The organism is Pseudomonas sp. JV449, assembly GCF_032424295.1.
Lineage (GTDB): Bacteria > Pseudomonadota > Gammaproteobacteria > Pseudomonadales > Pseudomonadaceae > Aquipseudomonas > Aquipseudomonas marginalis.
Window position 1 is genome coordinate 1 of the sequence record NZ_VYKD01000026.1, and the last position, 56153, is coordinate 56153.

Annotated in this window: 57 protein-coding genes and 4 tRNA genes (1 of these 61 running past the window's edge); 14 read left to right on the forward strand and 47 right to left on the reverse strand. The window is 60.4% G+C overall.

Translation table 11 applies throughout. From position 1 onward, the window contains the following. The 3 genes from F6S08_RS22680 to F6S08_RS22690 all read right to left on the reverse strand — a co-directional run. Positions 1–334, reverse strand: a 334-nt coding sequence (locus tag F6S08_RS22680) for a substrate-binding domain-containing protein (protein ID WP_315872372.1), incomplete at its 3' end; no start/stop codon positions are given. Positions 335–371: 37 nt separating this feature from the next. Continuing rightward, complete coding sequence (locus tag F6S08_RS22685) at positions 372–1193, reverse strand: SDR family oxidoreductase (RefSeq protein ID WP_315872373.1); 822 nt, start codon at positions 1191–1193, stop codon at positions 372–374. Between the two features lie 238 nt (positions 1194–1431). Then, the gene (locus F6S08_RS22690; RefSeq protein WP_027607824.1) at positions 1432–1911 is read right to left on the reverse strand and encodes a GNAT family N-acetyltransferase; all 480 of its coding nucleotides are present in this window, start codon (positions 1909–1911) and stop codon (positions 1432–1434) included. A 199-nt stretch (positions 1912–2110) separates the two neighbouring features. On the opposite strand from F6S08_RS22690, the gene F6S08_RS22695 reads away from it, so the two are divergent. Both F6S08_RS22695 and F6S08_RS22700 read left to right on the forward strand, forming a co-directional pair. Next, positions 2111–2443, forward strand: coding sequence for a hypothetical protein (locus F6S08_RS22695; RefSeq protein WP_027607823.1), 333 nt, complete (start codon positions 2111–2113; stop codon positions 2441–2443). 51 nt (positions 2444–2494) lie between these two features. Beyond that, the gene (locus F6S08_RS22700; protein WP_074847481.1) at positions 2495–2761 is read left to right on the forward strand and encodes a hypothetical protein; all 267 of its coding nucleotides are present in this window, start codon (positions 2495–2497) and stop codon (positions 2759–2761) included. A gap of 62 nt (positions 2762–2823) precedes the next feature. On the opposite strand, the gene F6S08_RS22705 is transcribed toward F6S08_RS22700, so the two are convergent. From F6S08_RS22705 to F6S08_RS22800, 20 genes are all read right to left on the reverse strand, one after another. Beyond that, complete coding sequence (locus F6S08_RS22705; RefSeq protein ID WP_315872374.1) at positions 2824–3741, reverse strand: PfkB family carbohydrate kinase; 918 nt, start codon at positions 3739–3741, stop codon at positions 2824–2826. Next, entirely contained in the window at positions 3734–5200 is a 1467-nt protein-coding gene (locus tag F6S08_RS22710; protein WP_315872375.1) for a purine-cytosine permease family protein, read from the reverse strand. The genes F6S08_RS22705 and F6S08_RS22710 overlap by 8 nt, the downstream gene beginning before the upstream one ends. 59 nt (positions 5201–5259) lie before the next feature. Continuing rightward, a complete protein-coding gene (locus F6S08_RS22715; RefSeq protein WP_315872376.1) occupies positions 5260–6261 on the reverse strand; it encodes an ADP-ribosylglycohydrolase family protein in 1002 nt (333 codons plus the stop codon). After that, on the reverse strand, positions 6258–6971 hold the full coding sequence (locus F6S08_RS22720; RefSeq protein ID WP_051429403.1) for a GntR family transcriptional regulator: 714 nt from the start codon (positions 6969–6971) through the stop codon (positions 6258–6260). The genes F6S08_RS22715 and F6S08_RS22720 overlap by 4 nt, the downstream gene beginning before the upstream one ends. Positions 6972–7041: 70 nt before the next feature. Continuing rightward, positions 7042–7602, reverse strand: a complete 561-nt coding sequence (locus F6S08_RS22725; protein ID WP_065939054.1) for a DUF1285 domain-containing protein — start codon at positions 7600–7602, stop codon at positions 7042–7044. A gap of 16 nt (positions 7603–7618) precedes the next feature. Next, positions 7619–8224 carry a DUF4823 domain-containing protein gene (locus F6S08_RS22730; protein WP_027607816.1) on the reverse strand — a complete coding sequence of 202 codons (606 nt, stop codon included), beginning with the start codon at positions 8222–8224 and terminating at the stop codon, positions 7619–7621. A gap of 144 nt (positions 8225–8368) precedes the next feature. Then, positions 8369–9337, reverse strand: coding sequence for a GTP 3',8-cyclase MoaA (locus tag F6S08_RS22735; RefSeq protein ID WP_065926347.1), 969 nt, complete (start codon positions 9335–9337; stop codon positions 8369–8371). A gap of 114 nt (positions 9338–9451) precedes the next feature. After that, positions 9452–10120, reverse strand: a complete 669-nt coding sequence (locus F6S08_RS22740) for a TetR/AcrR family transcriptional regulator (protein ID WP_027607814.1) — start codon at positions 10118–10120, stop codon at positions 9452–9454. Between the two features lie 445 nt (positions 10121–10565). Next, positions 10566–11351 (reverse strand): TatD family hydrolase, encoded by a 786-nt coding sequence (locus F6S08_RS22745; protein WP_065926348.1) that lies wholly within the window; start codon positions 11349–11351, stop codon positions 10566–10568. Between the two features lie 63 nt (positions 11352–11414). Then, entirely contained in the window at positions 11415–12404 is a 990-nt protein-coding gene (locus F6S08_RS22750; protein WP_074847484.1) for a DNA polymerase III subunit delta', read from the reverse strand. Further along, positions 12397–13029, reverse strand: a complete 633-nt coding sequence (gene tmk / locus F6S08_RS22755; protein WP_065947755.1) for a dTMP kinase — start codon at positions 13027–13029, stop codon at positions 12397–12399. Before tmk ends, F6S08_RS22750 begins: the two co-directional genes overlap by 8 nt. Positions 13030–13048: 19 nt before the next feature. After that, complete coding sequence (mltG, locus tag F6S08_RS22760) at positions 13049–14170, reverse strand: endolytic transglycosylase MltG (RefSeq protein ID WP_137212983.1); 1122 nt, start codon at positions 14168–14170, stop codon at positions 13049–13051. Position 14171: 1 nt separating this feature from the next. Continuing rightward, positions 14172–14987, reverse strand: coding sequence for an aminodeoxychorismate lyase (pabC, locus tag F6S08_RS22765; RefSeq protein ID WP_065947757.1), 816 nt, complete (start codon positions 14985–14987; stop codon positions 14172–14174). Next, a complete protein-coding gene (gene fabF / locus F6S08_RS22770) occupies positions 14987–16231 on the reverse strand; it encodes a beta-ketoacyl-ACP synthase II (protein WP_065926163.1) in 1245 nt (414 codons plus the stop codon). The genes pabC and fabF overlap by 1 nt, the downstream gene beginning before the upstream one ends. Before the next feature lie 127 nt (positions 16232–16358). After that, complete coding sequence (gene acpP, locus F6S08_RS22775) at positions 16359–16595, reverse strand: acyl carrier protein (protein ID WP_003442511.1); 237 nt, start codon at positions 16593–16595, stop codon at positions 16359–16361. A 191-nt stretch (positions 16596–16786) separates the two neighbouring features. Then, the gene (gene fabG / locus F6S08_RS22780) at positions 16787–17530 is read right to left on the reverse strand and encodes a 3-oxoacyl-ACP reductase FabG (protein ID WP_065926164.1); all 744 of its coding nucleotides are present in this window, start codon (positions 17528–17530) and stop codon (positions 16787–16789) included. Positions 17531–17554: 24 nt separating this feature from the next. Beyond that, on the reverse strand, positions 17555–18493 hold the full coding sequence (gene fabD, locus F6S08_RS22785) for an ACP S-malonyltransferase (protein WP_065926165.1): 939 nt from the start codon (positions 18491–18493) through the stop codon (positions 17555–17557). Between the two features lie 125 nt (positions 18494–18618). After that, a complete protein-coding gene (plsX, locus tag F6S08_RS22790) occupies positions 18619–19629 on the reverse strand; it encodes a phosphate acyltransferase PlsX (protein ID WP_074847485.1) in 1011 nt (336 codons plus the stop codon). Positions 19630–19633: 4 nt separating this feature from the next. Continuing rightward, complete coding sequence (gene rpmF / locus F6S08_RS22795; RefSeq protein ID WP_008152339.1) at positions 19634–19816, reverse strand: 50S ribosomal protein L32; 183 nt, start codon at positions 19814–19816, stop codon at positions 19634–19636. Positions 19817–19829: 13 nt separating this feature from the next. Next, positions 19830–20360, reverse strand: a complete 531-nt coding sequence (locus tag F6S08_RS22800) for a YceD family protein (RefSeq protein WP_027607804.1) — start codon at positions 20358–20360, stop codon at positions 19830–19832. 105 nt (positions 20361–20465) lie between these two features. Here F6S08_RS22800 and F6S08_RS22805 point away from each other — a divergent pair, with 105 nt between their 5' ends. Continuing rightward, on the forward strand, positions 20466–21044 hold the full coding sequence (locus tag F6S08_RS22805) for a Maf family protein (RefSeq protein WP_065926167.1): 579 nt from the start codon (positions 20466–20468) through the stop codon (positions 21042–21044). 63 nt (positions 21045–21107) lie between these two features. Here the strand turns inward: F6S08_RS22805 and F6S08_RS22810 are convergent, their stop codons facing one another. Genes F6S08_RS22810 through rluC form a run of 3 tightly spaced genes read right to left on the reverse strand, consistent with a single transcriptional unit; the run spans position 21108 to position 23721 of the window. After that, positions 21108–22091, reverse strand: a complete 984-nt coding sequence (locus tag F6S08_RS22810) for a S49 family peptidase (protein ID WP_074847486.1) — start codon at positions 22089–22091, stop codon at positions 21108–21110. A 21-nt stretch (positions 22092–22112) separates the two neighbouring features. After that, positions 22113–22775, reverse strand: coding sequence for an HAD-IA family hydrolase (locus tag F6S08_RS22815; protein WP_074847487.1), 663 nt, complete (start codon positions 22773–22775; stop codon positions 22113–22115). Then, entirely contained in the window at positions 22762–23721 is a 960-nt protein-coding gene (rluC, locus tag F6S08_RS22820; protein ID WP_053140114.1) for a 23S rRNA pseudouridine(955/2504/2580) synthase RluC, read from the reverse strand. Before rluC ends, F6S08_RS22815 begins: the two co-directional genes overlap by 14 nt. Positions 23722–24489: 768 nt before the next feature. On the opposite strand from rluC, the gene rne reads away from it, so the two are divergent. Further along, positions 24490–27687, forward strand: coding sequence for a ribonuclease E (gene rne / locus F6S08_RS22825; protein WP_083244893.1), 3198 nt, complete (start codon positions 24490–24492; stop codon positions 27685–27687). 78 nt (positions 27688–27765) lie between these two features. Here rne and F6S08_RS22830 read toward each other — a convergent pair whose 3' ends face one another. From F6S08_RS22830 to F6S08_RS22840, 3 genes are all read right to left on the reverse strand, one after another. Then, a complete protein-coding gene (locus F6S08_RS22830) occupies positions 27766–28353 on the reverse strand; it encodes a nucleotidyltransferase family protein (RefSeq protein ID WP_315872377.1) in 588 nt (195 codons plus the stop codon). Further along, positions 28353–29339: an XdhC family protein gene (locus F6S08_RS22835; protein WP_315872378.1), complete on the reverse strand. Its 987-nt coding sequence runs from the start codon at positions 29337–29339 to the stop codon at positions 28353–28355. The genes F6S08_RS22830 and F6S08_RS22835 overlap by 1 nt, the downstream gene beginning before the upstream one ends. Before the next feature lie 170 nt (positions 29340–29509). Then, on the reverse strand, positions 29510–30850 hold the full coding sequence (locus F6S08_RS22840; protein WP_065926173.1) for a dicarboxylate/amino acid:cation symporter: 1341 nt from the start codon (positions 30848–30850) through the stop codon (positions 29510–29512). 339 nt (positions 30851–31189) lie between these two features. Here F6S08_RS22840 and F6S08_RS22845 point away from each other — a divergent pair, with 339 nt between their 5' ends. After that, the gene (locus F6S08_RS22845; protein WP_074847493.1) at positions 31190–32188 is read left to right on the forward strand and encodes an AraC family transcriptional regulator; all 999 of its coding nucleotides are present in this window, start codon (positions 31190–31192) and stop codon (positions 32186–32188) included. Between the two features lie 151 nt (positions 32189–32339). Here F6S08_RS22845 and F6S08_RS22850 read toward each other — a convergent pair whose 3' ends face one another. Genes F6S08_RS22850 through F6S08_RS22860 form a run of 3 tightly spaced genes read right to left on the reverse strand, consistent with a single transcriptional unit; the run spans position 32340 to position 34687 of the window. After that, positions 32340–33686: an ATP-binding protein gene (locus F6S08_RS22850; RefSeq protein WP_065926175.1), complete on the reverse strand. Its 1347-nt coding sequence runs from the start codon at positions 33684–33686 to the stop codon at positions 32340–32342. Next, a complete protein-coding gene (locus tag F6S08_RS22855; protein WP_017138377.1) occupies positions 33683–34360 on the reverse strand; it encodes a response regulator in 678 nt (225 codons plus the stop codon). Before F6S08_RS22855 ends, F6S08_RS22850 begins: the two co-directional genes overlap by 4 nt. Before the next feature lie 18 nt (positions 34361–34378). Beyond that, complete coding sequence (locus F6S08_RS22860; protein WP_065926176.1) at positions 34379–34687, reverse strand: hypothetical protein; 309 nt, start codon at positions 34685–34687, stop codon at positions 34379–34381. 136 nt (positions 34688–34823) lie between these two features. On the opposite strand from F6S08_RS22860, the gene F6S08_RS22865 reads away from it, so the two are divergent. After that, the gene (locus F6S08_RS22865) at positions 34824–35549 is read left to right on the forward strand and encodes a 4'-phosphopantetheinyl transferase (RefSeq protein WP_065926177.1); all 726 of its coding nucleotides are present in this window, start codon (positions 34824–34826) and stop codon (positions 35547–35549) included. Positions 35550–35654: 105 nt separating this feature from the next. Here the strand turns inward: F6S08_RS22865 and F6S08_RS22870 are convergent, their stop codons facing one another. Beyond that, entirely contained in the window at positions 35655–37265 is a 1611-nt protein-coding gene (locus F6S08_RS22870; protein ID WP_065926178.1) for an ATP-binding protein, read from the reverse strand. Beyond that, entirely contained in the window at positions 37262–37987 is a 726-nt protein-coding gene (locus tag F6S08_RS22875; protein ID WP_065926179.1) for a response regulator, read from the reverse strand. Before F6S08_RS22875 ends, F6S08_RS22870 begins: the two co-directional genes overlap by 4 nt. 736 nt (positions 37988–38723) lie before the next feature. Between F6S08_RS22875 and F6S08_RS22880 the strand changes: the two genes are divergently transcribed. Further along, positions 38724–41618: a ribonucleoside-diphosphate reductase subunit alpha gene (locus tag F6S08_RS22880; RefSeq protein ID WP_065947763.1), complete on the forward strand. Its 2895-nt coding sequence runs from the start codon at positions 38724–38726 to the stop codon at positions 41616–41618. 79 nt (positions 41619–41697) lie between these two features. Here the strand turns inward: F6S08_RS22880 and F6S08_RS22885 are convergent, their stop codons facing one another. The 7 genes from F6S08_RS22885 to F6S08_RS22915 all read right to left on the reverse strand — a co-directional run bounded on the left by F6S08_RS22885 (position 41698) and on the right by F6S08_RS22915 (position 47944). Next, positions 41698–42750: a hypothetical protein gene (locus F6S08_RS22885; RefSeq protein WP_315872379.1), complete on the reverse strand. Its 1053-nt coding sequence runs from the start codon at positions 42748–42750 to the stop codon at positions 41698–41700. Positions 42751–42967: 217 nt separating this feature from the next. Further along, positions 42968–44272 carry a flagellar hook protein FlgE gene (gene flgE, locus F6S08_RS22890; protein ID WP_065926182.1) on the reverse strand — a complete coding sequence of 435 codons (1305 nt, stop codon included), beginning with the start codon at positions 44270–44272 and terminating at the stop codon, positions 42968–42970. A 31-nt stretch (positions 44273–44303) separates the two neighbouring features. Then, entirely contained in the window at positions 44304–45029 is a 726-nt protein-coding gene (flgD, locus tag F6S08_RS22895) for a flagellar hook assembly protein FlgD (protein WP_027607786.1), read from the reverse strand. Positions 45030–45045: 16 nt separating this feature from the next. Further along, complete coding sequence (gene flgC / locus F6S08_RS22900; RefSeq protein WP_024076985.1) at positions 45046–45489, reverse strand: flagellar basal body rod protein FlgC; 444 nt, start codon at positions 45487–45489, stop codon at positions 45046–45048. Between the two features lie 3 nt (positions 45490–45492). Next, positions 45493–45900, reverse strand: a complete 408-nt coding sequence (flgB, locus tag F6S08_RS22905) for a flagellar basal body rod protein FlgB (RefSeq protein WP_003175633.1) — start codon at positions 45898–45900, stop codon at positions 45493–45495. 242 nt (positions 45901–46142) lie between these two features. Next, entirely contained in the window at positions 46143–46970 is an 828-nt protein-coding gene (gene cheR / locus F6S08_RS22910) for a protein-glutamate O-methyltransferase CheR (protein WP_027607785.1), read from the reverse strand. Between the two features lie 41 nt (positions 46971–47011). After that, positions 47012–47944 carry a chemotaxis protein CheV gene (locus tag F6S08_RS22915; protein ID WP_027607784.1) on the reverse strand — a complete coding sequence of 311 codons (933 nt, stop codon included), beginning with the start codon at positions 47942–47944 and terminating at the stop codon, positions 47012–47014. A gap of 93 nt (positions 47945–48037) precedes the next feature. On the opposite strand from F6S08_RS22915, the gene flgA reads away from it, so the two are divergent. The 4 genes from flgA (at position 48038) to F6S08_RS22935 (ending at position 50632) form a co-directional block, all read left to right on the forward strand. Next, a complete protein-coding gene (flgA, locus tag F6S08_RS22920) occupies positions 48038–48802 on the forward strand; it encodes a flagellar basal body P-ring formation chaperone FlgA (RefSeq protein ID WP_074847496.1) in 765 nt (254 codons plus the stop codon). Between the two features lie 141 nt (positions 48803–48943). Further along, entirely contained in the window at positions 48944–49267 is a 324-nt protein-coding gene (gene flgM / locus F6S08_RS22925) for a flagellar biosynthesis anti-sigma factor FlgM (protein ID WP_065939081.1), read from the forward strand. 48 nt (positions 49268–49315) lie between these two features. Beyond that, on the forward strand, positions 49316–49786 hold the full coding sequence (locus tag F6S08_RS22930) for a flagella synthesis protein FlgN (protein WP_027607781.1): 471 nt from the start codon (positions 49316–49318) through the stop codon (positions 49784–49786). 96 nt (positions 49787–49882) lie between these two features. After that, complete coding sequence (locus F6S08_RS22935; protein WP_065926185.1) at positions 49883–50632, forward strand: flagellar brake protein; 750 nt, start codon at positions 49883–49885, stop codon at positions 50630–50632. A 58-nt stretch (positions 50633–50690) separates the two neighbouring features. Here the strand turns inward: F6S08_RS22935 and F6S08_RS22940 are convergent, their stop codons facing one another. Both F6S08_RS22940 and F6S08_RS22945 read right to left on the reverse strand, forming a co-directional pair. Beyond that, a complete protein-coding gene (locus tag F6S08_RS22940; RefSeq protein ID WP_065926186.1) occupies positions 50691–52073 on the reverse strand; it encodes an MFS transporter in 1383 nt (460 codons plus the stop codon). A 288-nt stretch (positions 52074–52361) separates the two neighbouring features. Continuing rightward, positions 52362–52438 (reverse strand) — tRNA-Arg (locus F6S08_RS22945). Positions 52439–52764: 326 nt separating this feature from the next. Between F6S08_RS22945 and F6S08_RS22950 the strand changes: the two genes are divergently transcribed. The 3 genes from F6S08_RS22950 (at position 52765) to F6S08_RS22960 (ending at position 53911) form a co-directional block, all read left to right on the forward strand. Continuing rightward, positions 52765–52995: a hypothetical protein gene (locus tag F6S08_RS22950; RefSeq protein ID WP_065926187.1), complete on the forward strand. Its 231-nt coding sequence runs from the start codon at positions 52765–52767 to the stop codon at positions 52993–52995. 11 nt (positions 52996–53006) lie between these two features. Next, complete coding sequence (locus F6S08_RS22955; RefSeq protein ID WP_027607777.1) at positions 53007–53186, forward strand: PA3371 family protein; 180 nt, start codon at positions 53007–53009, stop codon at positions 53184–53186. A 398-nt stretch (positions 53187–53584) separates the two neighbouring features. Further along, the gene (locus F6S08_RS22960) at positions 53585–53911 is read left to right on the forward strand and encodes an Arc family DNA-binding protein (RefSeq protein WP_003175643.1); all 327 of its coding nucleotides are present in this window, start codon (positions 53585–53587) and stop codon (positions 53909–53911) included. Between the two features lie 106 nt (positions 53912–54017). Here the strand turns inward: F6S08_RS22960 and mgtE are convergent, their stop codons facing one another. The 4 genes from mgtE to F6S08_RS22980 all read right to left on the reverse strand — a co-directional run. Next, positions 54018–55460: a magnesium transporter gene (mgtE, locus tag F6S08_RS22965; protein ID WP_065926188.1), complete on the reverse strand. Its 1443-nt coding sequence runs from the start codon at positions 55458–55460 to the stop codon at positions 54018–54020. 340 nt (positions 55461–55800) lie between these two features. Further along, positions 55801–55877, reverse strand: a tRNA-Arg gene (locus F6S08_RS22970). A 72-nt stretch (positions 55878–55949) separates the two neighbouring features. Then, positions 55950–56026, reverse strand: a tRNA-Arg gene (locus F6S08_RS22975). A gap of 108 nt (positions 56027–56134) precedes the next feature. Next, a tRNA-Ser gene (locus F6S08_RS22980) sits at positions 56135–56153 on the reverse strand; it runs 72 nt beyond the window's last position.

Sequence of the window (56153 nt, forward strand, 5' to 3'; positions counted from 1 at the left end):
CCACGGCAATCACTTTCAGGCCGTTGGCCTTGGCCTTGGCGACGATGGCCGGGCCCAGGGACACATCCGGCGGGCAGATCACAAAGCCCTTGGCGCCGTTGGCGGCCAGGCTGTCGATGGCCGAGAGGGTTTTCTCGCCATCGGGCACGGCGATCTTGATCACGGTAAAGCCATGTTCCTTGCCGGCTTTTTCGGCAAAGGCCCATTCGGTCTGGAACCACGGTTCCTCGGCCTGTTTGACCAGGAAGCCGATTTTCACTTCCTCGGCAAATGCGAAAGTACTGAGGCCGCTGAGCACGGCGGCAGCTGCCAGTACGCGTATTGCTTTTTTCATGAACGGCACCTCTTGTTGTTATTGGGAGTGGCAAGTTCTAGTCGTGGTACATCACCGACCGCCCGCCATCGATCATCAGGCAGGTGGCATTGATAAAGGGCGCCTCGTCGGTCGCCAGGAACAGCGCCGTCATCGCCACCTCGACGGGCTGGCCGATGCGCTTGGGCGGGTGCAGGTCGAACGCACGCTGGCGCTCGGCGTGGGGGTCGGGGAAACCGTTCCAGTAATCGACGTTGAGCTGGGTTTCGATATAGCCCGGGGCGATGGCATTTACGCGGATGCCCTTGGGCGCGTATTCGATACCCAGGGCGCGGGTAAGGCCGAGCAGGCCGTGCTTGGCGACCGGGTAGGGAAAGCAGCCGGGAATGATGTGGCTGGAATGGGTGGAGGCGATATTGATGATGTTGCCGATGCCCTGCTCGATCATGTGTGGCAGCACCGTGCGGCAGCCGTACCAGGCGCCGTCGAGGTCGATGGCGAAGCAACGGCGCCAGTCTTCGTCGCTCATCTCCAGCGGGTCGCGGAACACGTTGACCCCGGCGCAATTGACCAGCACATCCACCCGGCCGAAGCGCTCAATGGCCACATTGACCAACGCCAGCCATTGCGCTTTGGAGGTGATATCGACGGGTTGGGCGTAGATCTCGGCGCCGCGTTCGCGCCAGTGGGCAGCGACTTTCTCGACCTTTTCGCCCTGGATATCGGCGATCACCAGGCGCGCCTGCTGGGCCTGGAAACACGCGACGATCGCCTCACCAATGCCCTGAGCGGCGCCGGTGATGATCACCACCTTGTTCTTCAGGCGCTCGCCGTAGGTTGGCTCGGGCACGGCGGGTAATGACAACGGTTGGGCCTGCATCGCGTCACCTGTTTTATTTTTGGCAGTGAGTGCTGATGCAGACGACTATAAACCCATCATTTGAAACATCTCAATATATAAATTTGCATCCCACATAGTGAGCAAAATCAAAAAATAATGTGGGAGGGGGCTTGCTTCCGATAGCGGCACGTCAGCTACAGAAAGGCTGACTGATTCACCGCTATCGGGAGCAAGCCCCCTCCCACATTTGATCTACAGTGTGTTCAAGAAGGTGGCTTCAGCCGAGAGCAAAATCCCGCAGCGCATCACCTTCCATGCGATAGCGCACCCACTCTTCCTGCGGCTGGGCACCGATGGATTTGTAAAAGGCAATCGCCGGCTCGTTCCAGTCCAGCACGCTCCACTCGAAGCGCGCGCACCCGTTATCAAAGGCAATCTTCGCCAAATGACGCAACAGCTTCTTGCCCGCCCCGCCGCCACGTTGTTCCGGGTTGATGTACAAGTCTTCCAGGTACAGGCAGTTGCTGCCCAGCCACGTGGAATAGCTGAAAAAGAACACCGCAAACCCAATCGGCAAGCCATCCCGCGAGCAGATCAGGCCATGGGCGGTGGCGCCCTCGCTGAACAGGCTGCGCTGGATGTCCACCACGCTGGCGATCACTTCATGCCGGGCTTTCTCGTACTCGGCGAGTTCGGTGATGAAAGTCAGGATCTGCGCAGCATCGCTGGGCACGGCGGGGCGAATCTCGATGGTCATGGGCGAGCCTTGGGCAATTTCAAAGCACACATACTAAGGCGCTTTGATGACTGATTGCAGTGCAATTTATGGGGAGCCCGGCAACCGACACACAAAATCTTACAGGTGCCACGGCACCGTTCGTCGCCACCCAGGCACGATCATCAAGGCACAACTGACCAATAGAGGGTAAGGACATCAATCATATGGAGACACCCTCATGAAGCATTCCAAGTTTGCCGCCCTCGCATTTGCTGGCCTGTTGTCTTCGGTTTCGCTGAGTGGTTTCGCTGCCACGTCGTCCACCGGCCCTACCAACCCGGACGCCACCACCGAATCGCAGAAATCCATGGGCACGGGCCTGGACACCAACGGCGGTGCGGTCATCGATAACACCAATGGTGCCGACCCGCATACCCAGGGTCACGATACCCAACGCCAGGCGCCAGCGGCCGTCGGCAACGGCAAAATGGGCCCTTCGGTGAATGAGCCGAAGATCAATAAAGGCGATGACTCGAACCTGCCGGGCGCGCCGAAACAGCCTGCGCCTTGACGCATCAAATGCAATCGCAACACCCGATCATTCCCCAATGAAGAGGTACGCATGAACGTCGATAAAGACCTTGAAAAAGAAGTCCTCACCCGCCTGCTGCACGCTCATCCTCAGGGGCTGGGCAAGGAAGTGCTGGATAACTACCGCGGAGAGAAAGTGGTCGCCAGTGCGTTGGCATTTCTGCAGGACCGCGGGTTGATCAAGGATGGGCATGTGACCACCGACGACGCCGGTGAATACTCGCTGAATCTGCCGATCAAGTTGACGGCGTCAGGTGTGGATGAAGCGCGCAAGCTCGAAGGTGCAACGCGCCAGTAGCCCTCATGCAAAACCCAATGTGGGAGGGAGTAAACCTTCCTCTCACATGCTTGGGCCTATCTTCAGTCCGTAAGTAATGCGTCGACTTCGGCGGTGCCCGGGGAAGTTGCCGGCCCCCAACGCGTCACCGCCAGGGCCGCCGCTGCATTCGCCCGCCGCGCCGCCTCAGCAGGTTTCAAACCATCCGCCAAACCCGCAATAAACACCCCCGCATGCGCATCCCCCGCGCCATTGCTGTCGACCGCCTGTACCTTGAAGCCAGGCACATGCTCGATCTGACCCGCACGCCCCACCCAACAGCCATTCGGTCCGTCACGCACCACCAATAGCGTCTCGGCGCGCAGGTGCTGGCTGAGCGCCGGCAACGCGGCAGCGATGTCCGCCGCGCCGGTAAACGCCAAGGCTTCAGGACCATTGCTGGTCCAGATATCGATACGTGGCAACAGCGCACCCATCAAGGCCGAATCCGGCGCTTTGACCAGCGGCCCCGGATCGAACACCACCACGACTTCCCGGGGCAGTGCCAGCAGCCAGTCGATCAGCGCCTGGGCCTTGCCTTCCAGGAGCAGGCTGTAGCCACTGACGTAGACGTAGTCGTCGACACGCGGTACGACGGTGGTCAAATCCTCCTGGCTGAGTTCACCCTCGACGCCGATATGGGAAATGAACGTGCGCTCGGTAGTGGCTTCGGTCAGGGACACGCACAAGCCAGTGTCCTTTGCGCTGCTGGCCGCCAGGGCCATGTCAATGCCCTCGGCCTGCATCGCTGCGCGGGCCAGGTCGCCGAAGCGGCCAGTGCCGTGACGGCCCAGATAGACCACCGGCAAGCCATTGCGCCGCGCCGCCGCCATCACATTGAAGCCCCCGCCGGCTTCGAAGCTGGCGGACTTGGCCAGCACGTCGCCGCCGGTCGCAGGCAAGGTGTCGAGGGCCATGACCAGGTCGACGATGACCTGGCCGGTGTGCAGCAATCTAGACATTAGGGCTCTCTACCAACGCCGGACGACGGTCAGCCGCGCCGCCCAGTACCGCATAAATCCCACCGGCGACCAGGAAAGTGACGATCCAGCCCAGGCCATTGTGGCCCAGCCAGGAGTCGGACAACGGCCCGGCGAACCAGATGTTCTCGGCAGTGGTGCCAATGGTGGTGAAGCTGAAACCCAGCACGATGGCCACGGCCCAGGCGCCGAAGGCGCGCCATTCCACACCGCCGCGATACCAGTAGGCGCTGCTCGGGCTCACGTCCAGCAGGTCCTTGGGGCTGTAGTAGTGACGATGGATCAGGTCGACCACGAAGATCCCCACCCACGCGGTGATCGGCACCGCCAGCAACGAGATGAAGGTGATGAACGGGCCGTAGAAACTGTCGGCGATCAGCATGAAGTAGATGGAACCGGCGAAGATCGCCACGATGTCGACGATCACCGCATGCACGCGCTTGACCTTCAGGCCAAGGGTCAAGGTGGTGAGGCCGGCCGAATACACCGACAGGTTGTTCGACAGCAGCAGCCCGCCAAACGCGGTGATCAGGTACGGCACCGCCATCCAGGTGGGCAGCATGTCGCGGATCGCGATGATCGGGTCAGTGGCCGCGGCCAGGTCGTTGTTGCCGACCGACAGCAGGCCGCCGAGGGTAATCAGCAACACCAGCGGAATGCCCGCACCAAATGCCGCCGACGCCACCAGGCGCACGGCCGTGACGCTGCGGTGCTGGTAGCGCGACATGTCGGCACCGGCGTTGGCCCAGCCGATACCGGTACCGGCGGCCATGGTACCGACGCCGATGATCATCGCGCTCAGCGGTGCCGGGGTGGCGTTGAACACCGCGCTCCAGTCGATGGTGGCGCAGAGGAAACCGCCCACCAGGATATTCAACGCGCCGAACACATAGGTGGCCCACTTCTGGATCACCAGCAAGGTGGCGTGGCCGAGGCCCGAAACGGCCAAGGTCAGCAACACGAACATGCCGATGAAGATCAGGGTGAGGACCGGTGCGCTTTTCGCCTCCACCGCAGAGCCGAACAGAATTGAACACAACGACAGCAACACGAAGGCCGCCGTGGTGGTGTTGACGGTTTCCCAGCCCAGGCGCGACATCAACGACACCAGCGTCGGGCCGATATTGCCGCGCACGCCGAAGATGGCGCGGGACAAGGTCAGGCTGGGGGCACGGCCGCGACGGCCGGCGATGGAGATGATGCCCACCACGGCGAACGAGCCGGCGGCGCCGAGGATCGCGACGATGATCGCCTGCCAGATGGCCAGGCCGCGAAACGCCACGAGGGTGGCGCCGAGGGGCAGGCCGAGGATGCTGATATTGGCGGCGAACCACACCCAGAACAGTTGCAGTGGATGGCCGTTGCACTCGCCTTCAGGGACCGGTTCGATACCGCGGGTTTCCAATTGCCCGGCGCTTTGGCCGGAAGAAGTGCTGCTCATGAGTGGTGCTCCTGGTGCCTGTATTGTTGTGGTTGTGGCGGATACGCGGTCTTCCTGACTCAGCGCAATGCGAGCAAGCCTTGAACCAGCGGCTGCAGATCGAGGCCGTTGACCTGCTTGACCTGTTTGATCATCGATTCGGGCCAGCACTGCAGGCCGAGGCAGGCACCGAGCATCGCGCCGAGCATCGCGGCAATCGTGTCGGTATCGCCGCCCAGGCTGGCAGCCAGGCACAGGGCTTCGAACGCGTTCATGGCCCCCACTGCCACTTGCTGGGCGAGGGCAAACGACACCACCACCGACTCCTGGGAGGCGACGGAGGTGCCGATCAATTCATACAGCAGGTCGGCGAACAGGGCTGTGTCGCCGCTGCCGACGCTCAGGGTGCGCGCCCAACTGATACGGGTGGAGATGCGCCCGCCGGCAATCCAATGGCCATGGCCTTCCGCCTGTTGAGCCACCTGGGTGCCGATATTCAAGGCTTCACCCAAGTCCACACCGTTGATGCCCGCGGACACCACCGCCGCCACTCCCGCGGCGCTGGAGATGCCCAGGGTGGTGTTGTGGGTGACCTGGCAGGCCTGGATCACCGCCTGGATAAATCGCGCCGGGTCGCTGACATCGGCGGCGATTCCCACTGGGGTGATGCGCATGGCGGCGCCATTGGTGGTGCCGTAGCGCCCGGATTCTTCCGGGGTATGGCCGTTGAGGATCATATCGATTGCACGCTTGGTCGACGGGCCGAGCAGATCCTGGGAGCCCTTGGCGCGCATCACCGCTTCCCAATCGATCAGGCGCCGGGCGAGCACGGCGGGGTCGATCTTGCCTCGGCCCTCGACCAGCAGCTCACCGACCAGGATCGCTTGCTCGGTGTCATCGGTGATGGAGCCCGCCGGCATATTGGGCGCGATGGGTTGGTCGGCGTCGGCATCTTCCAGGCCGGTAATGGCACCAAAGCGCTGTTGCACTTGCTCACGGCTCAGGGATTGGGTGGGCATGCCCAGGGCATCGCCCAACGCCAGGCCGTAGAAAGCGCCGAGGGCGCGGGTATTGGGGGTCATTTTGAAGATCCAAACTGCAGGTGCAGGCGAAAGTGCAGAGGGTCGAGCAGGCTTTCGACGTACTCCATGAAGCGCTCGCGGCGATCGTAGGTGGTGCGCGAGGCCTTGAGGAACACCGTGCCCACCGGGCGGCCAAGCAACTCGGCGTCTTCATCGCTGAGGGGCTCGGCGCCGATCCATTGGTCACCTTCGGCACCGACGTAACCGTAGGCTGCCAGGGTGATGGTCAGGGAATTATCGATCAGCCCAACGCGCGGCAGGCTTTCCAGGCCACCGGACGCGGGCATCAGCGAGCGCTCAAGGGAAACGGCCGTGCCATCAGTCGTGCGGCGACGGCGGTCGAGGGCGATAAATTGGTCGGTGCCGAAGCGACTGAACAGATCGGCGCGCGTCACCGCTTCCAGGCGCAGAATATCGGTGGTCACCAGGGCCCCGGTGTCCGCCAGGGCCTGGGCCCAACCGCTGGTTTGATCCAGCGCCATGCCATCAAATGTGACGATGGAGCCCACGCCGCTCTGGGTCGCGATGTAATTGCGCCTTTTGAGTTCGGCGAGGGCTTCACGCAGCGTGCCCCGGCTGACCGCAAACTCTTCAGCCAGTTGATGCTCACCCGGCAACAGGAAACCGTCGGCCATCACCCCTCCCTCGATACGGCGGATGAGCTCGTCGACGACGCGTTTTTTCTTATCAAATCGGACATGTCTAATCATGTACAAATTGATAACCGAAAGCGGCCATTTGCAGCAAGCGAATTATTTCAGGGAGATGAAAAAACCGGTCTCACGGCTCCAGGCCAATACGGAAAAACTCGCCGCCGCTCCATACGCCAAGCCAGTTCTGACCATTGATCGGGCGACTCACCGCCAACTCCACCAATTGGTAGAACACATTGCGATGCACCAGGGCTTCGAGGTTGGTACGCACGCGCAGATAGGGGGACGGTTCCTGGGTGACGGGATCGATCACCACCCGCAGTGGATGCTCAATATCGGCTGCAACCTGCTCGTCGACGTTGGTGGTGAAACGCAGCACCTGGCTTTCGCCCTGCCCTTCGACGTCGAGAGTAACCGCGACAAAGGGCGCATCATCGACGGTGATACCAACTTTTTCCACTGGGGTGATCAGGAAGTAATCATCGCCATCTCGGCGGATGATAGTAGAGAACAATTTGACCATCGGCTTACGCCCGATCGGCGTGCCCTGGTAGAACCAGGTGCCGTCACGGGCGATGCGCATGTCGATGTTGCCGCAGAAATCCGGGTTCCACAGATGCACCGGCGCCGGTCCCTTGCCCTTGGGCAACTGAGCCAACAGATCGTTGGCCTTGGCGGAATCGGTCATGGTGTTCTCCTTGGTGTTACTGATCGCCCATGCCCAACAGGCCTCGGGCGTACTGCGCCAAGGGGCGGGCAATCAGGTCTTCTGGCTTGTTGTCGTGGAACGTCAGTAAACCGCCACGACTGCGAATACGTGCAGTATCAATCAAATACTGGGTGCTGGTCTCGATCAACATGATCTGGATTACCCCGTTGTCCAGGCCAAGCCGGTCCAGCGCCTCTTGATCAGCCCATTCGTCGGCGTTGCCGATACGGTCATCGGCCTTGGCGAAACGGCAGTACAGCAGGTAGTGGGCACCCGCCGCACGGGCCTCGGCCATCGCCTGCTCCAGGCCTTCCGGCTGACGAGCACGACGCACCATTGGGAAGTATTCGACGAAACCGTTGAAGGCTTCCTCGGCCACCACATTCGGCCGCGGGTAGGCGCTGCCGGGCGGTACAAATGCACCCTGGGCGATAAAGACAAAGGAATCCGGCTGTATGCGCACCGAGGCGGTACGACGAGTGTCGCTGTGGTCCAGCAACCCGGCGTCGCTCATCTGATAACGGGTGCCTTCGGCCATATCGCTGACGGTCATGCAACCACTCAGCGTCAACGACGCCAGCAACAAAACCAGACTACGCATCCTAATCCTCCAGAAGCCGGTGACGGAAAACCGGCGAATGGACACGAGATGCAGAATCCGCGCCATTTGGAAACAACGCAGAACTAAATGTGGGAGGGGGCTTGCTCCCTCCCACATTGGATGATGTTTAATCTTGGGAAAGCATTATCCGCCAATGATCTTCATGATCGTCGCACCGCCGGAGAAGGCCACTTCCTGCTTATCGCCCAAGGCCTTCATCAGCAGGCCTTGCAGGGCCGGCAGCGCCTGGTGGCGAGGCTTGTCCAACAGGTCGCCGACATAGTGACGGTTGCTCGACGACAGGCAGCCATGCAGCCAGCCGGTCGACGACAAGCGCAGCCGTGAACAGGTGCGGCAGAACGGTACGCTTTCGTTGGCGATCACGCCGAAGAAGCCTTTGCCCGGCACTTCGTAGCGTACCGCCGTGGCGTCCACGGGAGCGTTGGCTTGCAGGTATTCGTGGTGTTCGCCGATCAGGCCGAGCAGTTGTTGCAGGCTGACGAACTGCTGCAGGAATGCATTGGAGTCCTTGGCCAGGTGGCCCATGCGCATCAACTCGATAAAACGCAGCTCGTAGCCACGCTCCAGACAGTAGTCGAGCAGCGGCATCACCTGGTCGAGGTTCTGGCCGCGCAACGGCACCATGTTGACCTTGATCTTGATCCCGGCAGCACGCGCCTGGTCCATGCCATCGAGCACGGTCGCCAGGTCGCCGCCACGGGCGATGCTGCGAAAGGCGCCGGCATCCAGGGTATCGAGGGAGACGTTGATACGCCGAATCCCCGCATCCACCAGCAGCGGCAGTTTGCGCGCCAGCAACTGGCCGTTGGTGGTCAGGCTGATGTCGCTGAGGCCCATGCCGCCCACGGCGCCCATGAAGGCTTCCAGCTTGGGGCTGACCAGCGGCTCGCCACCGGTGATGCGCAAGCGCTCGATGCCCGCCGCCTCGATCAGGTAGGCCACGCCACGGGCCATGGCCTCGGCCGAGAGTTCGTCCTGGGCAGCCACCAGCCGCTTGCCGTTCGGCACGCAGTAGGTACACGCGTAATTGCAGGCTGAGGTCAGGCTGATCCGCAAATTGCGAAAACGCCTGCCTTGACGATCAACGATCATGGATCACTCCGGCAGAGGATGATTCGGGCGCACTAAAAACTGACTGATAAATCAGCTTTTAGCAATATCCTTGCCTGAGTATATTCCTGGGTTACTGCGCCTGGCAGCAAATCGTTACGTGGCCGGGGTTTCGACGGGGGCCGCTTCAACCAGTGCCGGCTCGGAGCTGTGCTTGCGCTTGTTGCCCATGCGCACACCGATATCCATCAGGAACTGGAAGAAACCTTCCTGGTCTTCCAGCACATTGCTCCAGAACGGCGAGTGGTACAGCGCCACGGCGCCGTGCACCAAGGCCCAGGCGGCGCAGTAGTGGAAATACGGCGGTACGTCTTCAAGCTTGCCTTCGCTGATGCGGCCCTTGATCAGCAGGGTCAGGCGCTCGAAGTTCGAGGCGCGGATCTTGTGCAGCTCCTCGACCATCTCCGGCACTTGATGGCCCTTGACCACCTTCTCTTCCAGGCGGTCGAACAGGCGGTAGCGCTGCGGGTCGCGCATGCGGAACTCGAAGTAGGCCCGGGACAGGGCCTCCTTGTCCTTGTCGACATCGGCCGAATGCAGCAGCTCGTTCAAGTCGCGCTCGTAGTCGAGCATGAGGCGCAGGTAGATCTCGGCCTTGGACTTGAAGTGCTTGTAGATCGTGCCTTTGCCAATACCCACGGCATCCGCGATCATCTCGACGGTGACGCTGTCTTCGCCTTGTTCGAGGAACAACTTGAGTGCGGTGTCGAGAATTTCCTGCTCACGGCGGCGAAACTCACGGACCTTACGGGGTTCTTTGTGCATGAGGAAGAGGTCTGCAAAGGTCGGAATAGGGAGGGCTGCGCAGGGCCACGAATACATGGCGATACGATTTACCCAGTGCGAGGGATTATCCCGACTGAACGGTCGTTGGGCAACGTCTATGTGAACCCGCCCTGCACTTTACTTTCAAGGCGCCAACGTTTTCATGCCTATCAGTCAGAAATAATACGCAACAACTGCACCCGTGCACCTGCCCAATGAGAACTCAAGCGAAGCGCATGTATTCCAAATCTGTTTAAAAAACGATCAGTCGCGACTGGACTGAATCAGATACTGATCAATACTTGAACTGTCGGCGTGACATCTCCCCCAAGTGAAGCGCCGACCTGGGTACCGACGGACTGTGTGCCCTTGTTTTACTCCTAATGGTCTTAACCCGGATTCACCCCCCAGAACCCGGGTTTTTTTTGCCTGCGATTCAGTCGTGTCATGCGGCGACGTGGGCCAGCGGGAACAGGCGCTTGAAGTTCTCGGTGGTCTGCTCGGCAAAGCGCTCATAGGACTCACCGCGCAGCATCGCCAGGTAGTCCGCCACATCCCGTACATATTCGGGCAGGTTCGGTTTGCCACGATGGGGAATCGGCGCCAGGTACGGCGAGTCGGTTTCCACCAGCAGGCGGTCGGCTGGCACTTGGCGCGCCACGTCGCGCAGGGCATCGGCATTGCGGAAAGTGACAATGCCCGACAGGGAAATATAGAACCCCAGGTCGAGCGCTGCCCTGGCCATGTCCCAATCCTCGGTAAAGCAATGCAACACGCCGGCCTGGGGCAACGCGGCTTCGCGCAACAGGGCCAGGGTGTCGGCACGGGCGCCGCGGGTGTGGACAATCACCGGTTTGCCGGTTTGCCGGGCGGCCTGCAAATGCAGGCGAAACGAGGCCTGCTGCAACTCGGCGGCTTCCGGCTCGTAATGGTAGTCCAGGCCGGTTTCGCCAATGGCCACCACGCGCGGGTGATTGAGTTCGCCCAGCAGCCAGTCGAGGGCCGGGGCTTCGCCGGGCTTGAGGTCCAGCGGGTGGATACCCACCGAGCAATCCACATCGGCATAACGCTCAGCCAAGGCTTTGACGTCGGCAGCATTTTCGGCGCTGACGCCAATGCACAGGAAATGCCCTACCCCACGCTGGCGTGCAGCGTCGAGGGCAGCATCCAGGGAGCCGCCATGCTGGGCAAGGTCGAGGCGATCAAGGTGGCAATGGGAATCTACAAGCATAGGAAATTACGACTTAGGTCACGGAAAGTGTCTGGCCAACGATACACCCGTCGGCCAAGGAAATTAACGGCGGCCGAGCAAGCCAACCCACTGCACCAGCAGGGCTTCAAGCAACAGCACGCGGTTGAGGTTGGCCTTGCCGAGCACCTTCTGGCGCTGGGCGAGGATCCAGTCCTGGATAGTCAGCACCTTGTCCTGGGCACTTTTCTGCGCGAGGTATTGCACCACCTTGCGCATGTCCGGCAGGCCCAGGCCGTTTTCATCCTGGGTCAACTGGTAGCGCAGGATCAGGCTCGACCAATCACAGAACCAGTCGAACAGCAGCAGCAAGGGAATGTCCTTCCAGGCGCTTTCAGCCAACTGGGTGGCGGACAGCTCTTGCTTGAGCAGTTTTTTCACCCCATCCACAACCAGGGCGCGTTGCTCACGTACGCCCTGGGCTTGCAGCTTGACGGCCGCCAGCGGGGAACCGGCCGCCAGGGTCAGCAACTCGATCCGCTCCTCTGCGGAGCAATCCGGCAGCGCCTTCGCCAGCCATTGCAGGCTCATGGCTTCACTGGGCAACGGGCAGGCCTGCTGTACACAACGGCTGCGAATGGTCGGCAACAAGCGGCTGGACTGGTGGCTCACCAGCAACAGCACCGTGTCGCCGGAGGGTTCTTCCAGGCTCTTGAGCAAGGCATTGGCGGCGTTGATGTTCATCGCCTCCACCGGCTCGATCAGCACCACCTTGCGCCCGCCCATCTGCGCGGTCTGCACCACGAAACTGACGAGGTCACGCACCTGGTCGACCTTGATCGCCTTATCGGCCTCCTCGGGTTCGAGCAGGTAGTTGTCCGGGTGGCTGCCGGCCTTGAGCAACAGGCAGGATTTGCACGCGCCGCAGGCTTCAAGGTTGACCGGGCGCTGGCACAGCAGGCTGGCCATGAGTCGCTCAGCCAGATCGCGCTTACCAATACCGATCGGCCCGTGCAGCAGATAGGCATGGGCGTGCTGGGCACGGCCGGCCAACTGCTGCCAGAGACTGTCCTGCCATGGGTAGGCTTCAGCCACGGGCGCGCTCCAACAGCTTGGGTAACAGGGCGTCGATGGCCTGCTGCACCTGCGTCAACGGCTGGGCTGCGTCCAGCAGGTGGTAGCGCGCCGGTTCCGCCTGGGCGCGCCTGAGGAACGCGCTGCGCACAGCATCGAAAAAACCCTGGCCTTCCAGTTCGAAACGGTCGAGACGCCCACGGGCGCTGGCGCGGGCCATGCCCACTGCCACCGGCAGGTCGAACAACAGGGTCAGGTCGGGACGTAGATCACCCTGCACAAAGGTTTCCAACGTGGCGATACGCGCCAGGGACAAACCCCGGCCACCGCCCTGGTAGGCATACGTGGAATCGGTAAAACGGTCGCAGATCACCACGGCACCGCGGGCCAGGGCCGGACGAATCACCTCGGCCAGGTGCTGGGCACGGGCAGCGAACACCAGCAGCAGCTCGGTGTCCGGGTTCATCTGTTCTTCGCCTGGGGCCAGCAACACGTCACGGATGCGCTCGGCCAGGGGTGTACCGCCGGGCTCACGGGTCAACACCACCTCGACACCTTCAGCGCGCAAGCGGCCGGCCAGGTAATCGCGGTTGGTGCTTTTGCCGGCGCCTTCGGGGCCTTCCAGGGTAATAAACAAGCCAGTCACAGGCAGTCCTTAGTCAGAGTCATTGCGGGCTTTGTGGCGCGGCGGCATCCGGCGCGGGCTCGGCGGGTGCATCAGCAGGCGGCGCTACGTCTTCCGGGGGTTTTACCAGCGGTGCCGGGCTTGAGCGGTAATCGGCACGGCGCTTGAGCTGGAACTCACGCACAGCGGCATTATGCGCACCCAGGTCATCGGAGAAAATATGGCTGCCGTCGCCACGGGCGACGAAATACAGGCTGCTGCCCGGCACCGGGTTCAACGCGGCATGGATCGCCTCGCGGCCGACCATGGCGATGGGTGTCGGCGGCAGGCCGGCAACCATGTAAGTGTTATAGGGGTTGGCTTCCTTGAGGTGCGCACGGGTCAACTTGCCGTTGTAGCGCTCACCCAGGCCGTAGATCACGGTGGGGTCGGTCTGCAGCAGCATGCCGATCTTCAGGCGGCGTACGAATACCCCGGCAATCTGCCCGCGCTCTTCCGGCACACCGGTCTCTTTCTCCACCAGGGAGGCCATGATCAAGGCTTGATAGGGGTCGGTATAGGGCGCGTCGGCAGCGCGCTTGCTCCACTCCTGGGCGAGGACATCATCCAGGCGGTTATAGGCTTTCTTCAGGAACTCGACGTCGGTCATGCCGCGCACGAAGCGGTAGGTATCCGGGAAGAACCGACCTTCGGGGAACACGCCAGGATGGCCGAGCTTGTCCATCACTTCGCTGTCACTCAGGCCCGCCAGGGTCTGCACGATCTTTTCATGCTTGGCCAGGGCCGAACGCACCTGGCGGAAATTCCAGCCCTCCACCAGCGTCAGGCTGTATTGCACCACTTCGCCGCGCTGCCACAGGCCGATCAGGCCTTCGGCGGTCATGCCCGGGGTCATGCGGTATTCACCGCTGTGCAGCGGTTGACCGTCCAGGTTGAAGCGCCAATACAGGCGCAACCAGAACGCGCCGTCGAGCACGCCATCGGCTTCCAGGCGATTGAAGGTCCCGGTGGGCGTCGCCCCGGCCGGCACATCGAGCAATTGCTCCTGGGTCAGATTCAACGGCTGCTTCAAGGCAGCGTCATATTTCCACGCGGAAAACCCCAACAGCAAAGCCGCCGAGAACAGACCGATCAGCAGCAGTACAACCAGTTTTCGTATCAACTCAAATATCCAATAGCGCGCGAACAATGCCCTGCAGTTTACGGGTGAGCGGCCCAACCGACCAGCTCATCGCAGCGCACCCACGCACCGGCCAAATGCCATATACGCTGTTGCACATAAAGACTTCGTCAGCCTCCCGCAATTGCTCAAGGCTGATGTCAGCCACGGCTACCGGGATGCCCAGGGCGCTCGCCTGAGCCAGAATCTCGGCGCGCATGACGCCTGCAACGCCGCAACGATTCAGATCGGCGGTTAGTAACAAGCCATTACTTACCAGGAACAGGTTGCTGAATACGCCTTCGATGACACGCCCGGACACATCCAGCATCAACCCTTCGGCATATTCGGCATCCTGCCATTCCGCACGGGCGATCACCTGCTCGAGGCGATTGAGGTGCTTGAGACCGGCCAGCAGCGGCTGCTCGGCCAGGCGGGTGGCGCACGCAAACAGACGAACACCGTCGGCTCCATGGGCCTGGGGATAGGTAGCAGGCGGATTGCCCTGCAAGATACGACGCACTGGCGCCTCGGGGTTGATGCCATAACCGCGCAGGCTGTCGCCGCGGGTGAGGATCAGCTTGAGGACACCGTCGCCGAGAGCGGCGGCATAGGCCTGCACTTCGCTGCGGACCAGCACCTGATCCACAACGAGAGCGAGGCGCCTGCAGCCCTCATCCAGGCGTTGCAGGTGACGGTCAAGCAGCACGGGCTGCCCGGCCTTGACGGCGATGGTCTCGAACAGGCCATCACCGTACGCCAGGCCGCGATCTTTCAGGGGCACGCTGCCCCCTGGCTGACCGTCGACCCAGCTGTGCATCACTCGGCGAACCGGCGGAACACCAGGGAACCGTTGGTGCCACCGAAGCCGAACGAGTTGGAAATCGCAACGTCGATCGGCATCTGTTGCGGCTCATGCGGCACGAAGTTCAGGTCGCAGCCTTCGTCCGGCTCATCGAGGTTGATGGTCGGCGGAGCGACCTGGTCCTTGATGGCCATCACGCTGAAGATCGCTTCTACCGCGCCCGCCGCACCCAAGAGGTGGCCGGTCATGGACTTGGTAGAACTGACCGCCAGCTTGTAGGCGTGCGCGCCGAACACCGACTTGATGGCTTCGGCTTCCGCCAGGTCGCCCGTCGGGGTCGAGGTGCCATGGGCATTGATGTACTGCACCTGGTCCGGGTTGACCTTGGCATCGCGCAAGGCGTTGGTGATGCAACGCGCAGCGCCGGCACCGTCGGACGGTGGCGAGGTCATGTGATAGGCGTCGCCACTCATGCCAAACCCGATCAACTCGGCATAGATGGTGGCACCACGCGCCTTGGCGTGTTCCAACTCTTCGAGCACCAGGGCACCGGCGCCGTCGGCCAGTACAAAGCCGTCACGGCCCTTGTCCCACGGACGGCTGGCACGGGTCGGCTCGTCATTGCGGGTCGACAGTGCACGGGAGGCGCCAAAGCCGCCCATTCCCAGGCCACAGGCGGCCATTTCAGCACCACCGGCGATCATCACGTCGGCTTCGTCATAGGCGATGTTACGCGCCGCCATGCCGATGCAGTGGGTACCCGTGGTGCACGCGGTAGCAATCGCGTAGTTAGGCCCCTGCGCCCCCAAGTGGATGGACAGGAAACCGGAAATCATATTGATGATCGAGCCAGGCACGAAGAACGGTGAAATTCGACGAGGGCCGGAATCATGCAGCGTGCGGCTGGTTTCTTCGATATTGGTCAAACCGCCAATACCCGAACCCATGGCCACGCCGATGCGCTCACGGTTGGCGTCGGTCACTTCCAGGCCAGCGTTACGCACTGCCTGGAAACCGGCTGCCAGGCCGTATTGAATGAACAGGTCGAGCTTGCGGGACTCTTTGATCGAGAGATATTCCTCGACATTGAACCCCTTTACCGAGCCGCCAAAACGGGTGGAATAGGCAGAAAGGTCCGTGTGTTCGATCAGACCAATACCACTGCGGCCAGCCAGAATGCCCTGCCAACTGCTCGGCACATCCGTACCCAGTGGCGACAACATACCCATACCGGTGACTACGACGCGTCTACGCGACACAGCACTCTCCTTTTTCTAATGACGACACTTTGCTTCAGAGCTTACTTTTCATCAGCGCTAAAGAAAAAACCGCACGCCGTTACAGCAGTGCGGTTTTTCCCTAACAGCAGGCGACGACTACAAACTATTACGCCTGGTGGTTCGTAACGTAGTCGATAGCAGCTTGAACAGTAGTGATTTTTTCAGCTTCTTCGTCCGGGATTTCGGTCTCGAATTCCTCTTCCAGAGCCATCACCAGCTCAACGGTGTCAAGGGAATCGGCACCCAGGTCTTCTACGAAGGAAGCAGTGTTGACCACTTCTTCTTCTTTGACGCCCAGTTGCTCGGCAACGATTTTCTTGACGCGCTCTTCGATGGTGCTCATACCTTGTTTAACTCCTAATGGACAAATTCAGGCAGCTGGCCAGTGAGTAAGTGTATAGAAAGCCTTTTCAGCTTTTCAACTGAAAGCTTCACGCTGTACCCGGTTTGCCACCTGCCTATAAATTAAGTTGCAGCTTTATAACGGATTTTAGACAGCTCGTATGACATTTTTTTGAAGCGATCCGTCACAATTTAGCTCATGTACATCCCGCCGTTCACCGGGATTGTAGCCCCAGTCACGTATGCCGCACCGTCGGATGCCAGGAAAGCGACCACATTCGCGATCTCTTGAGCCTGGCCCAGACGGCCCAGCGGAATCTGCGTCAGCAAGCCTTCACGCTGTGCTTCCGGCAGTTCGCGGGTCATATCGGTGTCGATGAACCCTGGGGCCACCGAGTTGACCGTAATCGACCGCGAACCGACTTCACGCGCCAATGCACGGCTGAAACCTTCCAGGCCGGCCTTGGCGGCTGCATAGTTTACTTGGCCTGCGTTGCCCATGGCACCCACTACGGAGCCAATATTGATAATTCGCCCCCAACGGGCCTTGGTCATGCCGCGCAAAACCCCCTTGGACAGGCGAAACAGACTGTTCAGGTTGGTATCGACCACGTCGTACCATTCGTCGTCTTTCATGCGCATCATCAGGTTATCGCGGGTGATACCGGCGTTGTTCACCAGAATTGCCGGCGCACCGAACTGTGCGGTGATCTCGGCCAGTACGGCAGCCACGGACTCATCGCTGGTCACGTTCAGCTCAAGGCCGGTGCCTTGAACGCCGTTTTCCTTCAGGGTCGCGGCGATACGCTCGGCGCCCGAAGCAGAAGTGGCGGTGCCGATCACGACGGCGCCCTGACGGCCCAGTTCCAGGGCGATGGCCTGGCCAATGCCACGGCTCGCGCCGGTAACCAGTGCAACTTTACCTTGCAGACTCATGCAGGCTTCTCCTAAGTTCGGGGATCAGGCCAGCGCCGCACGAGCGGCAGCGAAGGCATCCGGGGTATTGAGGTTGGCAGTCGACACGCCGTCGGCGCAGCGTTTGTTCAGGCCAGCCAGGACTTTGCCCGGGCCGCACTCGACCAGCTCGGTGGCGCCATTGGCGGCCAGGGTCTGGACCGACTCGACCCAGCGCACAGGCTTGTAGAGTTGCTCCAGCAGGTCGCGCTTGAGGGTGTCGAGGTCGGCGGCCACGGCTGCGCTGACGTTCTGCACCAGCGGGATCTGTGGCGCCTGCCAGTTGATGGCAGCAATGGACTCGGCAAAACGCTCGGCAGCCGGGCGCATCAGCTCGCAGTGTGACGGCACGCTCACCGGCAACGGCAATGCACGCTTGGCACCCCGCGCCTTGCAGCCTTCGATGGCACGCTCGACGGCCGCCCTGGCACCGGCGATCACCACCTGGCCTGGGGAGTTGAAGTTTACCGCGCTGACCACTTCGCCCTGGGCCGCTTCGGCGCAGGCTTCGATCACGACGGCATCGTCCAGCCCCAGGATAGCGGCCATGCCGCCCTGCCCGGCCGGAACGGCTTCCTGCATCAGCTGTCCACGACGCTCGACCAGCTTGACCGCTTCAGCAAGGGTCAGGCTGCCCGCCGCCACCAGGGCGCTGTATTCGCCCAGGCTATGACCGGCCACGAAAGCCGGACGCGCACCGCCTTCGGCCAACCACAAGCGCCACAGGGCTATCGAAGCGGTCAGGATGGCTGGCTGGGTTTTATCGGTTTGATTGAGCTGCTCTTCCGGCCCCTGTTGGGTCAGCGCCCACAGGTCGTAACCCAGGGCCTCGGAAGCTTCCTTGAACGTGTCCAGGATCAGCGGGTATTGCGCGCCCAGCTCGGCCAACATGCCGAGGGACTGCGAACCCTGCCCTGGAAAGACGAATGCGAGGGATGTAGACATGTAACAAGCCCCTAATGATCTGGTCGTCGGAAATGGTCGCTCCTCGGTGGGAGCGCACGAAACTGACAGATTGGATGGTCAATTGAACTGGCCGGTCACATTTAAGCATTCCCCGGCCGATTCGCCTAAGGCAACAGGTCCTCGAGACGGCCGTGCAAGCGTTGCGGCAGGTTTTCCTGGATCTCGATCACCGCCCGCGCAATCGCACTCTGGAAGCCTTCGACCCCGGCCGAACCGTGGCTTTTCACCACGATGCCCTGCAACCCCAGGAAGCTCGCACCATTATGCCGCGCCGGGGCCAGATCGGCCTGCAGGCGACGCATCAACGGCAGCGCCAGGGCGCCCACCAGGCGCGATACCAGGTTACGCCTGAACAAGGCCTCGATACGCGAGGCGATCATGGTCGCCAGGCCTTCACTGGACTTGAGCAGGATATTGCCGACAAACCCGTCGCACACCACCACATCCGCCTCGCCTCGGTACAACCCATCACCCTCGACAAATCCGATGTAGTTCAGGCCTCGCGCACCTTGCAGCAAGGTGGCGGCAAGCTTGACCTGCTGGTTGCCCTTGATGTCTTCGGTGCCGATATTCAGCAAGGCCACCCGCGGCCGGGCCACGCCCAGCGCTTCGGCGGCCACCGAGCCCATCACGGCAAACTGGAACAGGTGCTCGGCACTGCAATCGACGTTCGCCCCCAGGTCCAGCAACTGGCAATAGCCCTTCTGCGTCGGAATCGCCGCCACCATTGCCGGCCGATCAATGCCAGGCAGCGTCTTGAGCACATGCCGCGACAACGCCATCAGGGCGCCGGTGTTGCCGGCACTGACACAGGCTTGCACCTTGCCATCACGCAGCAGCTCCAAGGCCACCCGCATCGACGAGTCAGGCTTGCCACGCAGGGCTGTCGCCGGTTTCTCATCCATGGTGATGGTTTCGCTGGCTGGCGTAATCGTCAGGCGCGCGCGATCCACCGCCGGATGGCTGGCAATCAATTCTTCAAGGAGGGAGGGTTGACCGACGAGGGTCAGATGCAGCGAGGGCGTGGCAGACAGGCTGGCAATGCAGGCCTGAACAATGCTGCGGGGACCGAAGTCCCCGCCCATTGCGTCAATCGCGATGACTTGAGCAGACAAGTGATTACTCGTCAGCGCCCTTGTCGATCACTTTACGGCCACGGTATACGCCTTCTGGCGATACGTGGTGACGCAGGTGAATTTCACCGGTGGTTTTTTCTACAGACAGAGTGCTTGCCGTCAGGGCATCGTGGGAACGACGCATGTCACGGGCAGAGCGGGATTTTTTGTTCTGCTGAACAGCCATAATTGATTAACTCCTAAACGTTTGGGTCACGCTTTAACTGCGCCAATACACTGAACGGGTTGGACCGCGTTACCTCGTCCTCGCTCGGTTCGGACTCGTCATCGAGACCCGCCGGCTGCTGGCATTCTTCCGGATGATGAGCAGGCACAATGGGCAAGGCGAGCAGAAGCTCCTCCTCGATCAGTGCATGCAGATCCAAAGGATCTTCGCCCAGTTCCAGCACGTCATAACCTTTCGGCAACGACTGGGTATTCGCACCCTCCTTTACCACAGCATAACTGCACTCGCTGTGAATCGGCAGGGTGACCAGCTCAAGACAACGCTGGCAAACCATTTTGACCTCGGTGTCGATAAAACTGTGAATTACCACAGATTTACGTTCATCTCGTTCAAAAACGAATTTGGCCTGCACCGTACCGACAGTGTCGGAAAGCGGGTCGCAGAGTCTCTCCAAATCGGCCAGCAGCAACTCACCTTGAAGGGAAGTGCCACGATCAGCCAATTTGCGCGGGTCAACGTGAGGTGGAATCGGGTCATTCAACATAGGCGCAGCATTATAGGGATGCACCCAGCCATGTCAAAGGAAATTCAGCCCTGTGCGTCGGCCGGTCGCCCCGCTAGAATCGGCGGCTGCCTTGAGGAGACGTATATGCTGCCTTTATTACTCGCTTCCAGCTCGGTTTATCGCCGGGAATTGCTCAGCCGCCTGCACCTGCCATTCATCTGCAGCTCGCCGGATATCGACGAAAGCCATGCTGCACATGAGTCCGCCATCGAACTGGTCAAGCGCCTGGCCGAAGCAAAGGCCCGCGCCCTCGCCGCCAGCCACCCGGGACACCTGATCATCGGCTCAGACCAGGTCGCCGCGCTGAAAGGCCGCATCATCGGCAAGCCTCACACCTTCGAAAATGCGCGCGAGCAGTTATTGGCCGCCAGTGGCAAGCGTGTCAGCTTCCTCACCGGCCTGGCCCTGTTGAACAGCGAGACGGGGCACTGCCAGGTCGACTGCGTGCCCTTTACCGTGCACATGCGCGAGCTGGATGCAGCGCGCATCGAGCGCTACCTGCGGATCGAGCAGCCGTATGACTGCGCGGGCAGCTTCAAGGCGGAAGGGTTGGGCGTGAGCTTGTTCCAAAGCACCGAAGGGCCGGACGCAACCAGCCTGGTCGGCTTACCGCTGATTCGGCTGGTGGATATGCTACTCAGCGAGGGCGTGCAAATCCCTTAAGAACACAACCAAATGTGGGAGGCGGCTTGCCCCCTCCGACATTTATCCATACTGACTAAAATCTCAGCGCAGCGCCGGGCCCTGGAAGCCCATGTACAGCGCCAGCTTCTCAGCCACGCTGGCGCCGAGCTTCTTGGAGAAACGATCAAACGGCGACTCTTCAACGGTGAAGTCCACCAGTTCTTTCTCGCCGACCACATCCCGTGCTACCGAACTGGCACTGCCCAAACCATCGATCAGCCCCAGCGGCAACGCCTGCTCGCCCGACCACACCAATCCGGAGAACAACTCCGGATGATCTTTGTCCTTCAGGCGATCCCCACGCCCCTGCTTCACGCTGGCGATGAACTGGCGATGGGTAGTGTCGAGCACGCCTTGCCAGAACTGGGTTTCATCGGCCTTTTGCGGCTGGAACGGATCAAGGAACGACTTGTGCTCGCCCGAAGTGTAGGTGCGGCGTTCAACACCCAGCTTCTCCATCGCGCCAACAAACCCGTAACCGGCCGCGGTCACGCCGATGGAGCCCACCAGGCTGGCCTTGTCGGCGTAGATCTGGTCGGCGGCACTGGCAATGTAATAGGCACCCGAAGCCCCCAAATCGGAAATCACCGCGTACAGCTTGATATCCGGGTGCAGGCCGCGCAGGCGGCGAATCTCGTCATACACATAACCCGATTGCACCGGGCTGCCGCCTGGGCTGTTGATGCGCAGGATCACGCCCTTGACCTTGGGGTCTTCAAACGCGGCACGCAGACTGCTGACGATATTGTCGGCGCTGGCAGGTTCCTTGTCGGCAATCACCCCCCGCACTTCGATCAACGCGGTGTAGTTGGCGCCACGGGTCGCGCTCTTTTCCATGTCCATCAGCGGGCTGAACAGCGCCAGCATGAGCAACAGGTAAGTGAAGGTCAGCAACTTGAAGAAAATCCCCCAGCGCCGCGCACGGCGTTGCTCCTGGACGCTGGCCAGCAGCGTCTTCTCCAGCAGTTTCCAGCTCTTGTCGTCACCGCTTTCAGCCTTTTCAGGCGCTTTCCACTCGTCACTCATGCCATCAACCCCAGCAAAGACTTATTGGGCCCGACCGAGCCAGGCCTGCAATTCAGAAAAATGATCAATCGTGACCCTCGGCTCGTATTGCTGCAACGCCTCGGGGGACTGGGCGCCATAGCTGACTGCCACGCTGTCCATGCCGGCGTTGCGCGCCATCATCAGGTCGAAGGAAGCATCACCTACCATCAGCGCCTCACGCGGCGACACACCGCAATGGGCAAGGATCTGCTCCAACATCAGAGGGTGAGGTTTGCTGGCGGTTTCATCTGCGGCACGGGTGATGTCGAAATAATCTTCAAAACCGTGGGCACTGAGCACCCGATCCAGGCCGCGACGGGCCTTGCCGGTGGCGACGGCCAGGTGATAGCCCTCGGCGCGAAAAGCCTCCAGCGACTGCGCCACACCCTCGAACAACGGCGAAGGTGTGGCTTCCAGCGCAATGTAGTGATCCGCGTAATGCTCGCGGAACGTCACCAGTTCAGCGTCGCTGATCTCGGGGTACAAGGTGCGGATCGCCTCAGGCAAGCCCAGGCCGATAATGCCTTTGACCGCCAGGTCAGTGCACAACTCGAAGCCCGAGCGGGTCGAAGCCCTGTGCATCGACTCGACAATCCGACCGATGGAGTTACACAGGGTGCCGTCCCAATCGAAAATCAGCAGCTTGTAGTCAAGGTGCGACACTCAAACGCTCCACGGTCTTGGCCCACATCTCATCGACCGGCGCCTGCAGCTTCAGCTCGCCGCCGTCAGGCAGCGGCACGGTGAGCATGTAGGCGTGCAGGAACAGGCGCTTGCCGCCCAGGTCGCGGATTTCCTTGGAAAAACCCTCGTCGCCGTACTTGGTATCACCGGCGATGCAGTGACCGGCGTGCAGGGTGTGCACACGAATCTGGTGGGTACGCCCCGTCACCGGCTTGGCCTCGACCATGGTGGCGAAATCACCAAAGCGACGCAGCACCTTGAACAGGGTCAGGGCTTCCTTGCCCTCCTCGTCCACTTCGACCATGCGCTCGCCGGAGCGCAGGTTGCTCTTCTGCAACGGCGCGCGGACGCTCTTGATCGAGCTGGCCCAGTTGCCGCGCACCAGCGCCATGTAGCGCTTGTCCACGCCATCGCCGCGCAGGGCGGTGTGCAGGTGGCGCAACATGCTGCGTTTCTTGGCGATCATCAACAGGCCGGAGGTGTCGCGGTCCAGGCGGTGAACCAGTTCCAGCTCCTTGCAATCCGGGCGCAGCTGACGGAAGGCTTCGATCACGCCGAAATTCAGGCCGCTGCCACCGTGAACCGCAATACCGCAGGGCTTGTTGATCACAATCAGCTTGTTATCTTCGAAGACAATCGATGCCTCAAGGCGCTGCAACAGGCCCTGGGCCAATGGCACGGGCTCATCGCGCTCAGGTACGCGCACGGGCGGCACACGGACAATATCGCCCGCCTGCAACTTGTACTCAGGCTTGATGCGGCCCTTGTTCACGCGCACTTCGCCTTTGCGCAAGATGCGGTAGATCAAGGTCTTGGGCACACCCTTGAGCCTGGCCAGGAGAAAGTTATCGATGCGTTGGCCGGCATATTCCGGCGAGACCTCGAGCAGCTGGACGCTGGGGGTCTGGGGGGCGGTAGTCGTCATGGCGGCGATGATAACAATTTTTTATGGAATTGAAGCACTTAATCATTACTGCTATAGTCGCGAACGCCGCCAAAAGCGGCCTGGGCAGAGGACTAGCGGCAAACTGCCGGCCCTGACCATCGCAATTCATCAGGACGCGAGGCCGTCCTACGGGGCTTTCGCCACCCTGGAAGGCTCGAGATTGTAACAAGCGCAGGTGACATGAGGCCTGAAGCGAGTGCAGAAAGCAGAGTGAATACTCGCGTTCTGCGCCGATATTTACGGCCAGTTCACAAAGTGCAGTCAGTCTTGAGCCAGACCACGGCGAATGCTTCGGAAACAACGCCTGTTAAGAGCTGAGTGAGAGCGCAATCGCCCCTTACTCAGTCTTGTTTAGCCATGAGCGTGGACTCCCCATTGGAGAACACGGTAAATGCCAACCCGCTGCGGATTCTGCGCGCGGCAGCACCCGAATTATCAGGGATACGTGTAGGGTGGAGATGCACAACCGTCGGACCGTGTAGCACTAGGCTTATATTTAGACGCTTCATCTCGTCCACAGTCGCCGGTTGATTCCTCCTCCTGACCTTAGCTTTTGTTGAAGTGGTGCCTTTGTCACCACCGCTAACAAGCAGGACGCGTCCGTCGCGATACCGGCCCAATTGGCCGATTTTGCTGGACACTGGAGTGGCCAACCACTCTTGACGCACCTGACACCGACCGTGAGAAGTCGTGTGTGCCGAACGCCGTTTCCGGCAGCCCGGAAACCGACGGTACAACATGAAAAGAATGCTGATTAACGCAACTCAACCCGAAGAGTTGCGTGTTGCACTGGTAGATGGCCAACGCCTCTACGACCTGGACATCGAATCCGGTGCACGCGAGCAAAAGAAGGCCAACATCTATAAAGGCCGTATTACTCGCATCGAACCAAGCCTTGAGGCTGCCTTTGTCGATTTCGGCTCCGAGCGCCACGGCTTCCTGCCCCTCAAAGAAATCTCCCGCGAATACTTCAAGAAATCCCCCGAAGGCCGCGTAAACATCAAGGACGTCCTGAGCGAAGGCCAGGAAGTCATCGTTCAGGTCGAAAAAGAAGAACGTGGCAACAAGGGCGCCGCCCTGACCACCTTCATCAGCCTGGCCGGCCGTTACCTCGTGCTGATGCCGAACAACCCACGTGCCGGCGGCATCTCCCGTCGCATCGAAGGCGAAGAGCGCAACGAACTGCGTGAAGCGTTGAACGGCCTGATCGCACCGGCCGATATGGGCCTGATCGTGCGTACTGCCGGCCTGGGCCGCAGCAGCGAAGAAATGCAGTGGGACCTCGACTACCTGCTGCAACTGTGGACCGCCATCAAAGAAGCGTCCCTGGATCGTTCCGCGCCGTTCCTGATCTACCAGGAAAGCAACGTGATCATCCGCGCCATCCGCGATTACCTGCGCCAGGACATCGGCGAAGTGCTGATCGACAGCGTCGAAGCCCAGGACGAAGCCCTGACCTTCATCCGCCAGGTGATGCCGCAGTACGCCAGCAAGATCAAGCTGTACGAAGACAGCGTGCCGCTGTTCAACCGTTTCCAGATCGAAAGCCAGATCGAGACCGCTTTCCAGCGTGTGGTCGAACTGCCTTCCGGCGGCTCCATCGTGATCGACCCGACCGAAGCCCTGGTGTCCATCGACATCAACTCGGCGCGCGCCACGAAGGGTAGCGACATCGAAGAAACCGCCCTGCAGACCAACCTGGAAGCGGCTGAAGAAATCGCCCGCCAGCTGCGCCTGCGTGACATCGGCGGCCTGATCGTGATCGACTTCATCGACATGACCCCCGCCAAGAACCAGCGCGCCGTGGAAGAGAAAGTCCGCGAATGCCTGGAAGCCGACCGCGCCCGCGTACAGGTCGGCCGCATCTCGCGCTTCGGCCTGCTGGAAATGTCCCGTCAGCGCCTGCGTCCATCCCTGGGCGAGAGCAGCGGCATCGTCTGCCCGCGTTGCAACGGCACCGGCATCATCCGTGACGTTGAATCGCTGTCCCTGGCGATCCTGCGCCTGATCGAAGAAGAAGCCCTGAAAGACCGCACCGCCGAAGTCCGCGCACAAGTGCCGATCCCGGTTGCCGCTTTCCTGCTCAACGAAAAACGCAACTCGATCACCAAGATCGAACTGCGCACCCGTGCTCGTATCGTGATCCTGCCGAACGATCACCTCGAGACGCCGCACTTCGAAGTACAGCGCCTGCGTGACGACAGCCCGGAAGCCCACAGCGGCCAGTCCAGCTACGAAATCGCTGCCGCCGCCGCCGAAGTGGAAGAAGTCCAGCCAGCCGCCGCGACCCGCACCCTGGTGCGCCAGGAAGCCGCCGTGAAAACCGCGCCAGCCCGTGCCAACGCACCGGTGCCGGTTGAAGCCGCTGCCCCGGTTGCCGCACCGGCCGCCCTGCCTGAGCCGAGCCTGTTCAAGGGCCTGGTGAAGTCGCTGGTCAGCCTGTTCGCCACCAAGGAAGAGCCTGCGGCACCGGTCGTGGTTGAAAAACCTGCGACCGAACGCCCAGCACGCAACGAAGAGCGTCGCAACGGTCGCCAGCAGAGCCGTAACCGCAACGGTCGCCGTGACGAAGAGCGCAAGCCGCGTGAAGAACGTGCGCCTCGCGAAGAACGCGCACCACGTGAAGAGCGTGCACCTCGCGAAGCGCGTGAAGAAACCCCGGCCGTAGCCCGTGAAGAACGTGCACCGCGTGAAGAGCGCGCACCACGTACCCCACGTGCGCCGCGTGAAGATCGCAAGCCGCGTGGCGAGCGTGAAGAACGCGTGCGTGAACTGCGCGAGCCATTGGATGCCGCCCCTGCCGTTGCAGGTGTTGCAGCCACTGCCGCTGAAGAGCGCCCAGCTCGCCAGCCGCGTGAAGAGCGTGCACCGCGTGAAGAACGCCAGCCGCGCCCACCGCGTGAAGAGCGTCAACCACGTGCCGAGCAAGCCGCTGCCGCCAGCGAAGAAGAAGTACTGGCCGGCGAAGAGCAATTGCAGGAAGACGGCCAGGACAACGCCGAAGGCGATCGTCCACGCCGCCGCTCCCGTGGCCAGCGTCGTCGCAGCAACCGCCGTGAGCGTCAGCGTGATGCCAATGGCAATGTGATCGAAGGCTCGGAAGAGGCCGGCGAGAACGCAGAAGCCGCCACCCACGAACCGACCGGTGCCGAACTGGCTGCCGGCCTGGCCGTTACCGCAGCGGTTGCCAGCTCGGTGATCAGCGCACCGGCTGAAGCCCAGGCGCATGAACAGGCTGAACGCGCGACTGCCACTGTTGAAGAAACCGCTGCTGTAGAAGCGCCAGTTACCGAGACCCCAGTGGTTGAAGCACCGGTCGTTGAAGCAACTACCCCTGTCGAAGCCCCAGTGGTTCCGGAAGTGGAAGTGGCACCGATCCGCGACGCCCAGCCAGAAACCGAAGTGGTTGCAGTTGAAGCCGCTCCGGTTGTTGAGCCTCAGCCAGTAGTTGAAGCCGCCGCTGAAGCCCCGGCTGTCGAAGAAGCTGCCCCGGCAGTGCGTGAAGTTCGCGAAGAACAGACCGCCTTCCAGTGGACTGCCGAACCTGCCGCCCCGGTTGAAGCACCAGCGCCTGCACCGGTGGTAGAAGAAGCGCCTGCGCCGGTTGCCGAAGCAGTGGTTGCCGAGCCTGCGCCAGCCGTCGAGTCTGCACCGGTGGTTGTTGAAGCACCGGTGGTAGCCGAAGTCGAAGCACCCGTGGTAGAAGCGGCACCGGCCAGCGCCCTGACCGAAAACGGCCGTGCGCCGAACGACCCACGTGAAGTGCGTCGTCGCCGCAAGGAAGCTGAGGCAGCTGCCGCCGCTGCTGCTGCCGCTCCAGCCGTAGTCGAAGCTGTCGAGGCGCCAGCCCCGGTTGCTGAAACCGTGGTTGAGCACACTGCTGCTGAAGCAGTGGTAGAGCACAAGGCCCAGGAAGAAGAACACGAGCCTAAACCCCTCGCCTGATTCCATCCGCCACTAAAAAGCCCCGCCTGAGTGATCAGGCGGGGCTTTTTTATAGATCGAAAACAACGAAGATCAAATTTAGTCTGGGTTAAAAATTAACCGTTTCGGCAGATCCACATCCCACAGAACACCCGCATCTTCCACCTGCACTTCCCGCACCCGGGCACGTGCGAACAATGGCTTGCCTCCACGATCCCCGGTCAGCGCCATCAGGTCCGGACCAAAAGCGCGACCAAAGGCCACTGGATGCCCATAGTCACCCGCCTGCACCGGCACGCTGATGCCATCCTCCTCCAGCGCGTCAATCACCCGTTCAATGCTCGATGATTGGATAAACGGCATATCCCCCAACACCACCAGCCAGCCATCCGCCGAGGCACAGGCCGCGACGGCTGCGGCGATGCTCTCGCCCATGCCGGCTGACTGCAACAGCAAGACCTGGCAGCCATACACTTCGGCCAACCGAATGACCTCCGTGCGATCCGGCGAGGTCACCAGCCAGCGCGCCACCAGGCGATCCGGCAAATTCACCAATACCTGCTCGATCACCGGACGCATCACCCCATCACGGCCCAGGCAATTGGCGAGCAACTTATCCTGGTCAGCCCCCGCTTCGGCTCGGAACCGGCTGCCCTGCCCCGCCGCCAAGACAATCGCCGTCACCATTACTCAGCAACCACCGGCAGGGGCTTTTTCTGCATCGGCGCCACGCCGTTCTTGATCGCGACAATTTCCGCCATCAACGACAAGGCGATCTCCGCCGGCGTATGGCTACCGATATGCAGGCCAATCGGCCCATGTAAACGCGCAATCGCATCCGTCGACAAACCCAGCGCCGCCAGATTCTCGCGACGCGTCTGGCTATTGACCCGCGAACCCAGCGCACCGATGTAGAAGGCACTGGAGTTCAGCGCCGTCAGCAACGCCATATCATCAAGGCGCGGATCATGGGTCAGACAGACGATGGCCGTGCGCTCGTCGGTCTGGATATTCAGCACCGCCTCATCAGGCATACCCGGCACGAAGCGGCCGTGCTGCTCTTCCCAGCCGTAGACAAACTCGCTACGCGGATCGCATATCAATACTTCGAAATCCAGCAGGCGCGCCATTTCCGCCACGTAGCGCGACAGTTGCCCGGCACCGATCAACAGCAGGCGCCAGCGCGGGCCGTAGATAGCCCGCAGGCGTTCGCCATCGAAGGTGACCACATCGGTCTTGTTCGCACTGCTCAACGTGACTTCACCGGAGACCAGGTCCAGTTCCCGCGCGACAATTTCATGCGCCTCGCAACGCTCCAGCAACTGCGCGACCCAGGCCCAGTCTTGCACCCGCTCCTCGGTCAAGCGCAGGGTGCCGCCGCATGGCAGGCCGAAACGCGCCGCCTCGTCGCGCGTCACGCCGTAGGTCACCAACTGCACCGGCGGCCCGTCGTGCGTCAGACGGCCATCCTGCAAGCGGGCGATCAAGTCGTCCTCGATGCAACCGCCGGACACCGAGCCGATCACCACGCCATCCCCCCGCAACGCCAACATGGCGCCCGGTGGACGCGGCGCGCTGCCCCACGTCTGCACAACGCTATACAACACCACCTGCTGCCCGGCGCGGCGCCATTCGAGCACGCTGCGCAGGACATTTAAATCAACACTGTCCATATATCCTCCTGCCAGTCTGCGTTTGGAACATGCCGCGTAGCGCGAATTTCATCAGTCGCTGACTCTAAGTGAAAATATTGCAAAAAAGTAATCCCGCACAAACGCAAACGCCCCGAACCAGTCGGGGCGTTTGCGGATAGCTGTCAGCGTGGGTTCACGCCATCAGCGGCTTACTTGATCACCGGTGCAGGGCCTTCGGCCACGCCCAGGTCATCTTCTTCACGGGTGTCGGAGATACTGCGACCACCGGAAGCCAACTCGCTTTGCAGTTGGTCGGTGTCCAGTTCCTTGACCCACTTGGCCACAACGAGGGTGGCAACGGCGTTACCCACCAGGTTGGTCAGTGCGCGGGCTTCGGACATGAAGCGGTCGATACCCAGGATCAGCGCCAGGCCGGCAACCGGCAGGTGGCCGACAGCCGACAAGGTGGCAGCCAGTACGATAAAGCCGCTACCGGTTACGCCAGCAGCACCTTTGGAGGACAGCAGCAGCACCAGCAGCAGGGTGATCTGGTGGGTGATGTCCATGTGGGTGTCAGTCGCCTGGGCTATGAACACGGCCGCCATGGTCAGGTAGATCGAGGTACCGTCGAGGTTGAACGAGTAGCCGGTCGGGATCACCAGGCCTACTACGGATTTCTTCGCGCCCAGACGCTCCATCTTGATCAGCATGCGTGGCAGTGCGGACTCGGAGGAAGAAGTACCCAGTACGATCAACAGTTCTTCACGGATGTAGCGGATCAGTTTGATCACGCTGAAACCGTGGGCGCGGCAGATACCGCCCAGCACCACCAGCACGAACAGCAGGCAAGTGATGTAGAAGCAGATCATCAACTGGCCCAACTGCACCAGGGAACCTACACCGTAGGCACCGATGGTGAACGCCATGGCGCCCAGGGCACCGATTGGCGCGAGCTTCATGATCATGTTGATGATGTTGAACATCACGTGGGCGAAGCGATCGATGAAGTCCAGGACCGGCTTGCCGTAGGCACCCAGGCGATGCAGGGCGAAACCGAAGATCACCGAGAACATCAGCACTTGCAGGATGTCGCCGTTGGCGAAGGCGCCGACGATGGTGTTCGGGATCACATTGAGGATAAAGGCGACAATACTCTGGTCTTTACCGGCAGTGACGAAGCCCTGGATTGCCGCAAGTTTCGAAGGCTCCAGGGTTGATACATCAATGTGCATGCCGGCGCCCGGTTGCACAACGTTCACCACGATCAGGCCGATCAGCAGTGCGATGGTGGAAACGATTTCGAAGTACAGCAGCGCGTAGCCACCGGTTTTGCCGACCGATTTCATGCTTTGCATGCCGGCGATGCCGCTGACAACGGTGCAGAAGATGATCGGGGCAATGACCATTTTGATCAGCTTGATGAAGCCGTCACCCAGTGGCTTGAGCGCCACACCGGTCTGCGGGTAGAAGTGACCGAGCAAAATACCGATAACGATTGCAACGATCACCTGGAAATACAGGGATTTGTAGATTGGCTGACGAGTCGTCATTGCAGAGTTCCTCAATCGTCCCGTGTGGCAAATATCCGCCATTGCCCACGACACTTGAATTGCGAACCCTCCTGCACTGGAGGGATTTGTTGTTTGCGAAGCCTGTAGCACCAGGCCTGCGCTGTAATCCTTATCGCAAACGCCGTGCCACTTTGCTGAAAACCCCTGGGGGCCTTAAGACATCAGGGCTGCGGATTTCAAAGCCCCCTCCGAAGAGCCGAATCGGCTGGCGGATTTCCGCCGCACTGCCCAATCCCGTCCTACAATTTGGCGGATATCCGCCTTGTTGCCCTGCCGGGTGATGACTACCATCCGCCCTTCCATGGACGAGGGCCCCGCATGCGTGAACGTACCATCGCCAGCCATTACGCCCGGGCAGCCCTGGGCGGTGCGCGTCGAACCGGTTACGACTATTCGGGCCTGTTGCAACAGCTGGGCATCACCCCGGAACTGTTGACCGAACCTCGCGCCCGCATTGCGCCCGAGCAATTCACCCGGCTGCTGCAAATGCTCTGGCTGGCACTGGACGATGAGTACCTGGGGTTCGCCGACGGCCCGAGCAAACGCGGCACCTTCGCCATGATGTGCCATGCGCTGATCCACTGCCGCACCCTGGAGAAGGCTCTGGAACGCGGCTTATTATTTTATAGCCTATTCCCACAAGGCCCGCGCTGGCAGCTGACACGAGAAGGCGAAATGGCCCGCCTGAGCCTGGATGATTCTCACCTGTGGGACCCGGATCACTTCCTCAGCGAATGCCTGCTGGTGATCTGGCACCGCCTGGGCAGTTGGCTGATCGGCCAGCGCATTCGTTTGCACCAGGCCACGTTCAGCTACCCGATGCCGGCCCACGCCGCTGAATATGACCTGCTGTTCCCCTGCGCCCAGGTGTTCGGTGCCCCGCACAGCAGCCTGGTGTTTCCCGCCCGCTACCTGAGCCTGCCATTGTTGCAGGACGAACGTACCCTAAAGCATTTCCTTGAGCGTTCCCCCGCCGACCTGCTGTCACGCCCGGATGAAGGCGACAGCTTGAGCAGCCAGCTGCGACGCTTGTTGAGCCGCGACCGCACGCCTTGGCCAGACCTGGAGGCCGTCGCCCAGCACTTGCACGTCAGCCCGCAAACCCTGCGCCGACATTTGCGCGAAGAAGGCACCAGCTTTCAGGCGCTTAAGGATGAATTGCGGCGGGACATCGCCATCTACCACCTGGGGCGGGCGGATTTGTCCTTGCAGGCGATCGCCGAGCAGCTGGGGTTCTCCGAACCGTCGGCGTTTCATCGGGCGTTCAAGAAGTGGACGGGACTGACACCGGGGGCCTATCGGGCGCAGGAGAATTAGAGGGGTGTTGTTTGTGAGGGCCTCATCGGGGTGCAAGCCCCCGATAGGCATAAGTATCTACACAACTTCAGTAGGATAACGCGTAGCAGGGGGCTCGGCTCAAGATGTGTAGATACTTATGCCCCGACAGGGCCAGCCCAGCCACTGAAGATCACACAGACGGAAAGTGAATCTTGAACGCCGCTCCACCCAGCGGCGAATCCCCCAGGGTCAGTCGTGCGCCGTAGCTTTCTATGATGTCCTTGACCACCGCCAACCCGATCCCCTGCCCCGGATGCTGACGGTCCAGGCGCTCGCCCCGTTGCAGAATCCGTGCACGCTGGTCCGGCGGCACCCCGGGGCCGTCGTCCTCGATGCACAACTCGAGCCCTTCGGAATTTTCCACCAGGCTGACGCGCACTTCACTCAGGCACAACCGATAGGCGTTTTCCAGCAGGTTGCCGAGCAATTCAAGCAGGGCGCCCTTCTCGATCGGTACATCGCATTCGTCCGGCAGTTCAAAGGACACCGCGACGCCCTTGTCGCGGTAGACCTTGCCCAGGGTATCGCAGAGACTTTGCACTACCGGTTCCAGGCGCACCTGATGGCGCACCAGGCCGCTTTTGCGCAGGCTGGCACGCTGCAGCTGGTAGCCGATCTGCTGGCTCATGCGTTCGATCTGGGATTGCAGCACCCAGGCCTGGTCGCGATCTTCCGGACGTTGCGCCATGTCTTCGCTCACGCTTTGCAACACGGCGAGTGGCGTTTTCAGGCTGTGGGCCAGGTCATCGAGGGAGTCGCGGTAACGTGCCCGTTGTTCGCGCTCGCTGTGCAGCAGGCGGTTAAGGGAGCCGGTGAGACGCAGCAATTCGCGCGGGTGTTGCTCGGAGAGGCTTTCGCGGGTACCGCCTTCGATCTGGTCAAGCTCCTGGCTCAATCGCCGCAGGGCCTGCAGACCCCAGGTCAGGCCCAGCCACAGCAAGGTCAGCAGCACCAGCAGTGCCGCGCCGAAGCCCAGGTAGAGGTTTTCGCGCAGGCCTTCGAGGGTCAATTGGTATTCGCGCACCGGTTGCAGGGCCACGATACTGAACGCCGCACTCTTGCCGCCGAGCAGCCTGACCTCGACGTCATAGACGAAGAACTCCTGCCCGTCGGCCTCGCGAATCCGCGCAAACTCATTGCCGCGCCCGTCATAGCGCGGCTTGTAGTTGATGTTTTCGTCCCGGGTGGCCCGCGAACGCCACACCAGGTGGCCTTCGCGGTCATAGATATAGCCGAGCAACCGGCTATCGGTGAGGTTGAAGCGCTCATCCGGCAACTGCGCCGGCATCAGCAGGCGATTGTTTTCCACCCGCGCGGCGGAGATCAGGGTGGTGACGTCCGACGCCAGGCGCTGCTCGATGGAATCCTGCAATGCCAGGCTGAACGCGCCCTGCATGGCGGGCAACAGGCCCAGCATAAACAGCACGGCCAGGGTGGCGGCCGCCAGCATCAAGCGCACACGGAGCGAGCGAATCAACGGCAGCGCTCATTGAACAGGTAGCCCAGGCCACGCACGGTGTCGATCGGCTTGAACCCCGCCGGGCCTTCCAGCTTACGGCGCAGGCGGCCGACCAGCACTTCAATCACATTCGGATCGCGCTCATCGTCGTCGGGGTAGAGCTGCTCCATCAGGCGGTCCTTGGCGACGACCTGCTGGTGATGGCGCATCAGGTATTCGAGGATGCGATATTCATAGGCGGTCAATGCCAGGGGCTGTTCATCGAGGGACGCCTGCTTGCGGTTGAGGTCCAGCAGCAAGGGCCCGGCGACGATGGTCGACTGGGTAAACCCGCTGGAGCGGCGCAGCAAGGCGTTCATCCGCGCCTCCAGCTCTTCGAACTGGAACGGCTTGACCACATAGTCGTCGGCCCCGGCGGCCAGGCCTTCGACCTTGTCCTGCCAGTTGCCACGCGCGGTGAGGATCAGGATCGGAAAGGTCTTGGCCTGGCTGCGCAGTTGGCGGATCAGGTCCAGGCCGCCCATGCCGGGCAGGCCCAGGTCGATGATCGCCAGGTCATGGTTGAATTGACCGGTCTGGTACAGGGCCTCTTCGGCATTGGCCACGGCCTCGACCACGTGGCCGCTGTCGGTCAGGCGGGTAAACAGGTGATGGCGCAACAGCGCCTCATCTTCCACCACCAGCAATTTCATAAGGCTCTCCAAAGCAAATCAACTGTCCGACAGAGGGATATCATAGCGGCCCTGCAGGTCTTGCGGGCGCAGTTTAATACCGTTGAACCGGCCGCTCAGGTGTTCATAGCCGGCGCGATAGCTCGGCTGCGGGGTGGCCTGGCCAAGGGACTGCCCCCAGGGCGTGGGCTGACTGCCAGCATCTTCGATGCTGACGCGCTGCATCAAGATGCTGGACTTCTTGGTTTTCTCACGACCGAATGCGGCAAAGGCACCATCGGAGGCCTGAACCCCGACGGTGGCACTGAGCATGGTTAAGGCCAACATCAGCTTCTTGATCGCAGTCATGGTGTTACCTCATTACGCGTTTGGCTGTGAGGCCAGACTACGCAAGCGCCCCTGAACTCCCCCTGAACAGGCTTTGAACCTCGCCTGAATCACGGCGGGCTATCCTCTTGCCCATCAACTCGGCAAAATACCGCCCATGACGCCCCTACCCGCTTGCTGCACCCCACTCGACGCCCATTGGCCGTTGCCCGACCCCTTGCCGGGCACGGTGTTTCTCAGCACCCGGTTCGATCCTGCATTGCTGGCACCTGGCGACTTCCAGCATTGCGCCGTGCCGCCACCGGCGAGTATCCAGCGTTCGGTGGCCAAGCGTCAGGCCGAGTTTCTCGCCGGCCGCCTGTGCGCGCGCGCGGCCCTGCAACAGCTCGATCAGATCAACTGCATCCCGGCGATCGGCGAAGACCGCGCACCGGTGTGGCCCGCCCACATCAGCGGTTCCATTACCCACAGCACCGGGCATGCCGCCGCGATTGTCGGGCACAAGGCGCAATGGCGTGGGTTGGGGATGGACCTGGAGAACCTGCTGAGCCTGGAACGGGCGGAGCGCCTGGCCGGGGAAATTCTGACGGTGCAAGAGCTGCAGCGTATGGCTGATGTGCCGCGAGAACAGATCGCCTTGCTGGTGACGCTGACGTTTTCGGTCAAGGAGAGTTTGTTCAAGGCGCTCTACCCGATCGTGCAGAAGCGCTTTTATTTTGAACATGCCGAGGTGGTGGAGTGGTCAGAGGCCGGGCATGTGCGCTTGCGCTTGCTCACCGACCTGTCCAGCGAGTGGTGCCACGGCAAGGAACTATCGGCGCAATACTCAGTGAATGATGGCCAACTGTTGAGCCTGGTAGCCGTAGCAGCTGTCGAGCCTTAGCGAGGCTGCGCCACGCGCAACTCGACGTTAGATCAGTAGCGCGGCCGACGCAGCCTCGCTTGCGCTCGGCAGCTGCTACGGATTTGCTCGGCGTGGGATAAGACGTCAGGGTTTGTCTTGATCTCTGGGCCAACTCAGGCTGAAGCAGGCGCCGCCCAGGTTGTTGCTCTTGCTGATCAACGCTCGCCCGCCGTGCCAATAAATGATGCGCCGCACAATCGACAACCCCAGGCCATGCCCGCCCGAGGCACGGGTGCGGCTGTCATCCAGGCGCAGGAACGGCGTGAAGATACGCTCCCAGGCACTTTCCGGGACTCCGGGCCCGTCGTCCTCCACATCGATGCGACAGCGCACCTGGCCCACCTGATAACTGATCAACACCTGGCCCTGGGCGTGGCGCATGGCGTTGCTCACCAGGTTTTGCAGGGCGCGGTGCAAGTAGCGCGGTTCGGCATCGACCCAAGCGTCATCCCAATGTGCCGACGACAGGCAAATCCCCCTGGCCACAGTCACTTGCGGGCGCAGTGGCGATAATTCGCCGATCACTTGATCAAGCAGCGCATCGAGATCGACCCGTTGGAAAATCAACGCCGGCGCACCCTGCTCAAGCCTTGCGTAGGTGAGCATTTCATCCACCAGGCCGTCGAGGTCCTGGATATCACTGTCCATGCCTTCCAGGTACTTGCGCCGCGCTTCAGGCGTGGCGGCGTCGCCGATCATCTCCAGGCCGAAGCGCAGGCGTGCCACCGGTGTTCGCAGTTCATGGGACACCGCGCGCACCAGTTCGCGCTGGATTGCCAGCAGTTGCTGCAGGTGCTCGGCCATGCCATTAAAGGCCGCCGCCAGGCGCCCCACCGAGTCGGCACCCCGGGCCGGCACACGCACCTCGAGGTTGCCTTTGGCGATGCGCGTGGCGGCGGCTTCCAGGCCTCGGAGCCGGCGCTCAAGCTGACGCACCAATAGATAGACAATCAGGCCGATCAGGGTCAGGCCGATCAAGGCGATCAGGACCAGCCATTGCGCCGGGTACGGGCTCATCTGGTACAGCGGGCCGAGCTCCAGCACCCAGGGCGTGCCGACCATGCCGGCAAACACGCGGATCGAATCGCCGCCCTTGCCCAGGGCCATGACCGTATCGCCCTCCGATACACGGCGGCGTTGGTCGTCGTCCATATCGGCCTGATCCAGGGTCATCAGGTGCATTTCGAAACCAAAGCCCTTGGCTTCCTTTATATCCGCCAGCCGTTGCGGCTGCTCGGCCACGGGGAAGCGCACCAGTTCATCGGCCAGCAGGTAAATGGTCGCGCGGGCCAGTTGCTCGCTGATCTGCTGCACCTCCCCCGTCAGCACCCACTGTTCCTTATCGCTGACCAGGCGCAGCACCCGGGCGGCATGGGGGCCGGTCTGCTCCACCAGCACCTGGCCGCGTTGCAGGCGGGTGCGCTGGCTGAGGTCCAGTTGGGCATCGGTGAGGCCGCGCAATTCCAGGGGGATGCCGAGCAAGCGCTCCCACACGGCCAGGGCGCGCTGGCGTTCGATGGGGCTCATGGGCTGCAGGTTATCGCCCATCAAGGCAAAGGTGCCGTGGGCCAGGCGCTCGCGGTATTGGCCGCTGCGCACCTCGTTGAGCAGGTGCAGGGCCAGCACGCCGAGCAGCGCCACCAGAATCAGCGCCGCGCACATGCCGCCATAGATACGCAGGAAGATCGAGTTCACAACGGCATATCGGCAGCGGCTTCAGGGACGAACAGATAGCCTTTGCTGCGGATGGTCTTGATCAGCCGTGGGTGGATCGGGTCATCGCCGATTTTCGGGCGAATCCGTGAGATGCGCACATCAATGGAGCGGTCCTGGCCGTCGTAGCCTATGCCGCGCAGGGCGATAAAGATTTCTTCGCGGGACAGGATGCGCCCGGCATTCGCCACCAGCAGCCACAGCAGGTCGAACTCGGCACTGGTCAACTCGATACCGTCACCCTGCAGCCAGGCTTCGCGCAGGGCGTTGTCCACCAGCAGCGGGCCGAATTGCAGGCGGCGCTGGCTTTCCACGCTGGCGGGTTCCGCCGGCTCACTGCGGCGCAACAGGGCCTGGATACGCGCGAGCAACAGGCGCGGGCGCACGGGTTTGCACACGTAGTCGTCGGCGCCCATGTCCAGGCCGAGCACTTGGTCCATGTCGTCGGTGCGGGCGGTGAGCATCAGGATCACGCCGTCGTAGCGTTCGCGCACTTTGCGGCAAATGCTCAGACCGTCTTCGCCGGGCAGCATCAGGTCGAGAATCACCAGGTCCGGTTGCTCGGCGAGGATCCGCGCCGCAGCCAGGGCGCCATCACCTTCCACGGAAACCCGCAGGCCGTTGCTTTCCAGGTAATCGCGGGTCAACTCGGCGAGTCGCTCGTCGTCCTCGACGATCAGGATGTGCCAGGCTTCTTGCTCCACGGGTGATCCTCGTTGTTATAAAGGGATGCGTTGGCCGAGGAGGCCACACCTTATTTGTAATGTTTTGAGGGCATAACAGAGGCCGATTGTAGTCATGCCCAAGCCCTCTCGCACAAGCCGGGAAATCCATTCGGTGATCGCGCTTTTCTGTGATAGGGTTCGCGCCCTCAAAAATCCAACCGACTGTTTTCAACTTGGAATATTCAGTGACAAACGGCCGAATCCAGCAGTGCTGCGGCCTACACGGGTGTTCCACGTTTCATACACATTTTACCCACAACGTTATCCACAGGCAGTACGTTGCTAAGCCCCCCAAAACGCATTATCTTGTAGCTCGGCGCAAAAAAAACCCTACATGTAGGGTTTTCAGCGAAAAGACCCAACACAAATCAGACAAGAAACTCAAGCCCTTTCTTGCTCCTGTTGGGTCTAATCCAAGCATTTTTTGAAAGCCCAAACCGCTCAAGCGGATGGCAGCCGTTTTCCAGCTCCAACAGCGGAAAACGGTACGGGTGTTGCAGTGCTTGAACCTGGCAACTGTCACCCACCAGGAATACGGCCAAGGGCGTTTGAGCCCCGAACCGAAGACTTCGGCATGGAAGCGGCGCGATCAGCTCCCTTCCTCCTGTCCCGAAGTTGTTATGCCAGGCCCAGGCCTGCTGTAAGTGCTTCAGGACGGAACGGTGGGCACCGTGATGGTGCCCAAATAAATATAGAAATGTGGAGACAACCCCCCATGCAAACCGACACAACTCGCGAGAACCCGCAAGGCTCCGTGCCGCAGGCCGCTGATTCGAATATGGATCTGTCCGCCACTGCACCTGGCCAATTGCGCGTGATCAAGCGTAACGGGACTGTCGTTCCTTACACCGATGACAAAATCACCGTCGCCATCACCAAAGCGTTTCTTGCAGTTGAAGGCGGCACCGCTGCTGCCTCGTCGCGCATCCACGACACCGTTGCCCGCCTGACCGAACAGGTCACCGCGACCTTCAAGCGTCGCATGCCGTCGGGCGGCACCATCCACATCGAAGAAATCCAGGACCAGGTCGAACTGGCCCTGATGCGTGCCGGCGAGCAGAAAGTGGCCCGCGACTACGTGATCTACCGCGATTCGCGCGCCAAGGAACGTGCCGTCCGCACCCCGGCCGAAGAAGCCGCCGTGCAAGCGCACCCGTCGATCCGCATCACCCTGGCCGACGGCAGCTTCGCCCCGCTGGACCTGGGCCGCCTGAACACCATCATCACCGAGGCCTGCGAAGGCCTGGAAGAAGTCGACGGTGACCTGATCCAGCGCGAAACCCTGAAGAACCTGTACGACGGCGTGGCCCTGACCGACGTCAACACCGCCTTGGTGATGACCGCCCGTACCCTGGTTGAACGCGAGCCGAACTACTCGTTCGTGACCGCGCGCCTGCTGATGGACACCCTGCGTGCCGAAGGCCTGGGCTTCCTGGGCGTGGCCGACAGCGCCACCCACCACGAGATGGCCGACCTGTACGCCAAGGCGCTGCCTGCCTATATCGCCAAAGGTATCGAATTCGAATTGCTGAACCCGATCCTGGCCACCTTCGACCTGGAAAAACTCGGCAAGGCGATCAATCACGAGCGCGACCAGCAGTTCACCTACCTGGGCCTGCAAACTTTGTACGACCGTTACTTCATCCACAAGGACGGGATCCGCTTCGAACTGCCGCAAGTGTTCTTCATGCGCGTGGCCATGGGCCTGGCGATCGAAGAGAAGCACAAGGAAGACCGTGCGATCGAGTTCTACAACCTGCTGTCGTCCTTCGACTACATGTCGTCCACTCCGACCCTGTTCAACGCCGGTACCCTGCGTCCACAGCTGTCGAGCTGCTACCTGACCACCGTGCCGGATGACCTGTCGGGCATCTACCACGCGATCCACGACAACGCCATGTTGTCCAAATTCGCCGGTGGCCTGGGCAACGACTGGACACCAGTGCGCGCACTGGGTTCGTACATCAAGGGCACCAACGGCAAGTCCCAGGGCGTCGTACCGTTCCTGAAAGTCGTGAACGACACCGCCGTAGCGGTCAACCAGGGCGGCAAACGCAAAGGCGCCGTGTGTGCCTACCTGGAAACCTGGCACATGGACATTGAAGAGTTCATCGAGCTGCGCAAGAACACCGGTGATGACCGTCGTCGTACCCACGACATGAACACCGCCAACTGGATCCCTGACCTGTTCATGAAGCGCGTCTTCGATGACGGCAAGTGGACCCTGTTCTCGCCATCCGAAGTGCCGGACCTGCACGACCTGACCGGCAAGGCCTTCGAAGAGCGCTACGAGTACTACGAAGCCCTCACCGAATACCCAGGCAAGGTCAAGCTGTTCAAGACCATCCAGGCCAAGGACCTGTGGCGCAAGATGCTGTCCATGCTGTTCGAAACCGGCCACCCATGGCTGACCTTCAAGGACCCTTGCAACCTGCGCAGCCCGCAGCAGCACGTGGGCGTGGTCCACAGCTCGAACCTGTGCACCGAGATCACCTTGAACACCAACAAGGACGAGATCGCCGTTTGCAACCTGGGCTCGATCAACCTGCCGAACCACATCGTCAACGGCAAGCTGGACACCGCCAAACTGGAACGCACCGTCAACACCGCCGTACGCATGCTCGATAACGTGATCGACATCAACTACTACTCGGTGCCACAGGCGCAGAACTCCAACTTCAAGCACCGTCCGGTCGGCCTCGGCATCATGGGCTTCCAGGACGCACTGTACCTGCAGCACATTCCCTACGGTTCGGACGCTGCGGTCGAGTTCGCCGACAAGTCCATGGAAGCGGTCAGCTACTATGCGATCCAGGCTTCCTGCGACCTGGCCGACGAGCGCGGCGCCTACGAGACATTCCAGGGTTCGCTGTGGTCCAAGGGCATCCTGCCGCTGGATTCGCAACAGATCCTGATCGAGCAGCGCGGCCAGAAATACATCGACGTTGACCTGAACGAATCCCTGGACTGGGCACCGGTACGTGCCCGTGTGCAGAAAGGCATCCGTAACTCCAACATCATGGCCATCGCACCGACCGCGACCATCGCCAACATCACGGGCGTATCGCAGTCGATCGAACCGACCTACCAGAACCTGTATGTGAAATCGAACCTGTCGGGCGAATTCACCGTGATCAACCCGTACCTGGTCCGCGACCTGAAAGCCCGCGGCCTGTGGGACTCGGTCATGATCAACGACCTGAAGTACTACGACGGTTCCGTGCAGCAGATCGAACGCATCCCGCAGGAACTCAAAGAGCTCTACGCGACCGCCTTCGAAGTGGACACCAAGTGGATCGTCGATGCCGCCAGCCGTCGCCAGAAGTGGATCGACCAGGCTCAGTCCCTGAACCTGTACATCGCCGGCGCATCGGGCAAGAAGCTCGACGTGACCTACCGCATGGCCTGGTACCGTGGCCTGAAAACCACTTACTACCTCCGTGCCCTGGCCGCGACCAGCACCGAGAAGTCGACCATCAACACCGGCAAGCTGAACGCTGTGTCCAGCGGTAACCACGGTGATGATTCGGTGCTCGCCGCGCCTGCCGGCCCGGCGCCAGTGCCAAAGGCCTGCGCGATCGACGAGCCGGATTGCGAAGCTTGTCAATAAGCTGAGTGACTGTTGAAAGCCCGTTAACTGAAAAGTTAACGGGCTTTGTTCTGTGAGCACAGCCCTCCTGCCGATCATCCTATAAAAATGCGTATGCCTGCCGTTGCTCCTCCATCCGCGGCCGGCCACCTCGCCCTCCCCACAACTCGATCTGCCCTCCAATCACCGCCATCGCATGGCCGCCGTAGGCCACGACGCCCAATACACCACCCGCCAGCTCACCGCTTGAAGATTGCCGGTACAAGCCTTTCAACCCCAAACGATCCAACCCCTCATTCAGCATTTCACCGTCGTTCAAGCTTGCCAACGCATCCCGATAGCTTCTCTGAGCATTGTGGTCGTTACCATTAAGCGGCCCCTTATGGCCCTCTATTTGGGCCCGCTTGGCACAGGCTGCGTATAAAAAGTTGGCGTCGGTCATCATGGCCGGATCATCGCCCATGAAACGGGCCTGCTGCGCCGCCTGCTGCAATTCGCCCTTGCTCAAATGAAGCCGAAATCCATCTCGCATTTGAACATCCCAACCATCGCCAGCTGCTTTCACGTCTTTGAAAATATCAGTGGGCTTCTGACCAAACTTCATCATTGCAGCTTTAATTGCTGCAACCGTGGTGCAATTTCCATCTGGCCCCTGCTTGAAACCCGACCAGATGTTGCCAGCCTCTCTGCCCATGCCCGGTGCTTTCCCAGGATTGCTTTTGTCTATCTTGTAGTCGTTGAAACGAGCCCCTTCGGTAAAGGGCTTGTTAGTCATGGACTCCAGGGTGCCAAAGTCTTTCGGATTAACGCTCCTGCCACCACCACCACCACCACCACCACCTGGCGATGGAGAGGGAGAGGGCGGTGCCACACCGCCACCCTCTTCAGGGAACCACTCCTTCAGCAGCCGCCTGAGAAACTCAAGAAAACCGCCCTCAGCTTCGTCAATCAGTTTGCTAAGTGCCTCCTTGAATTTTTCGCTACCCCGTTCCTCGCGAAGATCCTTCAGCTTGTCGCGCAAATCCTGAGCCAATTGTTTTTTTGAGCCTTGCCCTGCATCAAACAGCTCGTTGAGCAACTGCTTGACCCTCGACACTTCAGCCCCAGACTCGACGGGAGTCGACTTCCCTGAAGCAATACCGGGCACGAACATTACGCGCCCACCGCCTGATGCGGACACTCTTGAACTCCACATCTTCACCCCTCCATTGATTGATGAGCCTGCAGGCTCTGGACCAATCAGTGGCAAGGCAGGAATGGAGTGTTCCTCTCCATGCATTTCAACGCGTAACCCGCAGCGTCTAGAGGCCTTTTCCCACACTCAAAAAAAAACCCCTCTTACGAGGGGCTTCTTGTGGAGCGCTACCGCATCAGGTCATCTGAATGATGGTCTGCATGATGGTGCTCTGGGTGGAGATGGTCTTGGCGTTCGCCTGGTAGTTGCTCTGGGCCTTGATCAGGTCCACCAGCTCGTTGGTCAGGTTGACGTTGGAGTTCTCCAGGGAGTTGGCCACGATCGAACCCAGGGTACCGGATTGCGGGGCATCGTAACCCGGCTGGCCCGAGGCGAAGGTCTCTCTCCAGGTGGTGCCGCCCGATGGTTGCAGGCCTTGCTCGTTGTTGAAGCTGGCCAGGGAGATCTGGCCGATGGCCTTGCTCTGCTGGTTGCTGAACGTGGCGAACATTACGCCATTGCCGTCGATTTTCAGGCCGGTGATCTGGCCAGTGGCGTAACCATCGGTGGTCGGCGGGTTGCGGTAACTGGCGGAGTTGTACTGGGTGATATTGGCCATGTTGACGGCAATGTTTGGCGCTGTAGCCTTGTTAGCCGTCCATACGCCGTTGGTCACCGAGCCCGGGATCCAACCGGTGAGCGTCAGGGTCGTGCCCGCCACACCACCGGTGCTGATACCCGTCAGTTTACCTGCACCGTCAAAGCTCAATATCGACGGCACGGGAGCAGTAGTACCGGTGGTGGTAGGCTTGGAGCCATCCAGGTTACGACCGTCAATCAGCGTGTAGGAACTCCACTGGTTGGCGTCGGTTTTCACCATGTACTGCACCATCTCGTGGGAGTTGCCCTGGGAGTCATAGAGGGTGGTGCTGTACTGGGTGGTGAAAGTGGTGGTGTCGGTCGGGTCGAACGGCTTGGTGGTCTGGTTGATCACCGGCTCCGACGAGTTCAGGTTACTGGTGGAGTCCACTTTGGTGGACGCCTTCGGTGGCAGGTACGACAGGTTCAATTGCAGGTCGGTCAAGCCGCCTTTGATGATCTTGCCGTCGTCATCTGCCGCGTAGCCCTGCAGGCGCGAGGTACCGGTGTTGTTGGTGATATAGCCGTCTTTGTCGGCACGGAAGGCACCGCTACGGGTGTATTCCAGCGAGCCATCGCTGCCCTTCTGCACGAAGAAGCCACCGCCCTGGATCGCCATGTCCAGCACGCCGCCGCTGTTGTTGACGTCACCCTGGGTGAACTGTTGGGACACCGCTGCCAGGTTCACACCGTTGCCGATGCTGTTCTGGCCGGTGCCCAGTTTGGACGCGGCGTAGATATCCGCGAATTCCGCACGGGACGACTTGAAGCCAGTGGTCGCAACGTTGGCAATGTTGTTGCCGGTTACGTCCAGTTGTTTGTTGGCCGCATAGAGGCCGCTAAGGCCGATATTAAAAGACATGTTTCTCTCCCTCTGCCGTATTTAGCCGGCTCTATGTACCGATAGTCTGAATTTGCGACAGCTTGACGCTGCCCATGCCACCTGCAAGGTTCAGCAGCATTTCGCCGCCGGTCTTGCTCAACGTCACGCTGGTCACCGTTGCCGGCAACGAAGTCGCCATGGCCACCGACTCACCCTTGTCGTTCTTGGTCGTCGCCGCGAAGGTGTAGGTGCCGGCCGGGGCGACCTCACCGTTCTCGTTCTTGCCATCCCAGATAAAGTCTGACGAACCCGCGCTTTGGGCACCCATATCGATAGTGCGCACCACGTTGCCGTCTTTATCGGAGATCTTGATCGAGACGTTGCCCGTCGCCGCAGTCACCGCCACCGAACCGGTCATGCTCTTGCTCGTGTCCACCAAGGCCTTGTTGGTCTGGGTAATGATCGAGCGCCCCACCAGCGACGAAGCCTGCAGCGCCTGCGACGAGCTGAAGTTACTGGAGATCGCATTGACCGAGTCGTTCAGGGTGTTGATGCCTTCCAGGCTGCTGAATTGCGCCAGCTGGGCCACGAACGCACCGTTGTCCTGAGGCGACAGCGGGTTCTGGTTTTTCAGTTGGGTCACCAGCAGTTGCAGGAACGCATCCTTGCCCAGGGACTGGCTGCCCGTCGCCGTCTTGGTAGCGTCGGCGACGGTGGTGTTGTCGGTGGCGGTCTTGACCTTGGAGTTGAAAAGGTCCTGGACTGCCGTGTTGGTCGTGGTATCAACGATGGCCATTATTTGGCGCCCCTTATCACTGACCCAAGGTCAGGACCTTCTGCATCATGGTTTTGGCGGTGTTCATCATTTCCGCGTTGGTCTGGAACGAGCGGCTGGCGGAGATCATGTCTGCCATTTCCTCGACCACGTTGACGTTGGGGTAATAGACATAACCCTTTTCGTTCGCGGCAGGATGGTTCGGCTCGTAACGGGCCTCGAGGTTGCTCTGGTCTTCGACCACACCGAGGACCTGCACGCCCTGGCCGGCGGCGTCCTGGTTCTGGAACAGCGAATCGCTGCCACCGCTCTGGCCGCCCTGGAACATGGTGGCGAACACCGGGTGACGGGCGCGGTAGGTCTGGTCGATGCTCGAAGACACGGTCTCGGCGTTGGCGATGTTACTGGCGACGGTGTTCAAGCGCGTGGTCTGCGCGCTCATGCCACTGCCGGCAATATTGAAAACACTGGACAGGGACATGGCTTACTCTCCACGCAGGGCTGACATCAGCCCTTTGAATTTACTGTTGAGCAGGGTAAAGCTGGCCTGAAAGTTCACCGAGTTCTCGGCATAGGCCGATTGCTCCAGCTGGGCGTCGACGGTGTTCTGGTCGATCGACGGCTGCATCGGCGTGCGATACAGCAGCGACTCGTCACCACTGCTCAGGCCTTGCGCTTCGATATGACGACTGTTGGTCATGTTCAAGGCGAAGGTGCCGTTCTTGGTCTTGTCCTGCTGTGCGGCGAGCACGGCGGAAAAATCCAGGTCCCGAGCCTTGTAGTTCGGGGTGTCGGCGTTGGCAATGTTGTTGGCCAGGACTTCGGCACGCTGGGCGCGGAAGCCCAGGGCTTGTTCGTGGATACCGAGCGCTTTATCGAAGCTGATGCTCATGGCGGAAACCTTTAGGCTGACCTGCTGTTAACAGGGTTATAGCAAGGCGCATGCCAATATCTGATACCCCCGTAAATCAAGGGGTTGCGAGGAGCTTGCCGGCGGCAATGCCAGAAAAGCGGCAACGGGTTTCCGCGTGGCGCCAGTAAAGCGGCAATGGGGAGTTGCCGCTTTCTTTAACTTTGCCGCAGAAACAAATATGGGAGGGGGCAAGCCCCCTCCCATATTATTATGTGGCCTGATTATTTAGCCTGGTAGATGATCCCAGGGCTGCATTGCACCATCTGGAAGTGATCCGGCAAACCATTGAGCGCCTCGGATGCACCGAGAAACAGGTAGCCGCCACGCTTGAGGGTGCCGTGGATGCGCAACAGGATGTCTTTCTTCACCTCGGCCGAGAAGTAGATCAGCACGTTGCGGCAGAACACCATGTCGAACTTGCCCAGGCTGGCGTAGCTGTCGAGCAGGTTGAACGAGCGAAACTCCACACGGTTCTTGATCGGCGCCTTGACCGCCCAACGCCCTGCCCCTTTCGGGTCGAAGTAACGTTGCAGACGTTCCTGGGACAAGCCACGGCCCAGGGCCAGACTGTCGTACTCGCCGGTCTTGCAATTGGTGAGCATGGTGCCGGACAGGTCGGTGGCGACGATCTGCGCCCCGGCTTTAAGCTGGCCCATGTTGGTCCGCTCGAACTCATCGATGGACATCGAAATCGAGTACGGTTCCTGACCCGAAGAGCAGGCGGCCGACCAGATACGCAGGCGCTGGCCCGGGCTGGCCTTGATGGCCTCCGGCAGCACTTTGCTCTTGAGCACTTCAAAGGGGTAGGTATCGCGAAACCATAGGGTTTCGTTGGTGGTCATGGCATCGACCACCATCTCTTTGAGGCCACTGCGCGGCTGGCCCTGGATCCGTTGAACCAACTCGCCCAGGGACTTGATGCCCTGCTGCTCCATCAGTTTGTTAAGACGGCTGGATACCAGGTATTGCTTGTTTTCACCGAGCAATATGCCACAGGCTTTTTCCAGGAAGACCCGGAACTGTTCAAAATCCAAATTACCCGTAGACACTGATACCGCCTCTAAAATCGTATGACCGCCAGGGGAAAACCCTAGCCGTGATCTGCTGCCTTGATCCGGTCGACTACCCGGGATGCCAGGTCATCAGGGCGGAATTTGGCCAGGAAGTCATCGGCACCGACTTTCTTGACCATCGCCTGATTGAATACGCCCGACAACGAAGTATGCAGGATGATATGCAGTTTTTGCATGCGTGGATCGCTGCGTATCTCAGCAGTGAGGGTATAGCCGTCCATTTCCGGCATCTCGATGTCAGAGATCATCATCAAGAATTCTTCTTCCGGCTTCTTGCCTTCATCCACCAGCTTACGCAGGTAATCCAACGCCTGGCGCCCGTCATTGAGGGCGACAACGTCCACGCCGACGGTTTGCAGGCAGCGAGTCACCTGTTTGCGCGCCACCGAGGAGTCATCCACCGTCAGCACACGCAGCGAGACCGCCTTGTGGGCCGTTTCGGCGTCGACCACACCCACGGAAATCGACTCCGAGGTGGGCGCCACTTCGGCGAGGATCTTCTCCACGTCGATGATCTCCACCAACTGGTTATCGACCCGCGTCACCGCCGTGAGGTAGTGATCGCGACCAGTGCCCTTGGGCGGCGGATGGATCTCTTCCCAGTTCATGTTGACGATGCGTTCCACCGAGCGCACCAGGAAACCCTGGGTCTTGGTGTTGTACTCGGTAATGATCACGAACGGGTTCTCGCGATCCTGCAGGCCAGCCGAACCGGTGGCCAGGGCCAGGTCAAGAATCGGGATAGTCGCACCACGAATATTCGCCACACCGCACACCACCGGACTGGACTTGGGCATGATCGTCAGCTTGGGACATTGCAGCACTTCCCGCACCTTGAATACGTTGATGCCATACAGCTGCTTGCCATCCAGGCGAAACAGCAGCAACTCCAGGCGATTCTGCCCTACCAGCTGTGTGCGCTGGTTTACTGAATCCATTACTCCTGCCATGCCATGACTCCTACGCTAAAACCTTTGGCTATACCTACAAGGGCGGCGCGCCCCCAACACTAAAACGGCACGAGCTTTGCTATTTGTTGAATTATGGACATTAAAACGACAGTTTCCCGACGCCTTCACCTGACACGGTTTTGCAGATTGCTCTGCGTACCGCTGGCGCTGCTTGCCTTCAGCCTGGGCACCACGGCCCGTGCAGAGAACGTCACCTTGCCTGATCTACTTATCGGCGTCACTCAAGGCTTTCTTGAGTTCACTGTAGAAGATTATCTGGCAACCACACAGACGCCGGGGCGTTATGAAATCCAGGTCAACCAGTTGGACCCGCGTCTGCGTATGCCGATGTGCGACAAGGAATTGACAGCGACCCTGGAAAGTCCCGCCCAACCCATCGGGCGCGTAACGGTAAAGGTACGCTGCGAAGGCGCCTCGCCCTGGACCGTGTTCGTACCGGCCCAGGTCAAATTGTTCCGTGACGTGGTGGTGGTTGCCCGCCCACTGAAACGCACGGGCATCATCGGTTTCGAGGACGTTGTATTGCGTGAACGCGACATCAGCCAGATCAGCCAGGGCTACCTGACATCCCTGGACCAGGCCATCGGGCAGAAATTGACCCGACCAGTGGTCACCGATCAAGTGATTACCCTGGTGCACCTGGAACAGGCCGAGGTCATCCGCAAGGGCGATCAGGTGGTGATTTCCGCGAGCAGCGGCGGCTTGAATGTGAAAATGCCGGGCGAAGCACTGTCCAACGGCGGCATGAGCGAACAGATTCGCGTCAAGAACCTCAACTCCAACCGCGTGATCAAGGCGCGGGTGACAGCCCCAGGGCAAGTCGAGGTCGCTTTATAGATTACTGGTACAGGACGCTGGGTTTTCCTACACTGTGCACGAGAGGCCCCGTGCGGAGATTTATTGTCATTCGCGCCTAAAGTTTGTCCGGGTATGGCCGAAAACATGGCAAGCGTCCAAATACCCAGAGGTTTTTTTATCATGGTCATCGATTTCAGCCGTTTGAATAACACCCCGACGACGTCAGGCACTACGCGCACCACCAGTCCCAAGGACAACGTAGAAGCCAAGGCCCCGGCGCTGCCCGCCAAGGCAGAACAGGCCAGTGCCAGCCAGAGCGGGGAATCCGTACACCTGAGCAATGAGGCTCAACAGTTGCAGAAGGTCACTGACTCGCTGCGCGATCAACCGGTCGTCAATAAAGCCCGCGTGGCCGAATTGAAACAGGCGATCGCCGATGGCAGCTATAAAGTCGACAGCAACCGTGTAGCCAGCAAGCTGCTTAACTTCGAAGCCGAGCGCTAGGCAAAGGCCTGCGCAGGGCTTTTGGACGCTTAAAACCCAAGGCCAGCCATGCATCACGACGAACATTTGCTTCAACTGATCATTGATGATCTAGCGCCGACGCAACAATTGCTCGAGCTGCTCAAAGAAGAATCACTGGCCCTCTATGGCCGGGACATGCCGCTGCTGGAAGAAATTCTGGCACGCAAGCAGTCGTTGATCGTCCTGCTGGAACAGCACGGCAAAAAACGCAGCCAGATCCTCATCAGCCTCGGCCTGCCGGCAGACCACGACGGCCTGGCGCAGTTGGCCAGCCACTCCTCGGTCGGCGATCAACTGCTGGCCCAGAGCAAAGAACTCAACCAATTGCTCGCCCAGTGCCAGGAAGCCAACCTGCTTAACGGTCAGTCGATCCAGCTTCAGCAAGCCACGACCGCCAACCAGTTGCGTATACTCCACGGCGGAGAGCCTCCGGCACTCTATAACGCCCAGGGCTCCACCTCGCGCCTGGTCAAGCCAAGCACCCGCAGCCAAGCCTGACACCGGTTTACAGCGCGCCCTATCCAAGGCGCGCCACATGCTGGCAAAATGCCGGTTCTTGCGTGTAGTCGTATTTTGTCTGGAGATGGAAGAACCGTGTTCAACGCCCTTAATGCGGAAGATGCCCCGCAGCCACCCAAGGTCCTCACCACGCCTCTGGAAATCGCCGGCACCTTGCGGATGCTGCAAGACAGCCATGATCCGCTGATCATCACTTTCCACGAACGCAGCCAGCGCTTCCAGAGCTACCTGGTGGACGTCAACCGCGACAGCAACATGCTGGCGCTGGACGAAATGATCCCCCGCGACGGCGAGCGCCACCTCGAAAACGGCGAACCCTTTCGCATCGAAGGTTTCCATGATGGCGTACGCGTCGCCTGGGAAAGCAAAGGCACCCTGACCATCAGCGAAAAAGGCGGCCACCGTATCTACACCGGCAGCCTGCCGGACGAGGTGGTCTACCATCAGCGCCGCAATGCCTTCCGCGCCGCGTTGAAGCTGGCGCAACTGGTGAATATCGAGCTGGGCGGCGAGAAACTTCAGCTGCCGGTCAACGGCAAACTGCTGGATATTTCCGCCACCGGCTGCAAATTGCGTTTTGAAGGGGATATTTCCGAGCGCCTGCAACTGGGCCAGGTCTACGACCGTTTTATCGCAGCCCTGCCGTTTGGCAGCATGACCACCGCCGTCGAACTGCGATACCTGCACTTCGAAGAAAGAATCAACACGACCTTTGCCGGCGTGCGCTTCCACAACATGAGTGGTTTGGTGCAACGCCAGGTCGAGCGCTTTGTGTACCAGCTGCAGCGTGAAGCACGACGGTTCGACAAAGACGACGATTTTTGATCCTTAACGATCGCAGAAAAAAACGGGCAGACCCTTTGGGATCTGCCCGTTTTTATTTTCAGGGGCGCGCCCTGCTCAATTCGTGAGGATGCTCGTCCGGCCCCAGGGGCTCAGGTGGCCCTTCGAAGACGGGCTCATCCACCGGCGGCTCCGGATCGACCTGCGGCTCGGGATCAGGGACAGTCTGCATCTGCTCCTGCACCACCTGCTCGTCGACCCGCGGGTCCAGCGCCGCCACCAGCGGTGAACTCGACATACTGTCGGGCATTGCCACGTGATGCAGGGGGGCATCTTCCACTTGGTGCAGATTGGTCACCGCCTTAGGCCGGATTCGCCACACCAGGATCAGCGCGCACAGACTGAAAAACGCATACAGCATCTGGCTGCCGAACAGCTTCATCACCACACCCGCCAGCAACGGCCCGACGCTGGCGCCGATACCGTAGGTCACCAGCAGCATGGCCGTCAGCGATACCCGGCGATCCCCTTCCACATGGTCGTTGGAAAACGCCACAGCCAAGGGATACAGGCAAAACTGCACGAGAGAACACAGGAAGCCCGCCACGAACAGCACCTCCAGCGGCACCTGGGTCATGATTGCCAACGGCAGTGCCGCCACCGCCAGGCACAAGGCAAAGCAGCGGATCAGCAGCGCGCGATCATAACGATCCGACAACCAGCCCAGGGGCCATTGCACCAGCAACCCGGCAAAAATGCAGCTACCCATGAACAGACCCACCTGTTCGGTGCTCAGCCCTTGCTGGGAGGCATACAGCGGCGCCAGGCCGTAGAACGAACCGACGATCAACCCCGCCCCCAACACCGTACTCAACGACTGCGGCACGCGCTTGATAAAGAAGCGCGGCTCCATCGGCGCAGGATGCAAGGCCGCCGGGTGAATGCGCCGGGTCATGGCCACCGGCACCAGGCACAGGGCGAAGCACAGCGCCACCAGCATCAGCAGCTCAAGGCCAAGCTGGGGATGCATCACCAGTATCAACTGGCCCAATACCAGACCCAGGTAGGAGGCGATCATATAACCGCTGAACACTACGCCACGCTGCTTGGCATCTGCCTGCTCATTGAGCCAGCTCTCGATGACCATGTACTGGCACATCATCCCCAGGCCCACGATTATCCGCAGCACAATCCAGGCCGGCAGCCAATCGACCAGGCCATGGCCCAGCACCGCCGCACCGACAATCCCGGCACAGGTGGCATAGGCGCGGATATGCCCGACCCGGGCAATCAGGCGATGCCCGATCTTGCCGCCCAGTACCAGGCCAAAGTAGTTGGCCGCCATCAGCGCACCCACCCAAAGGCTGTCGACATGGTCGGCCGCCAGGCGCAAGGCCAGGTAGGTACTGAGCAGGCCGGAGCCAATCAGCATCATCAAGGAGGCGAAATAAAGGGCTCGAAAAGATTTCCAGATCTGGCGCATCGGCGTTCCGAGCGGCTCCTTGCGGTGAGAGACAGGGCTATCGGCATGATAGTCCGGGGTGACCGGGTCCGGACAGGCAACATGCGCTGTTTCCGGGGATTATTTTGCTTAACAGCTCAGACGCTGTCGGATGGCGCGCAAGGTACATGGTTGCGACAAATACATCACGGCACCTGCTGTGAACCTTGATCGGCGGCAAGGTTCGACCTGCGTGCAAAAAGATCGAGCACGCACAAAAAAGCCCCGCCAGGAGGTTCTGTACGGGGCTTTCTCTATGGGCTACGAATCTGGTGTCCCAGGGCCGGTTCGAACGGCCAACCTTCCCCTTAGGAGGGGGATGCTCTATCCAATTGAGCTACTGGGACAAATGACAGCCATCAGGCCAAGGGCACTGCGACGGACGGCGTGCATGTTAACGGCCGAGGTGGGTTTTGTCATGTCGTCCGTGGGCTTTTTAAGTGTAGGCCGAGCCTTGCCCGGGCAATTGCGGTTTCGCCCCGCGAATACGGGCACCTGGCCTCATCGTGCAAAATGCAACCACCCAAAATGCCAGCATTGCAAATTGCAATCCTTCAGCCCACCAAATCAAACTCAAGCCATTGATTTTATTGAATTAATACATTGGCACGACACCTGCAACAGTTCTCCTGCAAACCCCATTCAGCCAGTGCGTTAAACGGAGAACATGACCATGAACAGTGCCATTCTGTTAGCTCTCAACACCGTCGCCCTGGCTGCACTGGTGATGTTCCACTTTCAATCGACTGGCAGCAACGACCCCGCCCAGATCAGCCAGCAGGCAGTCCCCCACCACTTGCAACAACGTCCGCAACTGGCCGTGATGACACCGAATGCACAAGCGCCAGTACGCCTGACTCAAGGCACCCAGGCCGCGCCGGCATCTGAACACTGGGTTTTTTAAGGACGCTGATCATGAGCAAATTTGCCTGGCTGTTCCTGAGCCTGACCATCGCCACTGGCCTTATGGGCCTGAGTGCAAGCTCCCAGGATGGGCAAACCAGCGCATTCGTCGCCGCCGGCGTTTTCGCAGGCCTGCTTCTGTTGACGCTCGTCGTGGGTCGCCGAATCAAATTTGACCCGGTTTTACGCTGACCCCTCCCTTCTCTGCACTGCCCTCCCCCTACCTTATGTCGCCTCGTCCTAGTAAATCGGCAAATTGCCACTAGTCTTAAAACTAAGGGCAAAAGGCCACTTTGCTATAGGATGTGCGACCTCAAACCCTGTGGTGGCCTGGACTTACGGGAAGTTCCCTCGTGGAATCACTCATGGAAAAGTTTTCCAACCAGTCCGCAAAAATGCAAATGAGTGCTGGCATAAAGCCTCTAGGCAGTTCAATATTTGTCACAGAATTGACGCCAAGGAACTGGCAAATCTGAGGCATGATGCGGCCTCTTTGCAATTCGGGTTGAACTTTGGTCGTGAGTCTTGTCTTAACACTCATCTTGCGGCCAATTCCAATAACCGCTCCCCTGAACTAACCGGTTAAATATATGCGCCCATTGAAACAGGCAATTTATTCCAGCCGTACGGCTGACAAGTTCGTCGTACGTCTGCCAGACGGAATGCGGGAACGCATTGCCGAGGTGGCTCGCAATCATCACCGCAGCATGAACTCCGAAATCATCGCGCGCCTGGAGCAGAGCCTTATTCAGGAAGGTGCGCTGGGTGACGAACTGAGCATGCGCCTGGACAGCCCCGAGCTGTCGCTGCACGAACGCGAACTGCTGCAGCGTTTTCGTCAGCTCTCCCACCGCCAGCAAAATGCCCTCGTCTCGCTTATCGCGCACGACGTAGAGGCGGCCGCAGAAGCCAATTGATCCGCCACTGAAAGCCGAAGCCAGCCCTGTGCTGGCTTTTTTTTGCCCGGGATTCACAGGGCTCGACATTCTTATCACGTAGCAGAGGGCGCCCGGCCGAGACAGATCAGAGCAGGAAGATCGTCGCCAAACCGAGGAAGATGAAGAAGCCACCACTGTCGGTCATGGCCGTGATCATCACGCTGGCGCCCATGGCCGGGTCGCGCCCAAGGCGTGCCAGGGTCATGGGGATCAGCACCCCCATCAGGGCCGCCAGCAGCAGGTTGAGGGTCATGGCAGCGGTCATCACCACCCCCAGGGACCAACTGCCGTACAGCAAGTAGGCCACCACGCCAATCACCCCACCCCACACCAGGCCATTGATCAGGCCCACTGCCAACTCCTTGCGCAGCAGGCGCGAAGAGTTGGCGGTACTGACCTGGTCCAGCGCCATGGCGCGTACGATCATGGTGATGGTCTGGTTGCCCGAGTTACCACCAATGCCTGCCACAATCGGCATCAATGCCGCCAGGGCCACCAGCTTCTCGATGGAACCTTCGAACAGCCCGATCACACGGGAGGCGATAAACGCGGTAATCAGGTTAACGGCCAGCCAGGCCCAGCGGTTATGCAGGGAACGCCAGACTGACGCAAAAATATCTTCCTCTTCACGCAAACCCGCCATGTTGAGGACTTCGGTTTCACTCTCTTCACGAATCAAGTCGACGATTTCGTCGATGGTCAGACGACCGATCAGCTTGCCGTTCTTGTCGACCACCGGGGCAGAGATCAAGTCGTAACGCTCAAAGGCCTGCGCTGCGTCGTAGGCATCCTCATCGGGGTGAAAGCTCACGGTATCGCTGGCCATCAGGTCAGCAACCTTTTTCTCCGGATCGTTGACCAACAGGCGCTTGATCGGCAGCACGCCCTTGAGAATGCCTTCATAGTCGACCACGAACAGTTTGTCGGTATGACTCGGCAGCTCTTTCAGCCGGCGCAGGTAACGCAAGACCACTTCCAGGCTGACGTCTTCGCGGATGGTGACCATCTCGAAGTCCATCAGTGCGCCGACCTGATCCTCGTCATAGGACAACGCGGAGCGCACGCGCTCACGCTGCTGGCCGTCAAGGGCCTCCATCAACTCATGGACAACATCACGCGGCAACTCTGGAGCCAGGTCGGCCAGTTCGTCAGCGTCCATCTCCCTGGCGGCCGCCAGGAGCTCGTGATCGTCCATGTCGGCGATCAGGGTTTCACGAACCGAGTCGGATACTTCGAGCAGGATGTCGCCGTCGCGGTCGGCCTTGACCAACTGCCAGAGGGTCAGTCGATCATCCAGGGGCAAGGCTTCGAGAATGTAGGCAACGTCGGCGGAGTGCAGGTCATCGAGCTTGCGTTGCAACTCGACGAGGTTCTGGCGGTGGACCAGGTTTTCGACAAGGTCGTTATTCGGACCATCCTGGCGGTGCGTGAAATCTTCGACCACGCGCTGGCGCTGCAGCAGCTCGATGACTTGAGCCAGGCGATCCTGCAGGCTTTCTTGTGTTTTCTTTACTTCTACTTCGGTCATAGGCGAACTCCACTCCCAGCAGCGGGGCACGCCGGAAGGATCAATCAGTCAATTCATGATTGGTAAAACGGGGTACTGAGTAACTACTGGGTAAGTCCATGGAGGTATTCCATAAGCCCCGGCGGGGCTGACGGGCGCAATGATACACCGTGCGTCCGGTTTTAACGTCAAAAAACTGGAAAGAACAAGCGCTTGCGAGCCAAAGTTGAGTATTGGCCACACCTATTCAACTGCGACGCCATCACCGGAATGGAAAACACATAAGGAAGGAGAAAAAGATAAGGATCCACACAAACCCCAGACGGCAAAAAGCCCGCACTAGGCGGGCTTTTTGTTTGTATGGTGCACTCGACAGGATTCGAACCTGTGACCGCTCGGTTCGTAGCCGAGTACTCTATCCAGCTGAGCTACGAGTGCATATTGTGTTTTTAGACCAGATCACAACTGGTTGAAGCCGAGCTACCTGCATTACTGCAACTAACTCTTAAATGGTGCACTCGACAGGATTCGAACCTGTGACCGCTCGGTTCGTAGCCGAGTACTCTATCCAGCTGAGCTACGAGTGCATTTGTTGCCGCGCATTATAGGCCGTTCAATCTCTATGTAAAGCTATTTTTTCGTTTAATTTCAACAACTTAACGAAAAAACCAGATTGCAACGTACTAAGCAAATAATGGCGGAGAACGGGGGATT

What these genes read in the sequence shown, in the direction of transcription:
- F6S08_RS22845 (WP_074847493.1), top strand. Translation starts at nt 31,190, where the DNA reads ATGCGTGAACGTACCATCGCCAGCCATTACGCCCGGGCAGCCCTGGGC.
- F6S08_RS22955 (WP_027607777.1), top strand. Translation starts at nt 53,007, where the DNA reads ATGAGCAAATTTGCCTGGCTGTTCCTGAGCCTGACCATCGCCACTGGC.
- flgM (WP_065939081.1), top strand. Translation starts at nt 48,944, where the DNA reads ATGGTCATCGATTTCAGCCGTTTGAATAACACCCCGACGACGTCAGGC.
- F6S08_RS22930 (WP_027607781.1), top strand. Translation starts at nt 49,316, where the DNA reads ATGCATCACGACGAACATTTGCTTCAACTGATCATTGATGATCTAGCG.
- F6S08_RS22700 (WP_074847481.1), top strand. Translation starts at nt 2,495, where the DNA reads ATGAACGTCGATAAAGACCTTGAAAAAGAAGTCCTCACCCGCCTGCTG.
- F6S08_RS22735 (WP_065926347.1), bottom strand. Translation starts at nt 9,337, where the DNA reads ATGATCGTTGATCGTCAAGGCAGGCGTTTTCGCAATTTGCGGATCAGC.
- F6S08_RS22915 (WP_027607784.1), bottom strand. Translation starts at nt 47,944, where the DNA reads ATGGCAGGAGTAATGGATTCAGTAAACCAGCGCACACAGCTGGTAGGG.
- F6S08_RS22715 (WP_315872376.1), bottom strand. Translation starts at nt 6,261, where the DNA reads ATGACCCCCAATACCCGCGCCCTCGGCGCTTTCTACGGCCTGGCGTTG.
- F6S08_RS22805 (WP_065926167.1), top strand. Translation starts at nt 20,466, where the DNA reads ATGCTGCCTTTATTACTCGCTTCCAGCTCGGTTTATCGCCGGGAATTG.
- F6S08_RS22740 (WP_027607814.1), bottom strand. Translation starts at nt 10,120, where the DNA reads ATGCACAAAGAACCCCGTAAGGTCCGTGAGTTTCGCCGCCGTGAGCAG.
- F6S08_RS22830 (WP_315872377.1), bottom strand. Translation starts at nt 28,353, where the DNA reads ATGGTGACGGCGATTGTCTTGGCGGCGGGGCAGGGCAGCCGGTTCCGA.
- F6S08_RS22720 (WP_051429403.1), bottom strand. Translation starts at nt 6,971, where the DNA reads ATGATTAGACATGTCCGATTTGATAAGAAAAAACGCGTCGTCGACGAG.
- acpP (WP_003442511.1), bottom strand. Translation starts at nt 16,595, where the DNA reads ATGAGCACCATCGAAGAGCGCGTCAAGAAAATCGTTGCCGAGCAACTG.
- F6S08_RS22885 (WP_315872379.1), bottom strand. Translation starts at nt 42,750, where the DNA reads ATGTTCGTGCCCGGTATTGCTTCAGGGAAGTCGACTCCCGTCGAGTCT.
- F6S08_RS22865 (WP_065926177.1), top strand. Translation starts at nt 34,824, where the DNA reads ATGACGCCCCTACCCGCTTGCTGCACCCCACTCGACGCCCATTGGCCG.
- rluC (WP_053140114.1), bottom strand. Translation starts at nt 23,721, where the DNA reads ATGACGACTACCGCCCCCCAGACCCCCAGCGTCCAGCTGCTCGAGGTC.
- F6S08_RS22725 (WP_065939054.1), bottom strand. Translation starts at nt 7,602, where the DNA reads ATGACCGATTCCGCCAAGGCCAACGATCTGTTGGCTCAGTTGCCCAAG.
- fabD (WP_065926165.1), bottom strand. Translation starts at nt 18,493, where the DNA reads ATGTCTACATCCCTCGCATTCGTCTTTCCAGGGCAGGGTTCGCAGTCC.
- F6S08_RS22940 (WP_065926186.1), bottom strand. Translation starts at nt 52,073, where the DNA reads ATGCGCCAGATCTGGAAATCTTTTCGAGCCCTTTATTTCGCCTCCTTG.
- F6S08_RS22685 (WP_315872373.1), bottom strand. Translation starts at nt 1,193, where the DNA reads ATGCAGGCCCAACCGTTGTCATTACCCGCCGTGCCCGAGCCAACCTAC.
- pabC (WP_065947757.1), bottom strand. Translation starts at nt 14,987, where the DNA reads ATGCACAGCTGGGTCGACGGTCAGCCAGGGGGCAGCGTGCCCCTGAAA.
- rpmF (WP_008152339.1), bottom strand. Translation starts at nt 19,816, where the DNA reads ATGGCTGTTCAGCAGAACAAAAAATCCCGCTCTGCCCGTGACATGCGT.
- F6S08_RS22800 (WP_027607804.1), bottom strand. Translation starts at nt 20,360, where the DNA reads ATGTTGAATGACCCGATTCCACCTCACGTTGACCCGCGCAAATTGGCT.
- flgA (WP_074847496.1), top strand. Translation starts at nt 48,038, where the DNA reads ATGGACATTAAAACGACAGTTTCCCGACGCCTTCACCTGACACGGTTT.
- mgtE (WP_065926188.1), bottom strand. Translation starts at nt 55,460, where the DNA reads ATGACCGAAGTAGAAGTAAAGAAAACACAAGAAAGCCTGCAGGATCGC.
- flgE (WP_065926182.1), bottom strand. Translation starts at nt 44,272, where the DNA reads ATGTCTTTTAATATCGGCCTTAGCGGCCTCTATGCGGCCAACAAACAA.
- fabG (WP_065926164.1), bottom strand. Translation starts at nt 17,530, where the DNA reads ATGAGTCTGCAAGGTAAAGTTGCACTGGTTACCGGCGCGAGCCGTGGC.
- F6S08_RS22880 (WP_065947763.1), top strand. Translation starts at nt 38,724, where the DNA reads ATGCAAACCGACACAACTCGCGAGAACCCGCAAGGCTCCGTGCCGCAG.
- rne (WP_083244893.1), top strand. Translation starts at nt 24,490, where the DNA reads ATGCTGATTAACGCAACTCAACCCGAAGAGTTGCGTGTTGCACTGGTA.
- F6S08_RS22950 (WP_065926187.1), top strand. Translation starts at nt 52,765, where the DNA reads ATGAACAGTGCCATTCTGTTAGCTCTCAACACCGTCGCCCTGGCTGCA.
- F6S08_RS22705 (WP_315872374.1), bottom strand. Translation starts at nt 3,741, where the DNA reads ATGTCTAGATTGCTGCACACCGGCCAGGTCATCGTCGACCTGGTCATG.
- F6S08_RS22810 (WP_074847486.1), bottom strand. Translation starts at nt 22,091, where the DNA reads ATGAGTGACGAGTGGAAAGCGCCTGAAAAGGCTGAAAGCGGTGACGAC.
- F6S08_RS22745 (WP_065926348.1), bottom strand. Translation starts at nt 11,351, where the DNA reads ATGCTTGTAGATTCCCATTGCCACCTTGATCGCCTCGACCTTGCCCAG.
- F6S08_RS22835 (WP_315872378.1), bottom strand. Translation starts at nt 29,339, where the DNA reads ATGGACAGTGTTGATTTAAATGTCCTGCGCAGCGTGCTCGAATGGCGC.
- F6S08_RS22855 (WP_017138377.1), bottom strand. Translation starts at nt 34,360, where the DNA reads ATGAAATTGCTGGTGGTGGAAGATGAGGCGCTGTTGCGCCATCACCTG.
- F6S08_RS22710 (WP_315872375.1), bottom strand. Translation starts at nt 5,200, where the DNA reads ATGAGCAGCACTTCTTCCGGCCAAAGCGCCGGGCAATTGGAAACCCGC.
- F6S08_RS22695 (WP_027607823.1), top strand. Translation starts at nt 2,111, where the DNA reads ATGAAGCATTCCAAGTTTGCCGCCCTCGCATTTGCTGGCCTGTTGTCT.
- flgD (WP_027607786.1), bottom strand. Translation starts at nt 45,029, where the DNA reads ATGGCCATCGTTGATACCACGACCAACACGGCAGTCCAGGACCTTTTC.
- F6S08_RS22690 (WP_027607824.1), bottom strand. Translation starts at nt 1,911, where the DNA reads ATGACCATCGAGATTCGCCCCGCCGTGCCCAGCGATGCTGCGCAGATC.
- F6S08_RS22840 (WP_065926173.1), bottom strand. Translation starts at nt 30,850, where the DNA reads ATGACGACTCGTCAGCCAATCTACAAATCCCTGTATTTCCAGGTGATC.
- flgB (WP_003175633.1), bottom strand. Translation starts at nt 45,900, where the DNA reads ATGAGCATCAGCTTCGATAAAGCGCTCGGTATCCACGAACAAGCCCTG.
- flgC (WP_024076985.1), bottom strand. Translation starts at nt 45,489, where the DNA reads ATGTCCCTGTCCAGTGTTTTCAATATTGCCGGCAGTGGCATGAGCGCG.
- F6S08_RS22960 (WP_003175643.1), top strand. Translation starts at nt 53,585, where the DNA reads ATGCGCCCATTGAAACAGGCAATTTATTCCAGCCGTACGGCTGACAAG.
- F6S08_RS22860 (WP_065926176.1), bottom strand. Translation starts at nt 34,687, where the DNA reads ATGACTGCGATCAAGAAGCTGATGTTGGCCTTAACCATGCTCAGTGCC.
- F6S08_RS22730 (WP_027607816.1), bottom strand. Translation starts at nt 8,224, where the DNA reads ATGCGTAGTCTGGTTTTGTTGCTGGCGTCGTTGACGCTGAGTGGTTGC.